The 57,671-nt window shown below is 34.2% G+C and carries 55 protein-coding genes, 1 tRNA gene and 2 pseudogenes (1 of these 58 running past the window's edge); 6 read left to right on the forward strand and 52 right to left on the reverse strand.

What is annotated here, in order from left to right; translation table 11 throughout:
* The 18 genes from T537_RS0104685 to guaA all read right to left on the reverse strand — a co-directional run.
* Nucleotides 1-740: alpha/beta hydrolase (locus T537_RS0104685; RefSeq protein ID WP_031556549.1), on the reverse strand; the 740-nt coding region annotated here is incomplete at its 3' end.
* A gap of 65 nt (nucleotides 741-805) precedes the next feature.
* Entirely contained in the window at nucleotides 806-1,222 is a 417-nt protein-coding gene (locus tag T537_RS0104690; protein ID WP_031556550.1) for a MarR family winged helix-turn-helix transcriptional regulator, read from the reverse strand.
* Nucleotides 1,219-1,494 (reverse strand): hypothetical protein, encoded by a 276-nt coding sequence (locus T537_RS0104695; protein WP_031556551.1) that lies wholly within the window; start codon nucleotides 1,492-1,494, stop codon nucleotides 1,219-1,221. The genes T537_RS0104690 and T537_RS0104695 overlap by 4 nt, the downstream gene beginning before the upstream one ends.
* Nucleotides 1,495-1,848: 354 nt before the next feature.
* Nucleotides 1,849-2,181, reverse strand: a complete 333-nt coding sequence (locus tag T537_RS0104700) for a helix-turn-helix domain-containing protein (protein WP_031556552.1) — start codon at nucleotides 2,179-2,181, stop codon at nucleotides 1,849-1,851.
* Complete coding sequence (locus T537_RS0104705) at nucleotides 2,171-2,614, reverse strand: hypothetical protein (RefSeq protein WP_031556553.1); 444 nt, start codon at nucleotides 2,612-2,614, stop codon at nucleotides 2,171-2,173. Before T537_RS0104705 ends, T537_RS0104700 begins: the two co-directional genes overlap by 11 nt.
* Before the next feature lie 197 nt (nucleotides 2,615-2,811).
* A complete protein-coding gene (locus T537_RS11965) occupies nucleotides 2,812-3,273 on the reverse strand; it encodes a DUF6933 domain-containing protein (protein ID WP_242839160.1) in 462 nt (153 codons plus the stop codon).
* Between the two features lie 56 nt (nucleotides 3,274-3,329).
* Nucleotides 3,330-3,482: an AlbA family DNA-binding domain-containing protein gene (locus T537_RS13040; protein WP_155895233.1), complete on the reverse strand. Its 153-nt coding sequence runs from the start codon at nucleotides 3,480-3,482 to the stop codon at nucleotides 3,330-3,332.
* Between the two features lie 196 nt (nucleotides 3,483-3,678).
* Nucleotides 3,679-4,041, reverse strand: a complete 363-nt coding sequence (locus tag T537_RS0104715) for a hypothetical protein (RefSeq protein WP_022750161.1) — start codon at nucleotides 4,039-4,041, stop codon at nucleotides 3,679-3,681.
* Nucleotides 4,042-4,045: 4 nt separating this feature from the next.
* The gene (locus tag T537_RS0104720; RefSeq protein ID WP_022750158.1) at nucleotides 4,046-4,405 is read right to left on the reverse strand and encodes a hypothetical protein; all 360 of its coding nucleotides are present in this window, start codon (nucleotides 4,403-4,405) and stop codon (nucleotides 4,046-4,048) included.
* Between the two features lie 9 nt (nucleotides 4,406-4,414).
* A complete protein-coding gene (locus T537_RS0104725; protein WP_031556555.1) occupies nucleotides 4,415-4,834 on the reverse strand; it encodes a hypothetical protein in 420 nt (139 codons plus the stop codon).
* Nucleotides 4,834-5,010 carry a hypothetical protein gene (locus T537_RS12840; RefSeq protein ID WP_155895234.1) on the reverse strand — a complete coding sequence of 59 codons (177 nt, stop codon included), beginning with the start codon at nucleotides 5,008-5,010 and terminating at the stop codon, nucleotides 4,834-4,836. Before T537_RS12840 ends, T537_RS0104725 begins: the two co-directional genes overlap by 1 nt.
* Complete coding sequence (locus T537_RS0104735) at nucleotides 4,997-5,341, reverse strand: hypothetical protein (protein ID WP_031556556.1); 345 nt, start codon at nucleotides 5,339-5,341, stop codon at nucleotides 4,997-4,999. The genes T537_RS12840 and T537_RS0104735 overlap by 14 nt, the downstream gene beginning before the upstream one ends.
* Before the next feature lie 112 nt (nucleotides 5,342-5,453).
* Nucleotides 5,454-5,726, reverse strand: coding sequence for a DUF2127 domain-containing protein (locus T537_RS13120; RefSeq protein WP_278244464.1), 273 nt, complete (start codon nucleotides 5,724-5,726; stop codon nucleotides 5,454-5,456).
* Between the two features lie 330 nt (nucleotides 5,727-6,056).
* Nucleotides 6,057-6,734 carry a DUF4417 domain-containing protein gene (locus T537_RS0104745; RefSeq protein WP_034210061.1) on the reverse strand — a complete coding sequence of 226 codons (678 nt, stop codon included), beginning with the start codon at nucleotides 6,732-6,734 and terminating at the stop codon, nucleotides 6,057-6,059.
* Nucleotides 6,718-7,065, reverse strand: coding sequence for a hypothetical protein (locus T537_RS0104750; protein ID WP_027437126.1), 348 nt, complete (start codon nucleotides 7,063-7,065; stop codon nucleotides 6,718-6,720). The genes T537_RS0104745 and T537_RS0104750 overlap by 17 nt, the downstream gene beginning before the upstream one ends.
* Entirely contained in the window at nucleotides 7,065-7,556 is a 492-nt protein-coding gene (locus T537_RS0104755; RefSeq protein WP_027437127.1) for an EndoU domain-containing protein, read from the reverse strand. Before T537_RS0104755 ends, T537_RS0104750 begins: the two co-directional genes overlap by 1 nt.
* 293 nt (nucleotides 7,557-7,849) lie before the next feature.
* Nucleotides 7,850-8,941, reverse strand: coding sequence for a Fic family protein (locus T537_RS0104760; protein ID WP_027437128.1), 1,092 nt, complete (start codon nucleotides 8,939-8,941; stop codon nucleotides 7,850-7,852).
* Nucleotides 8,942-9,581: 640 nt separating this feature from the next.
* On the reverse strand, nucleotides 9,582-11,123 hold the full coding sequence (gene guaA, locus T537_RS0104765) for a glutamine-hydrolyzing GMP synthase (RefSeq protein ID WP_027437139.1): 1,542 nt from the start codon (nucleotides 11,121-11,123) through the stop codon (nucleotides 9,582-9,584).
* A gap of 281 nt (nucleotides 11,124-11,404) precedes the next feature.
* On the opposite strand from guaA, the gene T537_RS0104770 reads away from it, so the two are divergent.
* Nucleotides 11,405-12,151, forward strand: coding sequence for a GTP pyrophosphokinase (locus T537_RS0104770; protein WP_242839162.1), 747 nt, complete (start codon nucleotides 11,405-11,407; stop codon nucleotides 12,149-12,151).
* A 141-nt stretch (nucleotides 12,152-12,292) separates the two neighbouring features.
* Here T537_RS0104770 and T537_RS0104775 read toward each other — a convergent pair whose 3' ends face one another.
* From T537_RS0104775 to T537_RS0104820, 9 genes are all read right to left on the reverse strand, one after another.
* On the reverse strand, nucleotides 12,293-12,955 hold the full coding sequence (locus tag T537_RS0104775; RefSeq protein WP_031556559.1) for an HAD family hydrolase: 663 nt from the start codon (nucleotides 12,953-12,955) through the stop codon (nucleotides 12,293-12,295).
* An 85-nt stretch (nucleotides 12,956-13,040) separates the two neighbouring features.
* Nucleotides 13,041-15,899, reverse strand: a complete 2,859-nt coding sequence (uvrA, locus tag T537_RS0104780) for an excinuclease ABC subunit UvrA (RefSeq protein WP_031556560.1) — start codon at nucleotides 15,897-15,899, stop codon at nucleotides 13,041-13,043.
* A gap of 72 nt (nucleotides 15,900-15,971) precedes the next feature.
* Nucleotides 15,972-17,963 (reverse strand): excinuclease ABC subunit UvrB, encoded by a 1,992-nt coding sequence (uvrB, locus tag T537_RS0104785; RefSeq protein WP_027437142.1) that lies wholly within the window; start codon nucleotides 17,961-17,963, stop codon nucleotides 15,972-15,974.
* A 243-nt stretch (nucleotides 17,964-18,206) separates the two neighbouring features.
* The gene (locus T537_RS0104790; RefSeq protein WP_051637161.1) at nucleotides 18,207-19,526 is read right to left on the reverse strand and encodes a S41 family peptidase; all 1,320 of its coding nucleotides are present in this window, start codon (nucleotides 19,524-19,526) and stop codon (nucleotides 18,207-18,209) included.
* Nucleotides 19,527-19,616: 90 nt separating this feature from the next.
* Nucleotides 19,617-20,855, reverse strand: a complete 1,239-nt coding sequence (locus T537_RS0104795; RefSeq protein WP_051637162.1) for a murein hydrolase activator EnvC family protein — start codon at nucleotides 20,853-20,855, stop codon at nucleotides 19,617-19,619.
* A gap of 230 nt (nucleotides 20,856-21,085) precedes the next feature.
* Nucleotides 21,086-21,991, reverse strand: coding sequence for a permease-like cell division protein FtsX (gene ftsX / locus T537_RS0104805; protein ID WP_031556563.1), 906 nt, complete (start codon nucleotides 21,989-21,991; stop codon nucleotides 21,086-21,088).
* Nucleotides 21,981-22,667 carry a cell division ATP-binding protein FtsE gene (ftsE, locus tag T537_RS0104810; RefSeq protein WP_027437145.1) on the reverse strand — a complete coding sequence of 229 codons (687 nt, stop codon included), beginning with the start codon at nucleotides 22,665-22,667 and terminating at the stop codon, nucleotides 21,981-21,983. The genes ftsX and ftsE overlap by 11 nt, the downstream gene beginning before the upstream one ends.
* A 30-nt stretch (nucleotides 22,668-22,697) precedes the next feature.
* Nucleotides 22,698-23,789 carry a PucR family transcriptional regulator gene (locus T537_RS0104815; protein WP_027437146.1) on the reverse strand — a complete coding sequence of 364 codons (1,092 nt, stop codon included), beginning with the start codon at nucleotides 23,787-23,789 and terminating at the stop codon, nucleotides 22,698-22,700.
* A 301-nt stretch (nucleotides 23,790-24,090) separates the two neighbouring features.
* A complete protein-coding gene (locus tag T537_RS0104820) occupies nucleotides 24,091-25,206 on the reverse strand; it encodes an ABC transporter ATP-binding protein (protein ID WP_027437147.1) in 1,116 nt (371 codons plus the stop codon).
* Nucleotides 25,207-25,598: 392 nt separating this feature from the next.
* Here T537_RS0104820 and T537_RS12670 point away from each other — a divergent pair, with 392 nt between their 5' ends.
* Nucleotides 25,599-25,775, forward strand: coding sequence for a YjfB family protein (locus T537_RS12670; RefSeq protein WP_081775422.1), 177 nt, complete (start codon nucleotides 25,599-25,601; stop codon nucleotides 25,773-25,775).
* 133 nt (nucleotides 25,776-25,908) lie between these two features.
* On the opposite strand, the gene T537_RS0104830 is transcribed toward T537_RS12670, so the two are convergent.
* The 8 genes from T537_RS0104830 to T537_RS0104865 all read right to left on the reverse strand — a co-directional run bounded on the left by T537_RS0104830 (nucleotide 25,909) and on the right by T537_RS0104865 (nucleotide 33,079).
* On the reverse strand, nucleotides 25,909-26,919 hold the full coding sequence (locus tag T537_RS0104830; protein ID WP_031556564.1) for a CPBP family intramembrane glutamic endopeptidase: 1,011 nt from the start codon (nucleotides 26,917-26,919) through the stop codon (nucleotides 25,909-25,911).
* The gene (locus T537_RS0104835) at nucleotides 26,910-27,287 is read right to left on the reverse strand and encodes a RidA family protein (protein ID WP_027437149.1); all 378 of its coding nucleotides are present in this window, start codon (nucleotides 27,285-27,287) and stop codon (nucleotides 26,910-26,912) included. Before T537_RS0104835 ends, T537_RS0104830 begins: the two co-directional genes overlap by 10 nt.
* Before the next feature lie 175 nt (nucleotides 27,288-27,462).
* Entirely contained in the window at nucleotides 27,463-28,290 is an 828-nt protein-coding gene (locus tag T537_RS0104840; protein WP_031556565.1) for a CvfB family protein, read from the reverse strand.
* Between the two features lie 78 nt (nucleotides 28,291-28,368).
* A tRNA-Gln gene (locus T537_RS0104845) sits at nucleotides 28,369-28,441 on the reverse strand.
* Between the two features lie 94 nt (nucleotides 28,442-28,535).
* A complete protein-coding gene (locus T537_RS0104850) occupies nucleotides 28,536-29,075 on the reverse strand; it encodes a hypothetical protein (protein WP_027437151.1) in 540 nt (179 codons plus the stop codon).
* A gap of 231 nt (nucleotides 29,076-29,306) precedes the next feature.
* A complete protein-coding gene (locus T537_RS0104855; RefSeq protein WP_027437152.1) occupies nucleotides 29,307-30,761 on the reverse strand; it encodes a DHHW family protein in 1,455 nt (484 codons plus the stop codon).
* A gap of 145 nt (nucleotides 30,762-30,906) precedes the next feature.
* Nucleotides 30,907-32,382 carry an MBOAT family O-acyltransferase gene (locus T537_RS0104860; RefSeq protein WP_027437153.1) on the reverse strand — a complete coding sequence of 492 codons (1,476 nt, stop codon included), beginning with the start codon at nucleotides 32,380-32,382 and terminating at the stop codon, nucleotides 30,907-30,909.
* A gap of 31 nt (nucleotides 32,383-32,413) precedes the next feature.
* Nucleotides 32,414-33,079, reverse strand: coding sequence for a YesL family protein (locus T537_RS0104865; RefSeq protein WP_027437154.1), 666 nt, complete (start codon nucleotides 33,077-33,079; stop codon nucleotides 32,414-32,416).
* A gap of 210 nt (nucleotides 33,080-33,289) precedes the next feature.
* Between T537_RS0104865 and T537_RS0104870 the strand changes: the two genes are divergently transcribed.
* Nucleotides 33,290-33,982: a hypothetical protein gene (locus tag T537_RS0104870; protein WP_031556566.1), complete on the forward strand. Its 693-nt coding sequence runs from the start codon at nucleotides 33,290-33,292 to the stop codon at nucleotides 33,980-33,982.
* A gap of 236 nt (nucleotides 33,983-34,218) precedes the next feature.
* Here the strand turns inward: T537_RS0104870 and T537_RS12355 are convergent, their stop codons facing one another.
* A complete protein-coding gene (locus tag T537_RS12355; RefSeq protein ID WP_051554873.1) occupies nucleotides 34,219-35,160 on the reverse strand; it encodes a GNAT family N-acetyltransferase in 942 nt (313 codons plus the stop codon).
* Between the two features lie 103 nt (nucleotides 35,161-35,263).
* Here T537_RS12355 and T537_RS0104880 point away from each other — a divergent pair, with 103 nt between their 5' ends.
* The gene (locus T537_RS0104880) at nucleotides 35,264-35,785 is read left to right on the forward strand and encodes a peptidylprolyl isomerase (RefSeq protein ID WP_027437156.1); all 522 of its coding nucleotides are present in this window, start codon (nucleotides 35,264-35,266) and stop codon (nucleotides 35,783-35,785) included.
* A gap of 204 nt (nucleotides 35,786-35,989) precedes the next feature.
* Here T537_RS0104880 and T537_RS0104885 read toward each other — a convergent pair whose 3' ends face one another.
* The 4 genes from T537_RS0104885 to T537_RS0104905 form a co-directional block, all read right to left on the reverse strand.
* Complete coding sequence (locus tag T537_RS0104885; RefSeq protein ID WP_031556568.1) at nucleotides 35,990-36,817, reverse strand: TPM domain-containing protein; 828 nt, start codon at nucleotides 36,815-36,817, stop codon at nucleotides 35,990-35,992.
* Nucleotides 36,817-37,893 carry a TFIIB-type zinc ribbon-containing protein gene (locus T537_RS0104890; protein ID WP_031556569.1) on the reverse strand — a complete coding sequence of 359 codons (1,077 nt, stop codon included), beginning with the start codon at nucleotides 37,891-37,893 and terminating at the stop codon, nucleotides 36,817-36,819. Before T537_RS0104890 ends, T537_RS0104885 begins: the two co-directional genes overlap by 1 nt.
* 221 nt (nucleotides 37,894-38,114) lie before the next feature.
* The gene (locus tag T537_RS0104895; protein WP_031556570.1) at nucleotides 38,115-38,468 is read right to left on the reverse strand and encodes a hypothetical protein; all 354 of its coding nucleotides are present in this window, start codon (nucleotides 38,466-38,468) and stop codon (nucleotides 38,115-38,117) included.
* A 674-nt stretch (nucleotides 38,469-39,142) separates the two neighbouring features.
* Nucleotides 39,143-39,439, reverse strand: coding sequence for a hypothetical protein (locus T537_RS0104905; protein WP_027437161.1), 297 nt, complete (start codon nucleotides 39,437-39,439; stop codon nucleotides 39,143-39,145).
* 495 nt (nucleotides 39,440-39,934) lie between these two features.
* Between T537_RS0104905 and fba the strand changes: the two genes are divergently transcribed.
* The gene (gene fba / locus T537_RS0104910; protein ID WP_027437162.1) at nucleotides 39,935-40,801 is read left to right on the forward strand and encodes a class II fructose-1,6-bisphosphate aldolase; all 867 of its coding nucleotides are present in this window, start codon (nucleotides 39,935-39,937) and stop codon (nucleotides 40,799-40,801) included.
* A gap of 154 nt (nucleotides 40,802-40,955) precedes the next feature.
* Nucleotides 40,956-41,882, forward strand: coding sequence for a class B sortase (locus tag T537_RS0104915; protein WP_031556572.1), 927 nt, complete (start codon nucleotides 40,956-40,958; stop codon nucleotides 41,880-41,882).
* 148 nt (nucleotides 41,883-42,030) lie between these two features.
* Here the strand turns inward: T537_RS0104915 and T537_RS0104920 are convergent, their stop codons facing one another.
* The 12 genes and pseudogenes from T537_RS0104920 to T537_RS0104970 form a co-directional block, all read right to left on the reverse strand.
* The gene (locus T537_RS0104920; protein ID WP_027437164.1) at nucleotides 42,031-44,142 is read right to left on the reverse strand and encodes a glutamine synthetase III family protein; all 2,112 of its coding nucleotides are present in this window, start codon (nucleotides 44,140-44,142) and stop codon (nucleotides 42,031-42,033) included.
* A gap of 484 nt (nucleotides 44,143-44,626) precedes the next feature.
* Nucleotides 44,627-45,106 carry an S-ribosylhomocysteine lyase gene (locus tag T537_RS0104925; RefSeq protein WP_027437165.1) on the reverse strand — a complete coding sequence of 160 codons (480 nt, stop codon included), beginning with the start codon at nucleotides 45,104-45,106 and terminating at the stop codon, nucleotides 44,627-44,629.
* Nucleotides 45,107-45,135: 29 nt separating this feature from the next.
* Nucleotides 45,136-46,092 (reverse strand): NYN domain-containing protein, encoded by a 957-nt coding sequence (locus T537_RS0104930; RefSeq protein ID WP_027437166.1) that lies wholly within the window; start codon nucleotides 46,090-46,092, stop codon nucleotides 45,136-45,138.
* A gap of 103 nt (nucleotides 46,093-46,195) precedes the next feature.
* Nucleotides 46,196-46,378: a DUF6472 family protein gene (locus T537_RS0104935; RefSeq protein WP_027437167.1), complete on the reverse strand. Its 183-nt coding sequence runs from the start codon at nucleotides 46,376-46,378 to the stop codon at nucleotides 46,196-46,198.
* Between the two features lie 34 nt (nucleotides 46,379-46,412).
* Nucleotides 46,413-48,122, reverse strand: coding sequence for an amino acid ABC transporter ATP-binding/permease protein (locus tag T537_RS13220; protein WP_081775430.1), 1,710 nt, complete (start codon nucleotides 48,120-48,122; stop codon nucleotides 46,413-46,415).
* A 309-nt stretch (nucleotides 48,123-48,431) separates the two neighbouring features.
* Nucleotides 48,432-50,291, reverse strand: a pseudogene (locus T537_RS13225) (ABC transporter ATP-binding protein/permease); the annotation flags it as partial.
* A 27-nt stretch (nucleotides 50,292-50,318) separates the two neighbouring features.
* Nucleotides 50,319-51,122 (reverse strand): annotated as a pseudogene (locus T537_RS0104945) (tRNA 2-thiocytidine biosynthesis TtcA family protein); the annotation flags it as partial.
* Between the two features lie 142 nt (nucleotides 51,123-51,264).
* Nucleotides 51,265-53,178, reverse strand: coding sequence for an EAL domain-containing protein (locus T537_RS12360; RefSeq protein WP_051554877.1), 1,914 nt, complete (start codon nucleotides 53,176-53,178; stop codon nucleotides 51,265-51,267).
* A 94-nt stretch (nucleotides 53,179-53,272) separates the two neighbouring features.
* Nucleotides 53,273-54,322, reverse strand: coding sequence for a cytidylate kinase-like family protein (locus T537_RS0104955; RefSeq protein ID WP_051554879.1), 1,050 nt, complete (start codon nucleotides 54,320-54,322; stop codon nucleotides 53,273-53,275).
* 11 nt (nucleotides 54,323-54,333) lie between these two features.
* Nucleotides 54,334-55,680, reverse strand: a complete 1,347-nt coding sequence (locus tag T537_RS0104960) for a sodium:proton antiporter (RefSeq protein WP_034210067.1) — start codon at nucleotides 55,678-55,680, stop codon at nucleotides 54,334-54,336.
* Nucleotides 55,681-55,883: 203 nt separating this feature from the next.
* The gene (locus T537_RS0104965; protein ID WP_031556576.1) at nucleotides 55,884-57,434 is read right to left on the reverse strand and encodes a hypothetical protein; all 1,551 of its coding nucleotides are present in this window, start codon (nucleotides 57,432-57,434) and stop codon (nucleotides 55,884-55,886) included.
* Nucleotides 57,435-57,445: 11 nt separating this feature from the next.
* Nucleotides 57,446-57,671: the 3' end of a glycosyltransferase family 2 protein gene (locus tag T537_RS0104970; RefSeq protein ID WP_031556577.1), read on the reverse strand. The gene runs 521 nt beyond the window's last position; the window shows 226 of its 747 coding nt (coding positions 522-747); its start codon lies beyond the right edge, outside the window — the gene reads right to left on this strand; it ends in the stop codon at nucleotides 57,446-57,448.

Below are 57,671 nucleotides of genomic sequence, written 5' to 3' on the forward strand. Positions count from 1 at the left end.
TCTTTTATCCATTCTATCGGAATTCCGGTATTCTTATGCCACGCCTTATTATATCGGATACAAGAGCCGGCATGATCTTTTTCTCCGCAAATTAAAATAGAAGGGCACTTAATCTCATATGGCAAATTGGCCTCCATTGCTTCCGCCAATATCCGATAGCCATGACCTGCTATTTTTGCATATCTCTCCTGATCACCATTATAGGTCATCATCATATTATGCATTATTTTTCTTCCATAGCTCGACCTAGCAACACCATTCGTTCCCAGCTTCAAAAGAGACTTCCAAGGATAGTGTCGATACACCGGCTCCATTCGCTTCAATAGCCAAATTTCTGCGGCCGTCACGTACCTACGCTGTAAAGGTGCCGAATCCACAGAAACAAAACCCTTTAACTTTTCAGGATAAAGCTGTGCATACGCCTGTCCAACGTAACCGCCCATAGACTGACCAATAATTATAGGATGGTCAAATCCCTCTTTTACCAGAATTTCGTCTAGCCATCTTGCTTTATCCATCAAATTAAAATCAAAGCGAAATGGCCAAGAAGCAGCATGCCCAGGTGCATCCCATACAAAAACCGGATACTTACTTTCAAAATATTCAATTTGCTTTTCAAACAATCTGTGATCTGCGGTAAGTCCAGGTAAAAAGACTAACTGCAACTCACTATTTATTGACTCTTTATTTATCCAATAATGTATATTGCCACATGGAGTAGCATATATTTGTTCTGTCATAATTCCCCTCCAGAATATTATATTAAAAATCCAAACTCCTCTACAAGATGGGTTATTAGGTGATATTATTTTTGAAATCTTTGCTGCAATATCTCTAGTGAATGGTATACCTGATTATATTGTTCATCTGTCCATTCACTTGTCAGCTTTTCATTAAATGAAGCCAAGGCTTTTGATAATTTCGGATATATTTCATGTCCTGCCTCAGTAAGATATAATTTCTTGTTTCGTTTATCCTTTTGATCTATATCGCGTCGAATAAGTCCCTTGTTTTCCAAAGCCTTAACAGCTCTTGCGGTCGCCGACTTATCTACGCTTACAAGCTCCGTAAGTCTATCTTGGGTAATCCCATCTTCATGTGCCAATGCCATAAAGTAAAGCTCTTCCCCTACGGTTATTCCAAATGGCTCAACAACGTCCTTTAATTCCATCGCAATTTCTCTTGAAAGAAGAGAAATGATTCGCCCTATACTTGGTTTCATTTTGAGATCTCCTTCTTTTGTAACAGCTTATCTAAAACAACGTTCCACAAAACACTAACTACATATCCATACACTATAGATTTAGAGAGTGAGCCAAAGTAAAACATCCAAAATCCTTCGCTATAGCCCTTTATCCTAAGAAGTCCGGTCAAGGACAGTATTGATGTAAAAAAAATTGCAGGTAATATTATTTTTCCAGTGTTTGCTAATAACATAATATTACTCATTGTAAATCCCATAAGAACAGGGAAAATGTATCTCTTATACTTCATTTTATGACTCCTTTCTTTGTAATTGAAATATATCATAACTTTAGTTGACGTGTCAACTAATATTTTCAGTAACGTTTACTGTGCCATTTCTTCCCTACAAAAAAAGGCCCAGAACCATTGATTTTACAATGATTCTGAGCTACAGTCGTCATAGGTAATCCTATAAATAGGTTTTGCTCCCGTAGGCTTTACTATCGCTTGATGATCGTACTGGTCGATCCGCATTTGCAATGTGTATTTTTTGCACATTGCTTTCTCGAATCAATTCTTTCTCCTCAAAAATATTATTTACATGCCTCGTAATTATTGTCTATCCTGCTTAATTCCTGATAATAATTTTTCAATTAATCCAGCCTATTGTTTTAAAGCCTCTATATACCCCAACAATCTTTCTTTTTGCGATTTATTAAGACTTTCCATTTCAATCAAAAGATCATATTCCTTTGTGCCTTTTGTAACCACTCGATAATCCAACTCCTCTACAGATTGAACTGTGTCCTGCAACAATTCATACGGTGTTACATTTAACGCCTTACAAATAATCATTATTTTATCTGCAGACGGATTCGTTTTCTTTCGTTTCCAATCACTAATAGTACTCTGTGCTATTCCTGTAGCTTTCGAAAAATCCATCTGTGTAATTTCACGTTCTTCCATTAATTTAAAAATGCGTTCACTAATTGTCATTTTCTGCTCCTTTATCCATCATGCTTTCTTCCACCCAGGCCTTAAACTCATCCGGGCATGCTACTATCCACTCAAAGAAATAAGAGGTTAGATTCTCAAGTGTAATTCCAAAATCTTTCAATGTATTTCGATTTAAGAAGTCGTAAACTTCGCTTTCCATAGAAAGTGAATATCCATCCTCCGAATCTGTTACACTAACTGGGTTTTCATAAAGCCTTTGCAATACTAACGCTCTGATAAAATCATCCATTTCTATTGTATTTTCTTTATCTAAATCGACCTTACCAAACAGTCGCTCATACAAATCAGAAGACATAAGGATTCTATCTGTATCAAATATTTTACATTTGACAGGATTTCCATAAACCTTATAAAAATCATCTGAATCAAATTTTTCTATCAATTCTCTAGAAGAAATCTCAGGATAAAACATAGCTTTCCCTCCTCGCTACCTTTTTGCATTTATACGTTCTTTCGTATATCATCCGTATATACGTTATATTACTTCCATATTCTAGCAATGTCAAGATGCTATGTCATCATTATTTTTATACCAGACAGTACTGCGACCGTACTTTTTACAGTCATTTATCTCCATCCAATATTTCTGTAAGAAAAAGTTTTGTGGTACTAACGATTAGTACCACGATTGTTTTCTATGTACTGAGCAAAATCAATTACCTTTGCTGGCTCTCTCTTAGCAGCAATCCCTAATCGTTCCATGTCTAATTTAAAAAGTTCACTCGGATGTCCATACGCATCAAATCCCTCTGGCTGGCAGATATCTCTGTTCAGATACTCACTAAGTTCCCATTGATACTTTGCTTCTTTATCCAACTTTTTATCAAAATACTGTGCATCCATTACCATTCTGTTAATGCCACCAACCGATTTCCTACCATGAGTTTTTGTTACAGTTGTATCGCCTGACATTTTAAAATACTGTTCTATCCGATCCTCGGAGTATCCCATTTCCTGCATCACGCTATGAATCACACGGCTGATATACATTGTATAGTTATTCCAGTTTCTTGGTTCAATATCTGTCCATTCCTCTAATCTCATGCTTTGTCGCATGATAATCGCCTTCATGATTTCTTTTATATGTTCCCTTATAAGGATTTTCTCCAACATATACCGGACGCATATTAAAATCGTTCATTCGGATCAGTCTTGGTTTTATCTTCTCTTACTCCAAGTATGATATATCCACCTTTTGTATTGGCAAATGCAGAATATGACTCATACACAGATTTTGGCACGCTTTTTCCTGTTCTTTTCGTACTTCTTATGCGTATCATTTGATACGCTTTTCAGTATATTCATACCGTTCGAATTCGATAGTTCCAAATCTATTTCTCATGGTAAATCATGTTAAATACGGCATTCTTATTTTCCACAATTACATGAAATGCCTTATATTTCTTGTGCTTTTCGAAGAAATCGTATCATAATATTATCACGAGGCGCATCATCGTGATACTATAACTATATCGTTTATGCAAGACATATTTTTATTTCATTTTTTTGAAATCGATACAAATAGGCTTTTAAAGTTGCTTCACGATAACTTTGAATAATCGGATTAGCTGAATTGACGTGGTAATCATAGAGAACAATAACCTCAAATTCTTTTAACCATTTTAATAATTGATTCCAATCCTCTTCTGTATCCACTTGTTCGTCGATATCTGCAATACTTATTTTTCGTATTAATGTTTTATTTATATCAAACAAGCAATAGTCGCAGCGATAATCCAGTATACATTTAACATCACCCTCAAAAACAGGGAAGTCATTTATATTTATGTCTTCATAATTACAGTTAAGAAGAAATTTTTGATAAATATATTTACTCATGGCATTACTCCAAATAAATATCTATTTCCCAAAAAGTTCCCGCCTGGATAGCACATTCCAAAGAGTCTATAACTTTTTTAATAGCTTTTTCTGCAATGTCATTTTTTTGCTTATTTAACATTTTATTAGCAGACTGTAATGCCTCCTTCAAATTTTCATTAACGATTCGCTCTTCTTCGCAGACATCAATTATTGTTCCGAATCTTTCATCAAACTCTTGAAATAGGCCTTTAGGTTGTCTCAAAATATCATACTCCTCTTGAGTAAGTTCAAATGTCTTAACATTTGACATTTCTTCATCATAACCTTCAAATTCTTCTATCCCTATTTTATTTAATGGAACATTCATATAATATACAAACATTTACTCACCTCACATTCTCTTTTTAATCATATAATGAGTCGCCTTCTGAAACTCCGACTTACTTCTACCTCGTTTTTTCCCGTTGCTCTCAACTACATTATATGCGTCGTCACCAAATTGGTCTAAGTACTGTCGTTTTCTGGTTTTTTTAGTTAAATCTTGTACTCGCAAATATCCACTAACATCAGCGACAACTGCCTTAGTTCCGTCAGCACTATAGTAAATTATCTTACTCCCAACCACAACTGGTTTTGCACCAGGAGCAACAACAGATACAACATCATTAATATCCACTGTGTCCCATCCAACTCCATATTCAGCTTTTCTTGCATATCCTTGCTGAATCAGATCAGCTATCATTGAATCTCTTGTTGCCGCATCCTTCTGTGAGCTAACTGCTTCTGAGTAATCTGTTTTAGCATCAGACATTATACTACCTCCTTCCTACGACTAAGACGTTGAAAGTCGGTAAAGACTTTATATTGTACTCCGTATTCATCTAAAATATGAGCATATTCCGGTTTTAATTTACCATCAAAGAATGCTGTTTCAACGAGTGACACTCTAAAACCTTCATCAACAAGATTCTCTTTACTTTTTGCCATTCTCTTCCTCCCACTTGAGGATATTCTCACAACTTTCAATCACCCCTGCAATATTATACTTGGAACATTCTTTAGGAAATTTTGTCATGAGAGTTTTATATCCTTCTACAAGTTCTTTACTTGAATATTTATCGACAATATCATCAATTACTTCACTTATCCAAGAGAACTCTTCAGCGGTACATTCAGTCTTTAAGAACTCAATTGTAGATGGAATGTCTTCAGAGAGAATTTCAATTTTCTTTTTTCGGCATTGTTCAATACCATAATCCCATTCATCATCTGTTTCTTCATGTTTTTTTATTACTTCTCTAAAACTATTTATATCCATTATTTTCTACCGCCTTTCTTCCCAGGTTGCTTTGAATCTGGAAAAATCGTGCCAATTTGACCATTTGTTTTAAATTCCTCATGATTAAATGTAATCTACACTAATCCAGTATTTATTTCACTATTGCTTTATCTCCATAAAATTGCATTAACATTAGAATCATGGTACTTCCTGAAAGGATTCCATCCATAATACCTGCTGGTAATAAAAACATCATTAAGGTAAGAGTAATGGAAGAAATAATTAGAGACAAGGCCAACCCCCACATTCGATTTTTAAGTAGACCTATTGCTCCTATTAATCGAATGACTCCATATATTGCCCCCATAACCATCATCATATAAAGATTATCTTGAAAATATGGAGTTTTTGACCAATATTTAATTCCCCAATTTCCAAAATTTCACTCTTCCATGTAGTCATTACATCCAATATCTATCATAAAAAGTTGTACTATAACTCGTCAAGCTGCAATTGAGAAAAAGGTATCAGCAAGCATAAAAAAAGCCCAGAACCATTGATTTTACAATGATTCTGAGCTCTCGTGGATTACTCAAATTTCCTAACTAAACCTGTGTCTCAAACATTTTTGTTAGGGTTTTCTGTTACGATTTGATTCCATTTGGTTTCAGCTGTCCATATCACACGGACTATATCAGCTAATGTTATCAAATTATTATCATGGAAGTGTTATCAAACCGGTTAAGGTGCACAACTATTTTGTGGTTTTCATTCTTGTTATCCAATCAGGAAACTGCACAAACTTGGTCCTATCAGACAGGCCTCCAAATATTTGATTTGGCATACTACCATAGACTAAAACCACTTGTGGTTCTAATTCGTCCAACATTGCTATAAGACCTTCCCTGAAATACCTCTTAGATTCAGCTGTCTTTATCTGCCCATAAGTACCAACAGATACAATGCTATGCTTATCAACACCCTGAAAGGCAACCTTTTCTCCAAACAATGCATCTGTATATGTACGTTCGTCACCCCATCTTATATTAGGAATCACATATATCCCATGCTGTGAAAGATAGTATCCTACAGCTCTATTAAGATAAATATCTGCTATTTGTACACATAATGGAGCATCGATATACAATGAACAGTCTGGCGATATGACTCCGGGATACCTTTTCAAATCATCTACAAAATCCTCAGTATCAGTAAGAATTTCCCTGAAGTTTTTATCATGTTCATAAAAACATATGAAATCACTTTTATCTGTACTGCGTTCTCTAATAGAAAATGGAATCATTCCTTTTGGAATAATTATCTCTTTTGGTGCATCTATATGAGGGATTTCAAATTTACCATCAAAAAAGGCTGTTTCGACAAGGTCGATTCTGAATCCCTCATCTACTAAATTTTCAACCTTTTTTCCCATTTTCATTCTCCCATGTAAGTATCGCCTCTGCACTTTCAATGCTTCCTGCAATATTATACTTGGCGCATTCCTCTGGGAACTTTATCATGAGATCTTTATAACACTGAATAAGTTCTCTGCTGGGAACCTTCTCTACTACATCATCAATTACTTCGCTAATCCACGAATACTCTTCCGCTGTACAGTCATTTTTTAGAAAACTAATTGTAGAAGGAATATCCTCAGTGAGAATTTCAATCTCTTTTTTCCAGCACTGCTCAACTCCATATGTCCACTCATCATTGGTTTCTTCGCGCTGTTTTATAACTTCTCTAAACTTTATAATATCCATTACTTTTTACCTCGTTTCTTTGTAGGTTGGTTTGAGTCGGGAAAGATAGTAGCAATGATGCCTTTAGTTCGTATCACACCAACACGAACACCTTTCCACATTCCAAAAACCTGTTTCCCATCTTTAACGGATGCACTTTTATTGTGTTTTAAATTGGCCACGTGCTCACCGGCACGTTTAATATCTTTACTTGTCCAATCTTTAGGAAACCACGATTGTCCTGTACCTGACTGCTTAAACTTTTCTTTATGGTTAGGGACATATCCTACTCTGACTCCGTTTGGATATGTTTTCACAACATGATATTCTATGCCATATTTATCAAGTTCATTCATTCCCGCCTGACCATGACCACCTGCTTTCAACCTTATATGTTGATTATTTACAGGTTTTGTATAATCGCCTTCATTTGAATGAACTACGGCATACTGGCTTGCAGATCCCCTTGCTCCATGTGTATTTAAAGTTCTTCCTGTTTTAGTTGTGCCCATAATAGTCCCCTCCTGTCATAATCGACAGACAAGGAACTAAAACAATTTCTTTAATCATATGTACCTCATCTTTCTGCCAGCATATCCACTGGCTAAACAATAAAAATATTCTATTTTTTTATTGCTCTCATAGAAAGATTGTGGTAGAATAAGTCTTACCTAGTTAGAGAGATTCTACAGAATCTTTCGCTGAGAGAACGTATAGCTGCTCCAACAGTTATACGTTTTTCTTTTTTATCGCAATCAAATCACATCACCCCGCCTTTCAAGAAGTTTTTATCAGCAAATTATTCTTAGCGAATAATATCTAATAATCCATAATATATATATTTTTTATTTCTCTGTTTACCGTCGGTTATAAGAATTTTTTCGTCAACCATAATATTCAAAAGCCTATTAACACTCGTCAGTGGAAGCTTTGTTTTTTCAACAATCTGCTTAGCTGTTGTGATTGGATATTGATATAACATGTTAATAACTGGCACCACATTAGACGATTTTGTAAAATTACATGCAATACTCATATGTGAATCATATAGTTTGTTTATTGCTGTAACAATGCTGATATACTTATCACATTGTTTCGCAACTGTAGCGAGAAAGAATTTAATCCACTCGTTCCAATCATCTTTCTGCCTTATATTGTTTAGGAGGTTATAATATCTCAATTTATCATGTTCAAGTGCTTCACTAACAAAAAAACAAGGAAGTTCTATTTGTTTTGTATAATACAAATACAGCGGAATAAGCATTCTTCCAACACGCCCATTTCCATCCATAAATGGATGTATAGTCTCAAACTGAGCATGTATGACTGCTATTCTTACTAAAGGCTTTAGAATATCAGACGGCTCATTGATATAAGAGATTAAATTATCCATTAGCTCTGGTACCTTCTCTGGGGCCGGAGGCGTATATGTAATTGCATGTGTTCCGTCATTTTTCCCTATATAGTTTTGTTCTGTTCTGTATTTTCCAATAACTTCAGGTTTTCTCACATTCCCATTCATCAGGATGGAATGCAGTTCACAAAAGAATTCATTTGAAAAATTTTCTCTTCCCAATATATGAATGCCTTTTTTTGATGCGTTAAGATAATTGAGAACTTCATTAATATTCTGATCAGAATCATTTGGCTCTGCCTGATTTGTAAGTACACCATCAAGTGTTGCCTGCGTTCCTTCTAGCAAAGACGAAGCCAGCGCTTCTTTTTGCTGTAATGTCGGCATGAACCAGTTGCTTTCCAACTTGCTATCAACAATCTTCTCTTTATACACCTCAAGTTTGGCAGTTGCATCTATCAATTCATCCAAAAAATACGAATAATCAATTCTCCCATTACTTAAAGGTAAAAAACTTGCGTTATAAGCCTGCACATTACCCATATGTTCACCTCCAAAATAAATATAACGCCATTAAAACCAAATGTCAACATTTTTGGTTTTAATAATTTTCTATAATCCAAAATATAGCGCATTTAGAAGTCTATTTTTATACTGAATTCTTATCGTTCACTATATCTAGATCTATTTCTTCATCAGACAACAACATACAGTATTTTGTTGTCTAAGATAGTAAAAACCAATAAAACCATATTTGGTTTTTAAGACTTCTCCCCATCTTTAGAACATGCAGAGAGTAATTATAATATCTGGATGGATAAGTCCGAAGCACTCAGATTCGGTCAGATTACCCTGGATGAATACGATGCCTGGAGATATCACTATCCAACACCTGGTCAGACAACTCATTCGCACTTCGCAACTGTTCCACCCCAGAAATAATTTGAGCAAATCTTATCCGAATGGTTTCAACCGGCTAACATAAAGGCAAAAAGAAAAGGCCTTGCTAAGCTATTCATTAGCTTAACAAGACCTTTTTAAGTCTTTGCTGAAACCTCACCTGCTAACCTTTTGTATTACTCATAAATAATGCTCGGTTATCAAGTGTTATCATTTTGTTATCAAATCGCTTTTCAAAATCCTTAGAATCCGCATAAATACAGTATTCTTCAGACTTCGTTAATTATTCAAATTCTATTGTAGCTGGTGGTTTACTTGTGCAATCATACATTACACGGTTTACACCCTTAACTTCGTTAACAATTCTGTTAGCTACCTTAGTTAATACATCCCAAGGAATCTGAGCACAATCAGCTGTCATGAAATCTGATGTCATAACGGCACGAAGTGCGATAGCATAATCATAAGTTCTGCCATCACCCATAACACCTACTGAACGCATGTTAGTAAGTGCTGCGAAGTACTGACCAAGATTCTTGTCAACGCCAGCCTTAGCAAGTTCTTCTCTGTAAATGTAATCAGCATCCTGAACGATATGTACCTTCTCAGCTGTTACCTCACCGATAATTCTAATTCCAAGACCTGGTCCTGGGAATGGCTGACGGAATACGAGATTATCCGGAAGACCAAGTTCAAGACCAGCCTTACGAACCTCATCCTTAAATAACATACGAAGTGGCTCAATGATTTCCTTGAAATCAACAAAATCTGGAAGACCACCTACGTTGTGGTGAGACTTAATTACTGCTGACTTACCAAGACCTGATTCAATAACATCTGGGTAAATAGTTCCCTGTGCAAGGAAATCAACAGCACCAATCTTCTTAGCTTCTTCTTCGAAAACTCTGATGAATTCTTCACCAATAATCTTACGCTTAGCCTCTGGTTCTGTAACACCAGCAAGCTTGCTATAATAACGCTCCTGAGCGTTAACACGAATAAAGTTAAGGTCGAAATTACCATTATGACCAAATACAGCCTCAACCTCATCGCCTTCATTTTTTCTTAAAAGACCATGATCTACGAATACACATGTAAGCTGCTTACCAATAGCACGAGCAAGTAAAGCTGCTGCAACAGATGAATCAACACCACCTGATAGGGCAAGTAAAACCTTACCGTCGCCTACTTTTTCACGAATCTGAGCAATTGTAGTTTCAACGAAAGAATCCATCTTCCAATCACCACTACATTCACAAACATTATATAAGAAGTTTCTAATCATCTTCTGTCCCTCTACAGAGTGCATAACCTCTGGATGGAACTGAACTGCATATAACTTCTTAGCTTCATCTTCCATAGCTGCAATTGGGCAGTTTGGAGTATGACCGATTACCTTAAAGCCCTCTGGAGCCTTAGCAATATAATCTGTATGACTCATCCAAGTTATTGTCTTAGGGCTAACGCCTTCAAATAACTTAGAATTAACATCTACTTCTACCTCTGTCTTACCATATTCACTAACTGGTGCAGTTAAAACCTGACCACCAAGCTTATGAGCCATAAGCTGTGAACCATAACAAATACCAAGAATAGGTATACCTGCTTCCATGATAGCCTTATCATAACTAGGTGATTCTTCCTCATAAACACTATTAGGACCACCTGTAAAAATGATACCCTTTGGCTTTCTTGCGATAATATCCTCTAACTTAGTAGTATAAGGGATAACTTCTGCGTATACATTACATTCACGTACACGTCTTGCTATAAGCTGATTATACTGTCCACCGAAATCAAGTACTAATACTAACTCGCTGTTCAATTAATTGTCCTCCTATTCTTAATCTATATTAACCAAAAACTGCGCTTACAAAATTTAGCTTTTGCAATATTACTGCAGATTTTTGGTTATCATCATAACAATCATCAAAATGACGTCTTTTTATTATACATTTCACTAAGAGATTAATCAACCAATATTATATCGCAAAACGAAGATATTTTACAAGAATACATAAAGTTTAAACTTTGTTTATTAACCTTTAAAGTAATTAATGTTATAATTTAGAGAAGAGTTTTAATTGGAGGTTTTACTTTAGAAATATGGATATTAATGCAAATAATTTATATAGCAATTCCCCTTACAGTAAAGTAAGCGATGAATATAATGCTAAACAAATCGCAAAAATGGTAAGTGATGGAGATATACCATTATCTGAACTTGAATTAGTATTTAAAGAGACACAAAAAATGCTTGCAAATTACAAATGTGCCATGCTAGAAGTTGAGACAAAGTTCAAAGTTTTAAATGAGCAATTTTCACTTGATCATGAAAGAAACCCTATATCATCAATTTCTACAAGACTTAAATCACCTCAAAGTATCGCTGAAAAACTACGTCGCAAAAACATACCTTTAGGACTAAAGTCTATTGAAAAAAATATGTATGATGTAGCCGGCGTAAGAGTTGTTTGCTCTTTTGTTGATGATGTTTATTTTCTTGCAGACTGTCTATTACAACAGGATGATGTCCGTTTAATTCAAAGAAAAGATTATATCAAAGAACCAAAGAGTAACGGATATAGAAGTCTTCACTTAATTATAGAGACACCTATTTTCCTAGAAAACGAAAAGCGCTACATGAAAGTTGAAGTCCAGCTTCGTACAATCGCTATGGAATTCTGGGCTAACCTAGACCACAAGATGCGCTATAAAAAAGATATGGATCCTGTAATGTTAACTCTTACATCTAATGAACTTTATGAATGCGCTTCTCTAAGTGCTGACTTAGATAGAAGAATGCAAGCTGTAAGAGATATGATTGAAGGCAGTAAGGAAAAAAATAATTAAAAGCAATATAATAACAAAAAGCTATGGAGATTTAGATATTCCCCTATCCAATTGATAGGGGCGTATCCAATTTCCATAGCTTTTATTTTCTATTTAATTTTTATCTTAAATTTATCACATTTAAATTTATCACATAAATTTTTAGGCTGTCTGATTTAATTCCTTAACCACATCAATAACCTGGCTTAAGTCATCCTTTACGCAATAACAAAGTTCTCTTATATCATCTTTAATCTTAATAGTATCTGGCACATGCACCACCTTCATATTAGCAGCATGACCTGCCTTAATTCCATTAATACTATCTTCAATTACTATGCATTCCTCAGGCTTAACATTAACAATACCTGCTGCCTTTAAGAAAATATCTGGTGCCGGTTTACTATGCTCAATCTCATCGCCATAAGCAATACCATCAAGATAATCATAAGCTCCAATGTTTGTTAAATTCTTAAAAGCCGACTCTCTTCTTGTTGAAGTAGCCACCGCACACTTAAGTCTGGCTTCCTTAATGAAATCTAGAAGTTCAAAAAGTCCTTTTTTTACAGGAACTCCTTCTGTCTCTCTTAGCTTATAAACAAACTGAGTTCTTAATTCTCTTACTTCCCAGAAATCTGCCTTATCGCCAAAATATTCCTTAAATTTAACAGCGCTATCACTAGGAGAAGCCCCCTTAAATTCATCCATAAGCCAGTTAGGAAGCTCGATGCCTTTTTGCTTAGCACCCCACTGCCAGCCAAGATTTGATTGACGTTCAGTATCAATCATTACTCCATCCATGTCAAAAATTACTGCTTTTATCATTAAACTAACTCCAATTCATGTCTCTTTTTTACAAAATCTTATGAGCTTAACTATTCCCGCCAAGTCCAGAAACTATGTCAAGTTTTTACAAATACTTCTTAAGATACTGTCCTGTGTAAGACTTCTTAACCTTGCAAACTTCCTCAGGTGTACCCTTTGCAATAACAGTACCACCTCTAGCACCGCCTTCAGGTCCCATATCAATAATATAATCTGCAGTCTTAATAACATCAAGATTATGTTCAATTACAACTACTGTATTACCGCCTTCCGCAAGCTTTTGCAAAATTTCCACAAGCTTATGAACGTCAGCAAAATGTAGACCTGTTGTTGGTTCATCCAAGATGTAAATTGTCTTACCTGTACTTCTCTTTGAAAGCTCTGTTGCAAGCTTAATTCTTTGAGCCTCACCACCTGAAAGTTCAGTTGATGGCTGACCAAGTCTAATATATGAAAGACCTACGTCATTTAAAGTTTCGATTTTACGCTTAACTGATGGCACATTTTCAAAGAAATCAACTGCTTCCTCTACTGTCATATTAAGAACGTCATAAATTGACTTGCCCTTATATTTAACCTCAAGAGTTTCTCTATTGTAACGCTTACCATCACAAACCTCACAAGGCACGTAAACATCAGGAAGGAAATGCATTTCAATCTTAATGATACCGTCTCCTGAACAAGCCTCACAACGACCGCCCTTAACATTAAAACTAAAGCGGCCCTTATTATAACCTCTTTCCTTAGCATCAACAGTTCCTGCAAAAAGGTCACGAATCTGGTCAAACACACCTGTATAAGTAGCAGGATTTGAACGAGGAGTTCTACCAATTGGACTCTGGTCAATATCAATAACCTTATCAAGCTGTTCTATTCCATCAATTCCATCATGATCACCTGCAATTATTCTTGCTCTATTTAGGGATTTTGCCAAATGTTTATGTAGAATTTCATTAACCAATGAACTCTTACCTGAACCTGAAACACCAGTAACACAAGTAATTACGCCAAGTGGGAAATCTACATCAATATTCTTTAGATTGTTCTCTCTAGCACCTCTAACCTTAATCCAGCCAGTTGGCTTACGGCGTGTAGTTGGTACAGGAATCTTTATCTTGCCGCTAAGATAAGCACCTGTAATAGATTCTTTACAAGCCATAATCTCGTCGGCATTACCTGTTGCAACAACTTCTCCACCATTTTTACCAGCACCCGGACCAATATCTACAATATAATCTGCAGCTCTCATTGTATCTTCATCATGTTCAACTACAATAACTGAATTTCCAAGATCACGTAGATGTAAAAGTGTTCCAAGAAGCTTATCGTTATCCCTTTGATGAAGGCCAATACTTGGTTCATCTAGTATATAAGCAACACCAACTAAACCTGAACCAATCTGAGTAGCCAAACGAATACGCTGAGCCTCACCACCAGATAATGTTCCCGTTGCTCTTGAAAGAGAAAGATAATCAAGACCAACATCCATAAGAAATTTAACTCTCGCCTTAATTTCCTTTAAGAGCTCTTTACCAATAAATAGCTGTCTTTGTGTAAGCTCCATTTCCTCAAGATATTTTGATAGGTCACATACAGCCATGTTAGTTATTTCATAAATATTTTTATCTGCTATAGTTACAGCAAGAGATGATGCCTTAAGTCTCTTACCCTTACAGGTCTTACAAGGTCTTATTCTCATAAATTCTTCATACTGCTGCTTAGCGTTATCAGAACCTGCCTCTCTGTATCTTCTCTCCATATTACTTATAAGACCATCAAAAGTAATATCATACACGCCTTCACCACGCTGTCCCTTATACTTAACCTTTATAGATTTACCTCTTGTTCCATTAATAATGATATCCTTAATGTCATCAGAATAATCTTTAAATGGTGTATCAAGAGAAAAACCATACTCCTTAGCCACTGCATTCATAATTGCACCAGTCCAGCTCTTAGCATCTGATACTGACTGCCATCCTGGGCTTGCAATAGCACCTTCATTAATTGATAAAGACTCATCTGGAATAAGAAGCTCTATATCAAAATTCATAGTATATCCAATACCTAAACAGTCAGGACACGCACCAAATGGATTATTGAAAGAGAAACTTCTTGGCTGAATCTCATCAATTGAAATACCACAATCAGGGCAGGCAAAGCTCTGAGAAAAATTAATAGGCTCGCCACCAATAACATCAACCATCATAATACCATCTGCAAGTTTAAGAGCTGTTTCCACAGAATCTGTAAGTCTTTTATTAATGCCTTCCTTAACCACAAGTCTATCAACTACAATTTCAATATTATGCTTCTGATTTTTGTTTAACTTAATTTCTTCTGATAAATCATACACTTCACCATCTACGTTTACACGAACATAGCCCTGCTTTTTTGCCTGTTCAAAAAGCTTAGTATGTTCACCCTTACGACCTCTAACTACTGGAGCAAGAATCTGAATCTTAGTTCTTTCAGGTAAATCTAGAATCTGGTCTACCATCTGATCTACTGTCTGCTTGTTAATTTCCTTACCACATTTTGGACAATGAGGAATACCAATTCTTGCATATAATAGTCTGAAATAATCATAAATTTCTGTAACTGTTCCCACTGTAGATCTTGGGTTTCTATTAGTACTCTTCTGATCAATTGAAATTGCAGGTGATAATCCTTCAATTAATTCTACCTGTGGTTTTTCCATCTGTCCTAAGAACTGTCTAGCATATGAAGATAGCGACTCCATATATCTTCTCTGACCTTCTGCATAAATTGTATCAAATGCTAAACTTGACTTACCAGAACCTGAAAGTCCTGTAAGTACAACAAGCTTATTTCTTGGAATATCTACATCAATTCCCTTTAAGTTGTGCTCACTTGCACCACGAATCTTAATAAAATCTGTAAATCCGCCTCGTTTCATGTCTTTTTTGTTCAATTCACTCATTTACTATTCCTATCTTTCTTTAATCTCATTTATCTTATATATAACAAGCTATTTCTTACTTATTCTCATATATTATTTATTTTCATAAATATATTTATTAACTTCAATCATCTTATCACGCAATTCTGCTGCCAATTCAAAGTTAAGCTCTGCTGCTGCCTTACGCATATTTTTCTCAATTTCTTTCTTAACCTTCTCAAGTTCCTTAATAGACATAGATTCAAAATCAACCTTAAGCTTATCAGAACCTGCATCTGGATCTGCTGCCCTGGTAATTGTAATAAGGTCACGTACTGCCTTCTTAATGGTCTGAGGTGTAATTCCATGTTCCTTATTATAAGCTGCCTGTATCTCTCGACGACGTTCCGTCTCTTTAATAGCCTTATCCATGGATTCAGTAATTGTATCTGCATACATAATTACATGACCTTCTGCATTTCTAGCTGCACGACCAATAGTCTGAATAAGTGAAGTTTCTGTACGAAGGAAACCTTCCTTATCTGCATCAAGAATAGCAACTAAGCTAATCTCTGGAATATCAAGACCTTCTCTTAATAAGTTAATACCTACCAATACATCAAAGCCGTCAAGACGCATATCACGAATAATTCTTTGACGTTCCATTGTATCAATATCCGCATGTAAGTATTCAACTCTAATTCCTACTTCCTTAAGATACTCTGTTAAATCCTCAGCCATTTTCTTAGTAAGAGTTGTAACAAGAACCTTATTTTTCTTAGCTGTCTCCTTATTAATCTCTGAAATCAAGTCATCAATCTGACCCTCAATTGGTCGTACACTAATCTCCGGATCAAGTAGACCTGTTGGTCTTATAACCTGTTCTGCTCTTAAAAGCTCATGTTCTTCCTCATACTTACTTGGTGTTGCTGACACGAACAACATCTGACTAATCTTTGACTCAAATTCCGAAAAATTAAGAGGTCTATTATCCTTAGCCGATGGAAGTCTAAAACCATAATCCACAAGGGTTGATTTTCTTGACTGATCCCCGGCATACATACCACGAATCTGAGGAATTGTAATATGACTTTCATCTACAATAATGAGAAAATCCTCTGGGAAGTAATCCATAAGGGTATATGGTGGGCAACCTGCTGGCAATCCTGCTAAATGTCTTGAGTAGTTCTCAATGCCTGAGCAAAATCCAGTTTCTTGCATCATCTCAATATCAAAGTTAGTTCTTTCTTCTATTCTCTGAGCCTCAAGAAGTCTATCCTCGGACTTAAAGTATTTAATTCTTTCTGCAAGTTCTATCTTAATATTCTCAATGGCTGCCATCATCTTCTCTTTTTCAACAACATAGTGAGAATTTGGGAAAATGGCTACATGATCTCTAATCGCCTTAACTTCACCGGTTAATGAATCAATCTCTGAAATTCTATCAACCTCATCTCCAAAAAATTCTACACGAATTGCATCACCTGAAGATGCCGATGGATAAATCTCAACCACATCACCACGAACTCTAAAAGTACCACGTTTAAAATCCTGATCACTTCGCATATACTGCATATCAATAAGTCTACGTAGCATGTCATCTCTATCCTTTTCCATACCTGGACGAAGAGAAACTACCATGTTCTGATAGTCTACTGGAGCACCCAGTCCATATATACAAGATACAGACGCTACAATAATAACATCCTTTCTTTCTGAAAGGGCTGCTGTTGCTGAGTGTCGCAATTTGTCTATCTCATCATTAATAGCCGAGTCCTTAGCAATATATGTATCACTTTGTGGCACATAAGCTTCCGGCTGATAATAATCGTAGTAAGAAACGAAATATTCCACCGCATTCTCTGGAAAAAACTCTTTCATTTCACTATATAACTGAGCTGCCAAAGTCTTATTATGAGAAATAATAAGAGTTGGCTTTTGAACTTTCTCTATAATATTGGCCATTGTAAATGTCTTACCAGAACCTGTAACACCTACTAAAGTCTCAAACTGATTACCCATTTCAAAACCCTTTGCCAATTCTTCTATGGCTCGGGGCTGATCCCCTGTAGGTTCGTATTCTGAATGTAAAACGAATTTATCCATAAAGACCTCCTGTTATTATCTACTAAAATCTTATATTCTCTGCTTTATCAACAAAAAAGAAAATATCACGTTAAATTGTACACAATGCATTTATCTATTATACACATTCCTTGCATTTATTACTATAGCACAAATCAATTAAAAAAGGCCCATTTATTAGAACGAATTTTCGATTTTTTTAGAATTACCTATAAAATCTAGCTTTCGCTCAATAAATAAGCCTTATAAATTTTCTATTAATTTTTAGTTAGCAAGCTGTCCCTTAACATAATTAATAGCTGCCTCTAGCTGATTATCAGTATCACTTTCGCTATCTGGCTCTACTACCATATCAGGTGTAACGCCCTTACCATGAATATCCTGGCCATTTGGTGTAAAATACTTGGCAATTGTGTACTTAATTGCGCTACCATCAGTTAATGGCTGTATTGTCTGAACAATGCCCTTTCCAAAGGTCTGTGTTCCAATAATAGCTCCTTTTTTATAGTCCTGTACTGCACCTGCAAAAATCTCTGATGCACTAGCACTATCACCATTAACTAAGACTGCCAATGGAACATTTAACTCATTATTATCATCGCCAATATAATTCTGGCGATCACCATTAACATCCTCTGTATAAACGATTAATCCATCTGGTAAAATATATTCAAGCATATCTTTAACTGTTGTTAATACGCCACCTGGATTGTTTCTAATATCAATTACAAGTCCAACCATACCCTGGTTAGTTAAATCTTCAATTGCTGATTTAAACTGCTTTGTTGTTACTTCATCAAACTGAGAAATAGATATATATCCTATATTTCCTTCCATCATACTATATGATACAGTCTGAACCTTAATTTCATCTCTTGTTACAATCACATCTGATGATGTATCATCTCTTATTATTGTTAATGTAACTGTAGTTCCCTTATCACCCTTAATTAAGGCAATAGCTTCGCTTAAATCCATTGATGTTATATCAGTTCCATCTACATACTTTATTCTATCGCCCTCTTTAAGACCTGCCTTCTTAGCTGGTGAATCATCATAAACCTGGGCAAGAGCAATTGTTCCGTCTTCCATCTTAGTACATGCTGCGCCAATTCCATAGAACTTACCTGATGTGGATTCTAGAATTGATTTATATTCATCTGGATTATAATAAACTGTATATCTATCTCCATATGCGCTTAAATAAGCCTTATAAATCATATCTTCTGCAGTTTCTTTATCGGCATCTTCAAAATAAAAACCCTTTTGAAGAACTGATTCAAGTAAGTTTAATTTACCTGATACTTCACTACCGATTCCCTCACCATCTGTGGCAGAGCTAGGCTGTACATATATAGAACCATCTGTAGCTATATGTAAATGACCTGTATTAATAAGAGCCATTCCACCTACAATCACAATAAATACTATGCAAATCAATGTCGATAGTACTCCGATTAAAACTCCTCTAGCAAGTATACCTTCATTCACTTTTTTTTGTGTGTAAAGATTACCATATTGTTTAGAAAAGTCTCCCTCGCCAAATGGGTTTACACTGAAATCATTCTCATTCTTATTATTCATTTTTCTAACTTCCTATCTTTCATTCTAAGCTATAATTTTGAAGCCACTTTAATTATACTGTATTTTTTAGTTATTTCTAGCAAAATATGTCTATCTATTAAAGTAACTCCAAGGATTGACATAAGCTCCATCTTTTCTTACATCAAAATGCAAATGCGCACCTGTCGAATTGCCGGTTGTTCCCATTAAACCAATTTTTTGTCCAGTTTTTACATAATCACCTACTGAAACAAGAAGAGATGAGCAATGTAGGTATCTTGTATATAGTCCATTGCCATGATAAATCATTATGTAATTACCAGCAGATGAGCTATATGTTGCAATTACTACCTTTCCTTCGTAAGCTGCATAAATTGGATCTCCTGAAACACCTCTAGTTACAGCTCCTACATCAATACCCTTATGTGGTGCACTTCTTCCATCAGTATCTCCATAATCAGATGTAATTCTTGTAGATGTTGTAGGCCATTTAAACTTACCACCATCGTAATTAGTTACTGATGATTTTGCTGCCTCTTCCTTTCTAATAGATTCCTCTATAGATGCAATTTCATTTTCAATTTTCTGCTGTTCTGCCTCTAACTTACTATAATATGTCTGCTCTGCTGCAACTGTTTGATTTAAACTATTAAGCTGATTATTTTTTTCTGTTTGTAATAAAGAAAGAGCTGCAACTTGATCTTGTAATGACCCCTGCATTGTTACAAGTTGTTCTTTTTCTGATTCTAAATCAGACTTTGTTTTAGCAATAAAATCAACTGTTTCTTTATATTTTTCAAGCATCTGTCTATCGTATTTAGTTAACTGATTAATATACTCAGCCTTACTTAACAGATCTGCCATATCTTCTGCATTAAGCAACATCCCTAAATATGTCTCTTCATTATGTTCATACATAAACTTAATTCTAAGTTTCATATGATCATATTGTACATCAGCATCTTTTTGAGCCTCTTCTAGCTGTGTCTGGGTATTAGCTATAGTGGTTTCTAAGTCACTAATCTGGGTATTTAATGCATCAAGAGACGCGTTCATTGTTGCCATTTGCGAATCTAAACTCTTAATAACATCTTCAATACTACCCTTTTGCCTGTTTAAGTCTTCAATGTACTTCTTAGTCTCATCAAGCTGATTTTGGACATTTTGCTGCCTATTCTTAGCATCATTTAAATCGGACTTATTATCCCCGAAAATAACAAGCGTTTTTCCGCCTAAAGAAATGGTTAACGCTACAACCATGATTCCCACAATACATTTTTTAACTACACATTTTATGCTCTTTTTCTTAAAAATGTGCATCCCCTTAATAAATGATTTCTCAGTCCTCATGTTACCTCCTCTCCTAAAGGTCACATGCCCTCGCACGTAATACTATTTAGTTATAATCACAATTTTTATCCCCCCTCACGAGGATAATTCGACTTTTTTATTATATCATATATTTTCATATAAACATAGAAATATTAGCAAAAGTAATAAAATTTCCTAAAAAAAATGGATTTAGAAAATCCAATAAAGGAAATTCTAAATCCATATATAAACATGCCCCGAATTGTGTATTAAACATCTGCGTGCTTTCTAACCGCAAAGAATGTACCAACAATACCAATTACAATTCCAAGGAAAACTGAAATTGGAACAAGAACGCTAAATACACTACTTGCAGGTAAGAAATTTAGGATATTCTGAAGTACTGAGAATTTACTTAGTACATAATTTACTAAACCTGAGTAAATATATCTAAGAATAATTGTAGGAATAAGAGCACCTACTAAACCAATTATGATACCTTCTACGAAGAATGGCGCATTTACGAAAGCATCCGTAGCACCAATATACTTCATAATCGAAATTTCATCCTTACGAACAGTAATACCAATAACAATTGTATTAGTAATAAGGAATATAGAAACAGCAAGAAGAATCGCAATAATAGCAATTGCAACGTAACTAACAAGTCTTGCAGCTGATGCAAGCCCTGAAGCTGTAGCTTCTGATCTGTTAACCTGTCTTACACCATCAAGATTCTCTAGATATTCTACTAATTCCTTCTGATCATCTGCATTATTAAGATATACTTCATAAGAAGCAGATGATGCTAATGGGTTATCTGTAAAACCTTCTGCAAGTTCTGGATATTCAGCAAAATATTCAGACTTGAAATTATCCCAAGCTTCTTCAGCTGTTGTATAGTGAATTCTATTAACTTCTGATCTCTGACTAATTGTATCACCAAGCTTCAAAATTCCTGTTTCATCTAAATCATCATTAAAGAATACTGTTACTGCAATTTCACTTTCGGCACTTTGAATCATATACTGAAAATTAGCAATTAATGAATAAAAAACGCCAAAAAGAAAAATACATGCTGCAATTGTAGCCATTGAGGCTAACGAGAATAATCTATTACGATGGATATTCTTAAATCCATCAGCTATATGATACCATAACGATCTAATCTTCATAGAAATAACCACCCTTTTCCATATCACTTATAATCTTGCCTTCACTCATAGTAATTGTTCTCTTACGCATCTGCTGAACAATTTCCATATTGTGTGTAACTACTAAAACAGTTGTACCCTGCTTATTTACCTGGTCAAGAATTCTCATGATTTCATTAGAATTAGCAGGATCAAGGTTACCTGTTGGTTCATCACATAACAAAATCTCAGGATTATTTACAAGGGCTCTAGCAATAGCAACTCTTTGTTGTTCACCACCTGATAATTCATTAGGATATGACTTATACTTATCAAGTAAGCCTACCATTGAAAGCATTGCAAGTACTCTTCCCTTAATCTTACGACTTGGAGCTTCGACTACTTTTTGCGCAAATGCAATATTATCAGCTATGTTTCTATCTGGTAATAGACGGAAATCCTGGAACACTACGCCTATATCTCTTCTAAGATATGGTAACTTCTTTCTAGTAATCTTATTTAGTAACTTCTTGTTAACATAAATCTTACCCGATGTTGGATCTAATTCCTTAAGCAATAGTTTAATAAGAGTAGATTTACCTGAACCACTCTTACCAACTATAAAGACAAATTCTCCCTTCTGTATATGAAGGTCAATACCATTAAGCGCAGGAACGCCTGTGGTATATGTCTTAGTGACATTTTCCATTATTATCATTTTTTACATCCTCCGTTTGTTCCATACATTCTAGTACGGATCTCTACTCTCCATATATTTCATATATTTTACAACCATTAATGCAATCTTAAATGTAATTGCATCGTCAAAAACTCTTAAATCAAGGCCTGTTGTCTTCTGAAGTTTATCAAGTCTATATACTAATGTATTTCTATGAATATATAACTGTCTTGATGTTTCAGATACATTCAAGCTATTATCAAAGAATTTATTGATTGTAGATAAAGTCTCTTCATCAAAATCGTCTGGTGACTTAGCTTCAAAAATTTCCTTTATAAACATTTGACAAAGTGGAATTGGTAACTGATAAATAAGTCGTCCAATTCCTAATCTGTTATATGCTACAACATTCTTATCTTCGTAGAAAATCTTACCTACGTCTAGGGCCATCTTAGCTTCCTTATAAGAACGTGATACTTCTCTAATATCATTAACTATTGTACCGTATGCCACGTGTGCCATACTCATAGCTTCTGTGTTAAGCATATCAATAATAACTTCAGCTATCTTATCAAGTTCTTCATAGCTTTCATTACCCTTGACTTCCTTAACTAAAATAATGCTTTTTTCATCTACTGCTGTAATAAAGTCTTTAGCCTTAGAAGCATATAAACCTCTAACTATTTCTAAAGCATTAGTGTCTTTCTCATGCTTAGTTTCAATAATATATACAACTCTCTTAACATCAGTCTCAATATGAAGCTTCTCTGCTCTTGTATACATATCTACTCTAAGAAGGTTATCTAATAAAAGATTCTTGATAAAATTGTCCTTATCAAATCTTTCCTTATATGCTACTGTTAGATTCTGCACCTGAAATGCAGCCATCTTTCCTATCATGTAAATATCATCACTTGTTCCCTTAGCTAGAACAATATATTCCAATGTCATATCATCCATAACTTTGAAAAATTGATAGCCATTAACTACCTGGCTTTCAGCTGGTGAATCAATAAAACTTATAGCATCAGCTATGCAATCTGATACATCATCAAAGGTTTTAGCTGCAACTTTACCATCTGCGTCAATAACGCATAGATCAACTCTTGATATTGCTTTAAGTCCATCTACTGTTGTCTGTAAAATTTGATTTGATACCATTCTTCACCTCTTAATCACTTGTTTATTAATCTATCTATCCTCTAAACATTATAACAACATATTAATTCTACTGTTTAATAACAGTTATAAAGTCACCTTAAGCTAAGCATTATACCCCTAGCCTAAATACACACCTAATATTGTATAGCAATTCCCCTAAAAATAAAAGCAAAAACTAATTTTTTTTACAATTTTTCAAATCTTTTCACACCATTTTCACAATTTACAATATAAAAAAGGTGTGCAACAAGTTGCACACCTTAAAAATCTTTCCAACAATATTAATCTCTTTTAAAAATAATTAGTGAGTAATGATCTGCTGTGTTTCCTTATCAAATACATGGATTCTTTCAACAGCCATAGCTAATGTGATTGTATCCTTAACTCTTGCAGTTGTTCTAGGATTTACCTTAGCTGTGCATGTCTGACCATTGATATCATAGTGAAGGTTAACTTCAGCACCAAGTAATTCGTAAACCTTAACTACTGTCTGGAACTTACCATCAGCATGAGCTTCGATAAATTCTGCATCATCCTTAATATCTTCTGGACGGATACCAGCTACTACTGTCTTACCAGCGTAACCACCATCGATTAACTTCTTAGCCTTGTCAGCTGGAAGCTTAATTACAACGTCATCAGCTAACTTAAGAGATACTTCTGAACCGTTAGCAACAACTTCAGCATCAATTAAGTTCATCTGAGGTGAACCAATGAAACCAGCAACGAATAAGTTATCTGGTAAGTTGTAAAGGTTCTGTGGAGTATCAACCTGCTGAATTACACCATCCTTTAAAACTACGATTCTTGTACCAAGTGTCATAGCTTCTGTCTGATCATGTGTAACGTAGATGATTGTTGTTTCAAGCTGCTGATGAAGCTTAGAAATTTCTACTCTCATCTGAACTCTTAACTTAGCATCAAGGTTTGATAAAGGCTCATCCATAAGGAATACCTTAGGTGAACGAACAATAGCACGACCCATAGCAACTCTCTGTCTCTGACCACCTGATAAAGCCTTTGGCTTTCTGTCAAGTAAGTGCTCAAGATCAAGGATCTTAGCAGCCTCACGTACCTTATGGTCGATTTCATCCTTTGGAGTCTTTCTTAACTTAAGAGCAAAAGCCATGTTATCATATACTGTCATATGTGGGTAAAGAGCATAGTTCTGGAATACCATTGCGATATCTCTATCCTTAGGCTCTACATCATTTACTAACTTATCATCAATCCATAACTCACCTGAGCTGATTTCTTCAAGACCAGCGATCATACGAAGAGTTGTAGACTTACCACAACCTGAAGGTCCTACGAAGATGATGAATTCCTTGTCTGCGATTTCAAGGTTAAAATCCTTAACAGCTACGAAGCCGTTAGAATATACTTTACATACGTTCTTTAAAGATAAACTTGCCATTATTGTTTCCTCCCAAAAATGTTAACTGTGGGCATCACTCGCCCTCATGTTCAATAATATACAACAAAGCCCTTAACAAATTCTATATCCGATTTTGCCAAAGATTGATATTCTTATTTGACAAATTCGTCATTTAGTCATTTTTCATGTTACTTTTCACCAAAACAATCATAGATATATATGTTAACATTCACAAAAAATTAACATTTTCTTTGCCATTTAGACATAATTTAGAATTATAAATTTTTTGTTTATAATTAGGAAAATCCCCATCTTTTATTGATTTTTACCTATTCCAATGTTATTATTTATTTACAAAAGACAGTAACTAAATATATTAGTCGTCTTAAATAGAACAATGATTGTTCTAATATGAAATGGAGGCGTTGCCAATGGTAATAGGAGGTATTTCTACCAACATCAGTACCAATGACGTCCAAAGTGATGTATCAGTTCTTATGCTAAGAAAGCAACTTGATACAATTGAGCAAGGAGGCGTTGATTTAACCAAGATGATGGAGCAATCCGTCAATCCAACTGTAGGCGGAAACATTGATCTTACCGTTTAATCCAAGGTATTAAATTTATTGTTATACCGCAATCACCAAACAGGTGATAACTAGACTTGAAATTAAGACATAAAATAAAAGCCCTGAATATTAGTTCAAAGCTAATATTCAGGGTATTTTTACATTACTATTTTTACATTACTATTAAAGAAAAGATCATATAACAAAGAGCCATTATAATACCACATACTAGAGGTATTGTAATAAGTCTGTTTTTTTCACTTTTCTCTTCTTCTGTTGATACTGTATCTTCTTTTTCCTTATCGTCTTGTTTATTATATTCTTGTTCATTGTAATCCGTTGTATTTACTAAGCTTAAATCATCTATTTCTTTCTTATTCTTCTTATCCAAAATCTGAATAACAAAAATCGCAATTGCAAGGAATAATAATCCAGAAACAAATAATCCGCCTAATTGTGTAGCCTTTTCCGCTACTGTCATAGATGCAGCCTCTGCTTTTGAATTAGTTACAATATCCTCATCTACAAACTTAAGTAAGTAAGACATTGTAACTGAATATGTATTAAAAGCAAAATGAGCTAACATGGATGATAAAATTGAGCCTGTAGCTTCTGTTAATTTTGCAAGTACAATTCCCATGAATGTAGCATATACAAACTGGTCAAAATTCAAATGGAATAATCCAAATAAAACGCCTGATAAAACTATAGCTCCTAGGTATTTACCACTTTTTCTATATGTGCCATAGAATAATCCTCTAAATGTTACCTCTTCTACAAAAGCTGGCATAACAGCTATAAGAATAAGCTGCACAATAAAAGGATATGGATTTACAAGTGCTACTGTTGTGGATGCTGCATTCTCCACGAAAAGACCTGTAACACTAGTTAAAAACATTGCCATTGGAATGATTAAATATCCCACTAAAAGCGATAAAATAACTTCTTTAAGGCTTAAAAGCTTTATTCTAAACTCACTTATCTTTACCTTAGTTACTAAGCAGTAGATAAGAACCATACTTAGTATTATTATCTCATTTTGTAAATACATTACCCATGTTGGCACTGCATTAACTATTCCTGATTGAATCATTATTTTTTCTATGATTGCAACCGCCAAATTTAAAAAGATGAAGCCAAAAATAAAAAATGGAAAAAAAAGATTAACCTTTTTTATTTCCATGCAATAGCCTCCACTTCTAGTAATACATCCTTAGGAAGTCTTGCAACTTCTACGCAAGAACGAGCTGGGAATGGTTCCTTAAAATAGTTCTTATAGACTTCATTAATCTTGCCAAAGTCGTTCATATCCTTGATAAACACTGTAGTCTTAACAATATTCTCTGCCTTAGAGCCTGAAGCTTCAACTAAATTAATTAAGCTCTGGAAAGCTCTATTAGCCTGAGCCTCAACACCACCTTCTACAATGGCGCCTGTTTCAGGATCTACTGGTATTACACCTGATGTATAAACCATATTATTAACTTCAATTGCCTGTGAATAAGGTCCAATTGCGCCTGGAGCCTTATTAGTACTTATAACTTTCTGCATAGTTTCCTCCCGTTAATATTATTTGCCTATAGGTTTTAGGCTTTTTTGCAAACGCATTATATAAATTTTATAACAATAAAGCGGATTGCACAAGTGTACAATCCGCTATAAATTGTTGCAAATGCGAAGCAATTGCAATGTAGCCTCATGCCAGTAAATGCATGAGGTTCAAATATCACTTAATAATATCAATTGTTGATTCGTTAATCTTAACCTTGCCTTCTTTAAGAAGTCTTCCTATAGCTCTCTTAAAGGCATTCTTACTCATATTAAAATGCTTCTTTATTAACTCTGGATCAGCCTTATCTGTAAATGGAATGCTTCCACCTAGCTTAGTCATCTTATTATAAATAAATGTAGAATCTTCATCCATCTGAATGTAAGCCTTCTGCTTTAAACTAATAACAAGCTTACCGTCTTCTCTTACTCTTGTAACTCTACCAAAAACCTCATCTCCAACATTAATCTCTTCAAAGACTTCATTCATTGGAATAAATCCCTGGTATTTATTATCAACAGCAACATAAATTCTATAATTAGGAGCAATTCCCACAACAGTTCCTTGAATTGCTGAATCCTTAACGTAGTTAGAATCTGTAGTTAAGTATTTATTAACCTTCATTGAAGCTGCTAATCTATTACTCTTATCAATATAAAGTGTAACAAGATATTCCTTGCCAACTTCAGCCTTAACTGGCTGCTCTTTAAATGGCATAAGCAAATCTTTTTCTAAGCCCCAATCAAGGAATGCACCAATCTTACTTACCTCAGACACCTTAAGTCTTGCAAGTTCTCCTAACTTAATCTTAGGTGTTCTTGTAGTAGCAATTAATCTGTCTGAAGAATCAAGATATACAAACACAGTTAATGCATCGCCCTCTTCTATATCTTCAGGAACCTCCTTCTTTGGTAATAAAACCTTCTCGTCTTTAGTTCCTAAATAAACACCGAAATCCGTCCTATTCACAACATTAAGACATTGTACTTTACCTAATTCGATCATCTTAACCTCCTCTGGTTCTGCCTAATGAACCGCATAATTTGACATAAAAAAACCTCCGCAAAGCTGCGGAGGTTCTAGCTGGGCTTGAGGGATTCGAACCCCCGAAATGCTGGAATCAGAATCCAGTGCCTTACCACTTGGCGAAAGCCCAATATCGTTAGCGACGAGACAAATTATACTACACCCACAAATTAATTGCAAGTACTTTTTTTATTTTTTTGTAATTTTTTTCTCGTCGCCTTTAATTACATTAATTGTTTAGCGGAATTCTTAATATTTAAGCATGTGTACATAGCTATAATTACAACTATTACCTCTACTACTGTTGACTGTACTGAAACAGCTGACATAAAGATAAAGTAATGAGCAAAGATTACTGCTGCAAGTACAAACCACATAATCTGATAATTTCTTGTAACAGCTTGCTTATCCTGAACCTTAGCCTCAAGCATAAGAGCCTCAATAAAATAGTATGTAAAATAAATACTAAAAATTACTGATATACCAATTGATATTGAATACATAGTCGAAGCTACATCGCTAGGCCATGATAAGCTATTAATAACCTGTGAAACAATCGCTCCAATAAGTCCTAACCACGAAACAACAAATGCTTTCTTAGAAAGGGAATTAATAGTTCTAAATCCTTGCATTCCACAGATAATAAGAATATATCCTATTATGTCACTTGATACATCTAGTCTAACTATTCCCATAGTAATCAAAAATCTAACTGATATTAAAAAAACACCAATTAATATTAAATTTAAACTTTTCCTGTTCATTATTGCACTTCCTTGAAATAAAAATAAATCACAATGAGTATTTTATAAGAAGATACATCTATGGTCAATCACTACAATTAAGTATTTATGATTTTTATACATTTTTTACTCATTATGTATGATTTTTCTTACAAAATAATCAAATATCCTGTCACGGTCGCGTCTGCCGTGACAGGATTGGTAGGAGTTTTCTTTAGCATAATAGCTAAAGTTAAATATGAAAAATTTTACTTACTGGCATACTCTAGATAGCTCATCTATACGAGCCGATGTGGATGTAGCAGTTGCATTATTAATAAATAATACATTTTGAATATTATATTGGCTCACAAGGTCTGATACTGTGCCGTCATAATATCTATAGTCAATAACATAGATATTCTGGAAATTCTCTGTAAGAAATGGAACCAAGGCATTGCCAAAGGATTCCTTAATTACAAGAATTGATGAACCATCATTAATATTCGGATTGGTTATTGTGGAATAAGAATTATCACCGCCAATTAAGGCGCTGTACTTACTTGTTATGTTCCAACCTGTTACATCTGTTACTATATTGTAATCTGTAAGCACGTTATCACTGTTTACAAACTGCATTTTATTAGTTGAGCTTGGCACATAAGTTACAAAAGAATCTGGCGAACTATATAGCGAAGATGCTCTTGTCTGTGTGTAAAAGCTTCCAACAAAATTACCGCAATCTAACATCGTAAATGAATCAAGACTTGCAGGTGCCTTATTTATCTGTGTCATAAATGCACTATATGCGTAATATGCACCAAGACTTGTCCAATGATGATCTGTTCTAAAGTAAATATATTCGTTTCTGTGTTCCTTTAACAAGTCGTAAATATAGCATTTACCAACATTTGAATTCATTTTACTAAACATATATAAAATAGCTTTTTTCTGATTACTGCTTGAAATACTGTTACGAGTTGCATCATCAAGTACAATATCTATACTTGTTGGAACAATCATATCATAAACTCTTGCCCTTCCTTCTAAGTTACTTGCAAGGTTATTAACCACGCTTGCGTACCTATCAGACTCAGACTGAAGGAATGTAAAATAATTATATCCGCTATTTTCAACAACAAATATTGACCCTAAGGACTCACCTGCCTTGGCTGCTGTACTGCCATCAGTATCCTCAACTTCCATGCCAATATCACTTGCCGATATATTAGTGTTCTTGTATGAATAATTTGCAATAAGACTTTGGTCTGCCATAACTTCTCCATATGCTACCTCAGTTTCATCTAAACCATCCACAAGATTTTTATTAACAAAATCCATTTCATCTATATCTACATCTGGAATATCATCACCCTTTACAATTTCACCATGGATGGAATTGGTGTGAAATCCGTATGTATTATTAAGTACCTCACTACACACAATCAAACCATCTCTTCCAGGAAATGTGTCTGAAAACCATGTATCAATACTTGCAAAATATTCTCCACTTAAAAATGATTCCATTGTAAATTTGGGAAATTTACTAAGAGTTCTTCTCTCTGTTATAGACTCAGTAGGTCTAAGCGGTATCATAAGCGAAATGGTTGCCCCAATGACAATCATGCATAAAAAGACGATTATCTTGACAATTGCGGCTTTTTTAATAATAAACTCCCTGTATTTTGCAGATGTTTTATCAATTCTGCTTTCACTATTACTTTTCATGAACAACTTTCTTCTTTCCTAATCTCTACTCTAAAAATAATGTCTGTTTTGTTCAAACGTCTCCCTACAATATTTCTCCAGATATTGTAACGTTTCTAGTTTAATAATGTCCGTTTAATTCAATGGTACAAATCCCCATTAGCACCTAGAATCTAAAATAAATAAACGGATTATAACTATTACCAATCAGACAAACTGTTGATAAGAAAAGCAGAACAACCGGGATAATAACATTTAGAATATTGTAAATGTAGACAAATGCTACCTCCCTATTTACCCCTAAATCTCTTATCTTAGCAGCCACCTTTTTAACAAGTGGTGTTACAGCAATTATTAAAATTACAAAGAATATCACATTATTGATAAATATTGTGTTGGTTTCAAGGTTAGTAAATTCATTGCCATTTAGTCCAAAAAGGCTACGAATTACTTGCTTTATAACCGAGAAATCTTCGAATCTAAATAAAACCCATCCGAAGAAAACCACAATTAATGTATATATTCTTCCAATTACTGCTCTTGCTATATTTCCAATTTTATCAAAAAACTTTAAAAGAAACAACTTCTCGATAGATAAAAATGCAAAAAAATACAATCCCCAAAGTACAAAATTAAATGAAGCTCCATGCCATAGACCTGTAAGTCCCCATACTATAAACATATTAAGGATTTGTCTTTTTATTCCCTTTCTATTACCTCCTAAGGGAATGTATAAATAATCCCTAAAGAAGGTACTTAGGGAAATATGCCATCTTCTCCAAAACTCAGTAATAGATTTTGATATATATGGATAATTAAAGTTTTCCTTATACTCAAATCCAGTCATTTTTCCAAGGCCAATAGCCATATCTGAGTATGCAGAAAAATCAAGATAAATATAAATCATATAAAGAATACTTGCTATCCAAGCCCCAAGCACTGTAACCTGACTAGCAGCAATTGCACTAGCATCATCAGGAAGTATATCTTTTATGATACTTGCGCAGGTATTAGCTAAAATTGTCTTTTTTGCAAGACCAACACAAAATCTTGATATACCATCATTCATATTGTTAATGCTTGTTTTTCTTTCCTTAAGATCATCAGCAATGTCCTTATAACGAACAATTGGACCAGCAATACACTGATGGAATAATGATGCATAAAGCAAAACCCTTGCATAATTAGTCTCAGCCTCAATCTCACCTCTATAAACATCAACAACATATGAAATAAGCTGGAATGTATAAAAAGAAATACCAACCGGCAAAATTATATCTGGTATAACACGTGGCACACCAATTACAGCTTTTAAAATCTCGCATGTAAAGCCGGTATATTTAAAAATTCCTAGAATAAGCAAATTGGCAGCAACTGTTAAGCCAAGTGCTAAATGTCTGTTTTTTTCCATGTTTGGATTATTAACATCACTTGATGCCTTGGCTATTCTAACAGCGCCAAAATAGCTTACAAAAGCAGAGGCCATCATAATCAACAAATATGTTGGTGATGACCACGCATAAAATACTAATGAAAAAAATAGAACACAAAGATTTTTCTTCTTTATGTCAGATATTACCGCATAACACAACAAATTTACCGGTAAAAAAATGTACACAAATAACAGGCTTGAAAAAACCATATCCCCTTTTACTCCCTCTCTCTATTCAATTTTAAAAATTGTCAGCCCCATCCTCTACTTCGCTGTCACTATCATCTTTCTCGTTACTAGATGGTTCCTCTAAAGCCTTGAAAATTCTAGCAAAGATATAGGAATCCGCATATAGAATAATTGGAATTGTCAAAACCATTACGATAAAATATAGATATGTAAAATACAACAAAGCAACAGTAATAACTAACATTACTATTGTCTGTGGCAAGTGATGAACACATATAACTAGCGCGTTCTTTATAGTTCCCATTATAGTATTATTATATCTTGAAAGCAATGCAAAAGAATATAAAACTATTGCGACATATATTAAACCTATACCAATAGTTAAGTACACAAAGCCAACAGCAATTGTTCCTCCTCCATTATGGCCCCATAAAAGCGCAGCTTTGTAGTTGCCATAAAGAACAATGCCAATAACAGCTAATACAAGTTCAAGACCTATACCCTGTACAATATTTAGCTTAAATGACTTAAAAAAGTCCTTATAGACATAACTTTCCTCGTCTAATACAAGCTTTCTACCTGCATAAAAAGCAGCTGTAAGAGATGCACCAATTGTAACCATTGGAATGCAACATATAGCTGTAATAATTGCTAAAATAATAAAATCTCCAGTTTTTACTAATGCTCTAAAAATTCTACCATCTATAAACGAATTCATAACATCCTCCAATTTTACCATAACAAAAATTTAGCTAGCCAAAGAAACCAACAAACAGTTGTAATTATACTTAAATAGGCATCAAAAGGCAAAGAAATTTTCTGGTAGTTTCTAAAATGTTTATAAAAGCTGTTTTTAATTGTTTTCAATTATGCTAAACTTCAAAATGCCCTGTTGGGTAATATTAGATTATGGATAGGAAGATTAATAATGGCTAAAGGAAATGGAGTGCGCGATGAAATTAAGGAACAACGCGCTAAATTTAAGGATTTTTCATTCAAGCAAAAAATTGCTTATATATGGACATACTACAGATTACCTATTTTTGCAGTTATTTGTGCAATTCTTGTAGTTGCATCATTTATAAATGCATACATACGAAATAACTACGACACTGTCTGCACAATTATTTCCTGTGACGGATATATAACAGGTCATAGAACTGATGATGACGCACTATCTAAGGGCTTTACAAAATACCTTGGAATAGATGGAAAAAAGACAAGAATCGACATCGACTATTCATACAATATGCAAGGTGATGATCTCGATGGTGCTGTAACAGTAAGTATTAACAAGATTTATATTCTTGCAAACACAGGGGATATGGATGGATTTATGGCAAACTATGATGACATAACATATTTTTGCACTAATAAAGACACATTTTTCCTTGATTTAAGAGAAGTTCTTACAGAAGAGGAGTTAGCAAAAATCTCCGACAATCTCATTTATTATACAGATGGTGATGGAAATGATGTGCCTGTAGCTGTTGATATTAGTAACTCACCTGTTATTACAAGCACTGATTTATCAACAAATCATCCATGTTATGGAGTTGTTAATTCATCACCAAATTATGAAAATGCTGTAGACTTTATAAGATATGTATTCAACCTATAATTAAAGCATATATAGATTTATGACTACAAAGCTAGGCAAAAAATAAATACAAAAATATATAAAACAAGAAAAACTCTATGCACAACGCGTGACATAGAGTTTTCTTAATAGTTATATAGTATTAGTATGGTGTCCTTTTGTTGTAAAGCTTTGGAAAGCTTTATATATTATATATAACACTTTTTCTCAAAAAATACAAACTTTTTTCAATTTTTCTATTATTTTTCTATTATTTTTTAGATTTCTATTCTGTAAATATTCATTTCTCCCACATCTCTAGCATAAATTCTAAAGCCTAGTTTTTCAGCCAAAGCAATGGATGGGAAATTCTCTTTATGCACGCAAGCAAAAAGTTCATCCAAATTAAGCACAGTTCTGGCATAATCTAAGATTCCCTGACATGCCTCATAGGCATAGCCCTTACCCTGATAAGCTTTTCCAATTAAATAACCTATTTCTTGTTTAGTCTCACCGTCAATTTCCCTGTTCTCAATTCCTGCTCTACCAATTAATTCATTGCTATCCTTTTTAAAGACAAGCCAAAGTCCATATCCAAAGAAAGTATACATGTTTTGAATATAGTTTTTTACAAATTCAACTTCCTCATCGTAAGGATAGAGTTTTTCTACAAAATCACAGGACTTTAAAGAATCATATAACTTAATATAAGCTGGCATATCATCAAGACACATTTCTCTAATTATTAGTCTTTCAGTCTGAAAAATTTCTAAGGGCTTTCCTACTTTTCTAAAGAAAACGCTTCTTAAATAATCTTCATTTAAGTCCTCGGCCTCAAAAAGCACATATTTAGCATGTCCATAATACTCAATTCCAAGCCCAATATCTATGCTTCTTCCTAGCTCATCGTCAGTAAACTCATAACTGTTGTCAAACTTCTTTTTTTCATATAAATCCACTAAATCACAGTCGCTAATCACAAGTGAATTCATATTATTGCCTTTAATCATTCTTACGATGATATCTTCTAATTTAGTTAAATTCACGGTCTCACAACTAATCTTATCTCCAGAAATTTTATAATAAGAAATGCCATCATCACTGTTTATCGCAATATTTATATTCTTGGCCCAAGCTGACATTACCTTAAAATCCGGATTCAGTTCTATATTTAGGTTATCATCAATATAAATATAGATATTTTCCAAATTCTCAATCATAATTGACTTTTCCTATCCACTTATTTAGAATTGACATTGTTTACATTTATATGTTTATTTTAACATTATTTAAGCAAATAATAAATACATGGAGGAAATTTAAATGGCACAGAATCCAATAGTTACAATCACAATGGAAAACGGCGATGTTATGAAGGCTGAGCTTTATCCAGAAATCGCACCAAACACAGTAAATAACTTTATTAGTCTTATAAAAAAAGGTTTCTATGATGGAGTAATCTTCCACAGAGTAATCGCTGGTTTTATGATTCAGGGTGGCGATCCAGACGGTACAGGTATGGGCGGCCCAGGATACAGCATCAAAGGTGAATTTAGCAACAACGGATTTAAGAATGATTTAAAGCATACAAAGGGTGTTCTTTCAATGGCAAGAACAATGATACCTGATTCAGCAGGTTCTCAGTTCTTCATTATGCATGAAACATCACCACATCTTGATAGAGAATACGCAGCATTCGGTAAATTAATCGAAGGCGAAGATGTATTAAACAAAATTGCTACAACAGACGTTGACTGGAATGACAGACCAATTGTTCCACAGGTAATGAAGACAGTTACTGTTGATACATTTGGAGTTGAATATCCAGAACCAGAAACAGTATAATTTGCTAAACAATATTACATTTTTCTAATAATAAAAAAGACATAGGTCAGGGCAAGCATCTAACTAGTCCTAATCTATGTCTTTTTTTCTTTGTCTTTTATTTTCTATGTCTTTTATTTTCTTTAATTTTTTATTTATTTAAAGCCTATTGGTTGACACTGCTTTGGTGTGCTCTGCAGTATCATTTGTTACCAATTTTCTTAGTTAGAAATGGCCTCCTGAACTTCCAGAATTTCCACCACCAAAACTACCTCCTCCAGAGGAACTTGATGACCTTTCAATTTTACGCTTAGTTACTGTTGTATTAATAAACACATCTTCCCTAGCATTCACATTATATTTGTGATTCTTTACATAAGTCATATCGGTTGTTGTTGTCTTTGCCTTAGCATTGCATACAGCAATAAAAGTTATAATAGTAGCAGCAAACAATGCAATAAGAAGCTTAATTGCAAAATGCTCAGTTAATTTTTCTTTCGTAGTTGGAACATGAGTGCCATCAATAATAGCAGTCTTTATATCACTAACAAATTTTGAACAGCCACCATAATAATTGCCATTAGCAAGCTTTGATTCAGCTTTTTCCCTAATACTGTCAAGCTTACTTTGCGAAATGCTTGACTTAGCCACACCAGAAGTTACGATTCTATCAGCTCTACTTGTCATATCAATCGCATATGCACAGGCATCACAATTACTTCCACTGCCATTAAATCCGTACTCTGTTTCAAGAATATTTCTTACATATTTATCCATCACGCTGCCATCATATCCATAGCTAAATGTAATGATAACAATATCACAGTTCGCGCTGTCTGAGGCAGTTTTGCACATTTTTTCCAGCTGATCTTCTTCAATATCCGATAGAACATTAGCGTCATCAATAACATAATCCTTAGTTTCAGTTGCAGTAACCACCATTGGTTTAAGACTCTCTTGAATAAAATCTACCAAAATAAAGCTTGAAAAAATAAGACATAATATAGCAACAAAACCAATTTTTTTCTTAAAATTACAATTTATAGTTTTCATTATATGTATAACCCTCCAATCATAAGAATAACGAGGATTATAATAAATACTGTTATAAAGAATACAATTCCTCTTTTTATGCTAACCGGTCTATCTGCAACAATTTTTCCAGTCTGACCGTTAATATAAAAGCTATAATTCTTGTCATTGTATTTAAAATTAAGCATCCATACCGGCAAAAGAGCATAGGTGTTTTTTAAGTCACTGACACTAACATCATTTCCATTAACAACAACACTAGTATAGCCTTTAATTGTGCCCCTTGTGATATTTGTAATGGACTCCTTAGCTCTAGACTTGGTTCTATCCTCAATTTCCTCTGCATTATAATTGTATTTTTCAGACAAATAACCCTGAAGATAACCCTTCTTAAATTCCACAAGTTCCTGATAATTAAAGGGCTCAAGCTTGTCCATTCGCTCATCTGGCATTTTCTCAGATGCATCAGCTGGAATCTTGTCAAAATTAGCACTAACATCTCTGTAAATTCTGTAATGATCAGTGTAAGTATATTCGTAATCCCCACGTCTAACCACTCTTACTCTATTAGCAAGGGCATTCATCTTAGAATTAGCGCTATAATCGTAGAGCCAAAAAGGCACATAAATACCGCTAATCTTCTCAACCACGCTATTTCTAGCTAAGGATCTAGGCGTAAGAATTCCTTTTTTTAACCAATCCTTGTAGGCTGTAACAGCCGCATCTTTATTAATCTTAAAAGGAATAACATAGTCAGGGCTAAATTCCCCATCTAAACGCTCCTCAACAAGATTAGGATTTCCACAATAAGAACAAAAAGTAGCAGATGTAAACTTATCAGTTACAAGCTTAGCACCACAACTTTGGCAGTGAAAAACCTTCATATTCTCAGAAGAATCTCCATCATATTCACCAGCATCTGATGAAAATTCTTCATTATTGTTATCGTTATATTCGCTTTCTAATTCTTTGATGTATTTATCATAATCAACAACATCAATATTAGTACCACAACTAGCACAAGCAAGTTTCTGTGTAGCAGAATCAAAAGACATCGCAGCCCCACAATTTGGGCATTTATAAATAGTAGCCGACATAAATCCTCCCAATATTTTTGGAAAAAATATGACATTTTCTCCATTTGAAAAAATTCTACTTTCTTTTTAAGGAAACGTCAACCGCATAAAATTGCACTATTCACCAAGAAAACACTAGAAAAAGAAACGTTCATAAAAAATTCATATACCTTTAAATAAAACTTTACAGTATGTGCACAAACTCTTCACTTTTATTTCCTATACTACAAGAGTAGTAAGATTTATAAATGCAATGAAAACACTTTTTGTTTTTTCATAAATCGAGTTGCATTAAATGCAGCTCTCCTCCCTCTTTTCATCGTCTGTCCCACGACAGACGATGTTTTTTTTGCGTTTAATTGGGATTCAGGCTGCCAGCTTTGTCTGGGCTGCGCGGCTGCGGCTGGACTGGCGGGCAGGCTGTGGCTGCGCTGGCAGGCTTTGTCCGGGCGGGCAGGCTGTGGCTGCGCTGGCAGGCTGCGGCTGCGCTGGCAGAATGCAGCATATTTTATGGCTTGCAAGACAAATCTTATCCATATCAACAATTTTTCCTTCAAAAAGGCAACAAATCTAAAAAAATCGAGAGTGGTTTTCATCTTTTTCCCATATTTTATTCAGATTTAGATTATTTACATTTCAAATCAGGAGAAAAAAGAGTGAAAAAATTGCCTTTTTGGATCATTTTTCTTCCTTACGGATTAGCCTTAAATTTATTGAACAAATCAAAACGAGAAAAAATAATCTGTATTGGACTTTTTCTCTCATTTTGGGCAATACAGCCTGCCCATACACCGAAGAATTCTTCCGCGCCCTCCATTAGTTCACAACATTCCCCACAGGCACTTCTCCCCACTAGCTCACTTCTCCCCACTAGCTCACTTCTCCCCACTAGCTCACTTCTCCCCACTAGTTCACAATATCCCCCCAGGCACTTCTCCCCACTAGTTCACAATATCCCCCCAGGCACATCTCCCACCAGTTCACAATACCCCCACAGGCACTTCTCCCCACCAGTTCACAATATCCCCCCAGGCACTTCTCCCCACTAGTTCACAATATCCCCCAGACTCTTCTCCCCCTGCTCACAAATCAAAAAAGGGTCCAAAGCCACATTCCACATGGCTCTGAACCCTTACTCTTTATTACTTTTTCTTTATTGATTTGTCTCTATTTCGTTACTCTATCCCTTTATTTCTTACCGCTTCGTACTTATTTTGCTAAATCTATTCCTTTGTCCGTTATTGCTTTAAATTCTAGCTTTTCTTAAACCTTACAATATGAAAAAAGAAATTATTGTACAAATTGCACCTAGCACAACAAGCACAATTCCTGTCTTTATATTCTTCTGGCTCTTTAGTTTGCTCATCTCAATTTCATTTCTCTTGTCGAAAAATATATGAAAATCCCTTTTTGCCGCGATAATCTTAACTGCACCTATAAACAAGGCAACAATTCCAATCAAAAATAACATAAAACCAATAAATGGCAGGAAGGAATCTCCAGCATATGCTTCACTATTATAAAAATCAACGTCTAATAACACATTAGACATACTAAATAAATCCATAATAACTCCTATTAACATTTAATAAGCTGTTAGAAAACACGTATTCATTCCAACTAGCCTAACTTACGTAATTACTCTAACGCGTTAGAAAGAGTCCTTATCTTTAAAGAGTCCTTATCTTTAAAAAGTTCTCCCTCAACTCGCTATTATTGTAGCATTTAGCACCTTGCAATTCAATAAACTAATCATAAACTATATGAGAAAAGATACTTAATTTTTCATAGAATTTTTTAAATTTTATGACGGAATTTGTATTTCTTTTGTTAATTTTGCACGAATAATATTTACAAAAGCATAGTTAATATGATAATATTAATTCGTTAAAAAATTGACAATTAAAAAACTTAGGCAAAATACCACATTTTTACTTTTCATTTCTATTTATTTAGTTTATAATTAGTTTAGTTTATGGCGGTGGCCAATAATTTAATATATAATCAAATTTTCTTGGGGTGATTGCCTAACAGTTAACTAAATTTACGGAGGTATTATAATATGTTAGTTTCAGCAAAAGAAATGCTAGACAAGGCTGTTGCTGGTCACTATGCAGTTGGTCAGTTCAACATTAACAATCTTGAATGGACAAAGTCAATTCTTCTTACAGCAGAAGAATTAAAGGCTCCAGTTATCTTAGGTGTATCTGAAGGTGCTGGTAAGTATATGACAGGTTTTAAGACTGTTGCAGCTATGGTTAAGGCTATGGATGAATCACTTGGAATTACAGTTCCTGTAGCTCTTCACCTTGATCATGGTACATACGAAGGTTCTTATAAGTGTATCGAAGCTGGTTTCTCATCAATCATGTTTGATGGTTCACACTATGCTATCGAAGAGAACGTAGAGAAGACAAAGGAATTAGTTAAGATTTGTCACGAAAAGGGTATCTCAATCGAAGCTGAAGTTGGTGGTATCGGCGGTGAAGAAGATGGCGTTGTTTCACAGGGTGAATGCGCTGATCCTAAGGAATGCAAGTCAATTGCTGACCTTGGCGTTGATATGTTAGCAGCTGGTATTGGTAATATCCATGGTAAGTACCCAGCTGATTGGGCTGGACTTAGATTTGACGTATTAGAGTCAATCAAGGCTGAAATCGGTGATATGCCATTAGTTCTTCACGGTGGTACAGGTATCCCTGAAGACCAGATTAAGAAGGCTATCTCACTTGGCGTTGCTAAGATTAACGTTAATACAGAATGCCAGTTAGTATTTGCAGATGCAACAAGAAAATATGTTGAAGCTGGTAAGGACTTAGAAGGTAAGGGTTATGACCCAAGAAAGCTTCTTGCTCCTGGTGCTCAGGCAATTAGAGACATCGTTGCTGAGAAGATTAGACTCTTTGGTTCAGATGGTAAGGCTAACTAAGATAATGTTATTTCTTTGATGCAATTATTTAAAGGAATATGATATAATTAACTCGGGTATGCTCAGTGTTTACCCGAGTTTTTTATCAACAAGTATTTTACCAATACAAACACTTATCTTTTTACACGAAATATGAACTAGGAGGATAGAAATAATGGGAGATAACACTTTCTACGATGATGACGACATCTATATGGATGAAGAAACTAAAAAGAATGAAGATGAAGAAGACGAGGCTGATGAGCAATTTGATAAGCAAGAAGCTAGAAAAAAGCGAAGAAAAATCATTAATCGCGTTATTCTAATCGTTGCCGCTTGTGTTTTTATTTTTTCTGCATACAAATTAATAGATATTCTTCTCGAATATAAAAAAGGTACAGATACCTACAATGCAGTAGAAAATGATGTAATTATTGACGATCAGCAATCTGTTATTCTCCAAGATGAGAATGGACAACAGTCATCTGTTGATATTCCTTTCGTATATGATGACGCAGCACTAAAAGCAATTAATCAATATGCCATAGGATATATGTATATTCCATCTATTAACTTAAGACTTCCAATGGTACAGTATTCAGATAATGATTACTACCTACACCATCTAATTGATGGCACATACAATGCAAATGGTTGTTTATTCGAGGATTACAGAATAACAGATGGAATTAATTCAAGCCACGTAATAATTTACGGACACAACATGAATAATGGTAGTATGTTTGGTTTATTAAAATACTACAGAAATGCTAGTTACTATCAGACAGACAATAACAATAAAATTTATATCTACACTGGAGATGAATTAAGAGAATATACTATTTTTTCTTGTTATCAGAGCGAACCAATTAGCGATACATACACTTATAACTTCTCAGATGTTCCAACAATGAGAGCTTGGGCAGAAAGAATGAAGGGACAATCCCTTTATGACACAGGTGTTAATATTTCTAATTCAAATCAGGTACTTACATTATCTACATGTACTAGTGATGGTAAAGATAGATTTATTGTTCATGCAACACATACAGGTACTGCTAAGATTTCAAAAACAGAGGAATCTAGTGCAGCAACTAACTAATAAAAAAGGTAAGCGTACATTTTTAAATTCACTTTACTTATTCCACATAAAGGCAGTTTAAACAATAAAGTGTAAATATAAAAAATCGCACATCGATTATGATGTGCGATTTTTTTATATGGTTAAATCTAACTAGCAACGTTTATAATTAAACTTCAAAGATTAATTCCTCATACTGAGGGAATGGCCAATATTCTTCATCTACAAGAGTTTCAAGCTTGTCAGCTGGAGCTCTTAATTCATCCATATCAACCTTAATAACATCTCTAAAGTATTTAGCATTTTCCATAGCACCTGTAACACTGCTTGCCTTTGCTAAATCATCAGCTAACTTTGTCTGTGCAGCCTTAACAGCCTTAAGTTCTCTAGTAATATCTGAAAGAATTTCCTTCTGAACACTATTATCACAGCCAAGTTCAGCTACTGCAAGTGCTGAGTTAGCAACTTCTGTTGAATAAGAAATAACTGATGGAATAATCTCTTTAGCAGCCATATCAAGCATTGTTCTAGCTTCGATATTGATTGCCTTAGAATATGCTTCATACTTAATCTCAGATCTTGATTCAAGCTCTGTCTTAGTAAATACGCCAAATTCCTCGAATAGCTTAACAGCCTTATCAGTTGTAAGTGCAGAAATTGCATCTACCATATTTCTAATGTTTGGAAGACCTCTCTTCTCTGCCTCTTCAACCCATTCATCAGAATATCCGTTACCATTAAATACAATCTTATGATATTTTGTAAAGAGTTCCTTAATCTTATCATGAACAGCAAGATCAAGATTCTCTGCTTTTTCTAATTCGTCACAAACTTCCTTCATTGCTTCTGCTGTAATTGTATTAAGAACTACATTAGCTGGAGCAATTGAGTCTGCTGAACCAACCATTCTAAATTCGAACTTATTACCTGTGAAGGCAAATGGTGATGTTCTGTTTCTATCTGTTGCATCCTTAGCAAGATCTGGTAATGTTGATGCACCAGTCTTTAATTTACCCTTCTGGATTGAGCTTGTAGCATCACCCTTATCAATAAGCTGCATAACAACATCTTCTAACTGCTCACCAAGGAACATAGAGATAATTGCTGGAGGTGCTTCGTTAGCGCCTAATCTATGATCGTTACCAACGTTAGAAGCAGACTCTCTTAAAAGATCTGAATGCTCACTAACAGCCTTCATGATACATCCAAGAACTAATAAGAACTGGACATTTTGATGAGGTGTCTTACCTGGATCTAATAAGTTTACGCCATTATCTGTTGTAAGAGACCAGTTATTGTGCTTACCTGAACCATTAACACCTGCAAATGGCTTCTCATGTAAAAGGCATACAAGATTATGTCTATAAGCAACCTTTTTCATAACTTCCATTGTTAACTGGTTATTATCTGTAGCAATATTGCACTGTGCATAGATTGGAGCAAGCTCGTGCTGTGCTGGTGCAACTTCGTTATGCTGAGTCTTAGCTGAAACGCCAAGCTTCCATAACTCTTCATTGACATCCTTCATATAAGCTGCAATTCTTTCACGAATAGCACCAAAGTAATGGTCATCTAATTCCTGACCCTTTGGAGGCATGCTACCAAATAATGTTCTGCCTGCAAATACTAAGTCTTTTCTCTGTAAATATTTATCTCTATCAACAATGAAGTACTCCTGTTCAGCACCAACTGATGCTGTAACCTTTGTAGCTTCTGTATTGCCAAATAACCTAACTAAACGGAGTGCCTGCTTACTAACAGCATCCATTGAACGAAGAAGTGGAGTTTTTTGATCAAGTGCCTCACCTGTATAAGAACAAAAAGCTGTTGGAATGATTAAAGTAGCACCTGCTGCATCTTCTCTTACGAATGCTGGAGAAGTACAATCCCATGCTGTATAACCTCTTGCTTCAAATGTTGCTCTTAAACCACCTGATGGGAATGATGAAGCATCTGGCTCACCTTTAATTAACTCCTTACCTGAGAATTCCATTAGAACCTTTCCATTTTCCTTTGGTGCAGAGATAAATGAATCATGCTTTTCAGCAGTTGCACCTGTAAGTGGTTGGAACCAGTGTGTATAGTGTGTTGCACCTTTCTCAATAGCCCAATCCTTCATTGCATTAGCAATGACATCAGCATCTGCTAAACTTAATTCCTGCTTACCATCCATTGTTAATCGTAAATTCTTATAAACGTTTTTTGGTAAACGCTCCTTCATTACAGTATCGTTAAATACGTTCTCGCCAAAGATATCGGCTACATTGAATTTCTCACTCATAACTTCTTTACCTTTCTCGCTAATATTCTTAATCAAAATTAAGAACTAATACCAATACATAGTCTACAAAACTTTATAAAATTAATCAACTGTTGAAAATAACAATTTTTCCATAAAATTTCTCAAGTTTTGTCGCATTTTTACTATGTAGCTTTGTACTTTATTTTCTTAAGGTTATGGGAAAATAAAAAAGGCGTTCACCAAAGGTACAAATACACCCTTTACGTGAACGCCATTGTTCCTAGTTTAAATTAAGTCCGAACCGCCGTGTTCTTGCGTTTCGTTCTTAAATAAAATACATTAAATTCATAACTAATGCAAGTAAATTTCAGCAAAAGTTAATAATGTTAAAGATATCAATGAATTTTCTTGTTATAATTAGTCATTTCTTTATTATATGCCTAATAATATTTAGTTCATATCTTTACAAACATTATATATATGCCATTGGACTTAAAAATCTTAACCAATACTAGGAAGCTTATTAATTTGGATAACTAAGTCTATCTAAAGTTGGTCTATCAAGAACTTCTGACTTAAACTTTCTAACATAAATCTTAGCTAAATTAAGATTGTTATCTAGGTAATTTCCGCAATCTCTTGGAGTTGCCCCTGGGATTTCTCCTGTAAATGAAAGTGCAAAATCTGCTGCCTCTCTAAGAACTGGAATTATATCTTCTGATTTTAAATCACCAGCAAAAATCAAATAAAAACCTGTTCTGCATCCCATTGGTCCAAAATAAATTGTCTTAGAACCCCATTCTTCATGATTTCTAAAAAATGTTGCCCATAAATGCTCTATTGTATGAATTCCAGGGTTATCCATAGGTGCCTCAACATTAGGTCTTGTAAATCGTAGATCAAATGTTGTGATTACTTCATCTCCTACATGATCTTTTCTTGAAACATATACACCAGTAAGAAGGTCTATATGATTTACTGTAAAACTTGCTATTTTTTCCATAAATAATCCTTTCTATGTGCATCAAAGGCTTATTTAAAATCTTCTTCATCCACAGACAAGACAATCTTTCGACCATCAACATCTCGAATTGTTAAGCTCTTGATGCTATTTATAAATTTAGAAAGTGTAGAATAACCATATTCCTTAACTTTAAAATTAGGATATTTGCCGTGAATACGCTGTCCTAGAGCACCAAGCTCCATTCCAGTTCCATTGGTATCTTCTATACTTTTTATTGCAAAATCTGTTACGTGTTTTCTAACTGACAAATCTTCTCTAAGTCTAACAATAACTGTATTATTAATATTAATTACATCAAAGCCTTCTATTTCCTCAAGGAACTTAGATAATGAGCTATATCCGTAATTTCTTACATCGAAATCTGAATATTTTTTCTGAAGTCTGCTGCCAATTTCACCTAGTCCACTTTGTCTTCCCTTATTGTCATTCTCAGTAATTATCTCAATTATAGCATTCTCTACAACACTTTGTTTCAAGATATTCTTAGGCTTTTTAATCTGCTTAGTATCAGTTTCCACCTCATCTTCATTCTGATCAACAATAAGCTCAAGATCTGTAAATACAGAGCAGGCCGCTCTAAAGGATTTAGGAGTCTTATTCTCTCCCATACCAATAACTTCCATACCTGACTCTCTTAGTCTACTTGCTAACTTGGTAAAATCTCCATCACTACTTACTATGCAAAAACCATTGACGCTATGAGTATAAAGGATATCCATAGCATCAATAATCAAAGTAGAATCTGTAGCGTTCTTACCTACTGTATTTCTAAACTGCTGGATAGGAGTTATGGAATTTTCCATAAGCTCCTTCTTCCATTTTCCTGATTGTGGACTTGTCCAGTCACCATAAATTCTTTTATATGTAACAACTCCGTATTTAGTCATTTCATCCAAAATACTTCGAATATATTTTGAAGAAATATTATCTGAATCAATTAAAACTGCATATCTCTTATCATCCATACCCTCACCTCTTATTTTTCCCAAAAATTACACATGAACATCAGCCATTAGAATTGCCTTCGGCAATGGGGCTGACGCCTAGTAGCAAGTGCTAAAGCACTTGCTACATTTGGTGTCTTACTACTTTATATTCGTCGTTGCTTTGGTAATATGGGCAATTCTTATATTTTGAATTTAATAGACGTGCATAGTCGTCTTCATCCATATTAACATCGCATACATATTCTTCTAGTTCTTCATCGAATACTAGATTATTGCAATAATCGCAACTATATTGTGACGCCATTATTACATTACCTCCATCTTCACAAGGCTTTTAGTTAGACTAAAATCTTGTTGTCTACAATATTCATAGTTGAATCCCTATGAGAGACAATTATTATTGTCTTATTTTTACAACTATCTGCTAAAGACTTAAGGATTATACCTTCATTTAAAGAATCAAGATTAGATGTTGGCTCATCCATTAATATAACATTACCATCATGTAAAAATGCTCTAGCCACACCTATTCTTTGCTTCTCGCCACCAGATAAGGCATCCCCTAATTCTCCAATAACTGTATCGTAAGCCTTTGGTAGGCTCATTACAAAGTCATGTAGGGAAGCTTTCTTAGCTGCCTCAATGATCTCTTCTCTCGTGGCATCTGCCTTAGCAATAGCAATATTTGCTGCAATTGTATCATTAAACAATTCTGTTTCTTGACTAACAAAAGCAAGATTATCTCTTAAAGATACTGTGTTAATATCCTTAACATCACTATCTTCAATCTTGATACTACCATTTGAAACATCGTAATATCTCATAATTAGCTTAAGCAATGTAGACTTACCACATCCACTCTTACCATAAATTCCTGTAATCTTACCCTTTTCAAAAAAAGCATTGTAGTCACGCAATATTTCTTTTTCATTATACGCAAATGAAACTTTATCGGCAACTATTTTTAATCCAGTATTAGTCTTTATAATATCCTTAGAGTCTGTTATCTCCTCAGTTTCTGGCTTCTCATCTATTATGGCAATTACTCTTTTTGCACTAGCAAGTGTATTAGTAAATGTGTTAGAAAGCGATGATAATGCTGTTACAGGTCCAAAGGAAGATAGCATAGCCACTGTGCTTATAATGCACTGTGTGTATGTAATAGCGTTATTATCTGCAAGGAATAACATTGTTACAAACATAATATATGATGCAAGGTAAATGCAAAGGTTAGTCCACATCTTTGAACTTCCCTCAATTCTGCTAAGTCTTAACTGGATTTTTGATAGTCTATTAGACATCTTAGCCATGTTAAGTCTTCTTGTTAAACCAGCATTATACTGAATTGTTTCATCAAGTCCTCGATATGAATCAAGGCAATAGCTGTTTAAATCACCAAAATTCTTTCTATAATCCTGACCTAATTTCTTATTTAACTTACTTGTAACTAAAGGAATAATAATTCCAACTGTAATGTAAGCAAGCGCTGCAATTACAGCAGCAATACTTGAAATATGTCCAAAAAATACAAGCATAATTACACTTACTAAAACAGCAATAGCAATCGGGCTAATTGTATGTGCATAAAAAACCTCAAGTAATTCAATATCAGATGTTATAACTGATATTAGATTTCCTCTATCCTTACTATCAAGCTTAGCAGGTGCTAACTTTGAAAGGGCTGCAAACACTTTATGTCTTATTATTGCAAGAAGCTTAAATGCAATAAAATGGTTACAATACTGTTCAGCATAATGTAAAAATCCTCTAAGAATAGCTATCACAAAAAGAATAATACATGCTGTATTTCTCTGGCTGTCTGATAAACCACAAACCAAATCTCCCACCACACCATTAGCTTCAAAGTGGGATCCAAAGTATTGAGTAATAATACCTGTGGCAAAAATCGAAATTGATATTGCGCACATATAACCAATTGTTCCAAGAATAATAGCTCCAAGCATTATAGGTGCTAAAGGCTTTACTAAGCCAAGAAGTCTAAATAAAGTAACTAAGCCGTTAATTTCTTTACTTTCATTAACAGGCATCTTAACAGTATCATTCTTAATTTCCTCTGATTCTTGTGATTCTTTATTATCAAAGAATCCAAATCCGGAGTTGTTATTTTGCTCAACTGTTTCATAGTGGTTAAGCTTTTTATATCCCTTAATTTCATATAAAGAGTTACGAACCTTTAGGAAGGCTTCCTGTCTTTGTTCCTTATCTCTTACCTCTTCAAGGATTTTTTGTTGTCTTAATTCTTCTAATTCCTGTTGTCTCTTTTGTTCAATATCCTCTTCACTGTTATAGAGACAAACGCCACTTCTTGTATCAATTACATTAATATCAGAAGCGTTTTTTGTATGGAAATTCTCTAGGGCATCTTGAGCGTTATAAAGCTTAGCATATTCGCCATATCCCTTAGTTTTTCCAGCCTTATTATCAATATTAAGGATAAGTTCATTATGAGTTCCAGCCTCTACAATTTGACCATCCTTTAACATATAAATGCAGTCAGAATTTACAACATTCTTTAATCTGTGTGATATTAAAAGAACTGTTTTTACTTTAGCTAATTTATGAATTAAATTCATAATTATTTCTTCACTGCCCGCATCAATATTAGATGTAGCCTCATCAAAAATATACATTGGTGTATCGCAAAGAAGCGCTCTAGCAACACATAATCTCTGAGCCTGTCCACCTGATAAATTAGTTGCTCTCTCGTTAATAAGAGTATCTAGTCCTTCTCTGTCCTTAAAGACTTCATCTAAGTCTACACTTTTAAGAACTTCCCACATATCCTCATCGCTTGCATCTGCATTAGCCTGTAAGAGGTTTTGGCGAACTGTTCCCTTAAATAGGTAACTGTTATTTTTAACTAATGTAATATTGCTTAATAAGCTTTCATGTCTTATTTCTTCAATATTAATTCCGTTTACTTTAATTGTACCCTTAAAATCTCTTAGCTTACCTGTAAGAATTGCGGCAATTGTACTCTTACCGCTTCCTGATTCACCAACTAAAGAGATAAAACTGTTAGCTGGAAGTGTAAGATCAATTCCCTTTAGAATCTGTCTTTCACTATCATATCCAAAGCTTACATTCTCCATAAGAATACTTATAGAATCAGCCTTTTCACCCTTCATAAAATTAATTGTTGCTTCTTTAGAATCAACTAAGTCCTTGCTTCCCTTTGCAGGTTCTTCTAAATCAAGCAATCTAAAAATCTTATCTGAAGCTGCCATTCCATTCATAGCAATATGGAAATATGAGCCAAGTAATCTAAGTGGTATAAAAAATTCAGAAGAAAGTAGAATAATTGAAAGAGCTCCTGCTAATCCAACATTTCCCTTAAAATATTCTGATATAACAACAATCATACCAACTGCTGCCCCACCATATGCCACAATATCCATAACAGATGTGGAATTTAGCTGCATTGTTAGTACTTTCATTGTGATTTTTCTAAATCTATTAGACTCTTCATCCATTAATTCTGCCTTAGCTTTATCAGCCTGATATATCTTTAGAGTTGTAAGGCCATTTAAATTATCAAGGAATGAATCCCCTAATTCTGTGTAGATACCCCAATATTTGCTAAGTAGTTTTTTTGCGATTTTTTGCACAACTACAATAGAAATAGGAATAAGTGGTACACATATTAATAACACAACACTTGCCTTAACATTAATATTAACTAATACAATAAATAATGTTATTGGAGCAAGTAGGCTATAAAATAACTGAGGTAAATATTTTCCAAAATATGTCTCAAGCTGTTCCACGCCTTCAGTGCTAAGCTGTACAACTTCTGCTGTGCTAACACTTTCCTTATATGAAGGACCAAGTCTAAGCAATTTATCATAGATCTTATCTCTTAATACTTTCTTTACGTTAGCGCTAGATAGATAATTGATTCTAGCAAGAAGTTTGTCCGAAATCATTCTAATAATAACCAATAAAAGTAATGTAACAAGTACTAATAAAAGCATTGTGTAATTAACATGGATTCCAGCAACATCCACAATAACCCATTCAATCGCCACATTATGCAGCGCTGATGGAACGCTTTCACTAAACACATCTGCTACAAAACTAGTTAATGTAAAAATAGCTAACATCTGTGCTACAAGTGAAACCCACTGAATTATAATATTTAGATATATATATTTCTTAGAGTTTGACAATAGCTTTACTAATCTAGTCTTAATCATTTTAAATTCCTGTCTTTCTTATTCATTTTAATACTCATCTAAGAAGTGATGCTTTACTCCCTTTTTCTTATATGCCACAACTGTGTCTACATTGACATTCTCCACACTTCTAAAAATATTTTTCTCAATAATAGGGTCTTTAGCTGCAAGCTCCTTAATTAGAGCCTTAGTCTCTGCCCTCTTAGAAGTGAGATTCGCATCGTTATTAGCCACAGCCTCAGTCATTCTGCAGGCACATTGAATAAAGGTCAATTTATTGTATGCGCACCAATGTTTAATGTCCTCTTCCCTAATTAAATACATAGGCCTTATTAGTTCCATTCCTTCAAAATTAGTGCTATGGAGCTTCGGCATCATTGTCTGTACCTGCCCTCCATATAACATACCCATAAGAATTGTCTCAATAACATCATCAAAATGATGCCCAAGAGCAATCTTATTACATCCCAATTCCTTAGCCTTAGAATATAAATATCCACGTCTCATTCTTGCACAAAGATAACAAGGGCTTTCCACTATCTCTGCAACAGTATCAAAAATCTCAGTCTTAAAAACCTGAATTGGAATGTTTAATAACTTAGCATTTTCTTCGATTTTCTTCGAGTTAACTTCGTTATAACCCGGATTCATTACAAGAAAAACTAATTCAAAATTGTTTCGTCCATGCTTTTTAAGCTCCTGGAAAAGCTTAGCAAGAAGCATAGAATCCTTACCACCTGAAATACAAACAGCTATCTTGTCTCCATCCTTAATTAAATCATATTCATTAAGGGCTTTAGTAAACTGTCTCCAAATGGGTTTTCTAAATTTTTTTACGATGCTTCGTTCAATATACGCCGCATCAATTATAGGTTCATTACTATCTTCCAAATTCATAAACAACTATTAACCTTTCCCTTTTTAAACCTTTTGCTGGTATATAATACCATCTTTAAATCCTTTATACAAATTAAAAAAATGTAATAAGTTTCTACTAGTTGTCTATCCCATTAAACCTCTTTACATACTCAATAAATTCATCCTCCGGAATTGGTCTAGAAAAATAAAAGCCCTGACAATAGTCACAACCTAATTCCTCCATAAGTTCCTTTTGTTCGCGGGTTTCTACACCTTCCTGGACGATTTTTCTTCCCATTCTTTTGCCCATTTCAATTGTGTTCTTGAGCATTATCATTGCTTCTTCATCCTCTAGAGCTCTCCATAATATTTCTCTATCAATCTTAAGTAGCTTAAAATCAATATTAAATACGCTACTCATACTAGCAAAACCTGCTCCAAAATCATCAATTGATGTGGCAAAACCTAAATCACGCAACTTTCTTATGGTACGTTTCATAACCTCAGTATTTTCAACTGCTGCCGTCTCTGTGATTTCAAGATTTAGCATTGTTATATCCACATTGTATTTTTTAATAATGTCTGTAAAACGATCCGTTAAGTCTCTTTGCATGCACTGAACTGGAGATAAATTAACTTCCACATAATCAATTCCAAGACTCTTAACATCGTTAGTACCAAGGAATCTACAAACATCTTCAAATACAAATTCTCCAATACCTATAATAGAACCATTTTTCTCAGCAGTTCTAATAAACTCCTCAGGATTAATGGCACCAATGTCTGGATCGTATAATCTAAGAAGCGCCTCTGCCGATTTAATCTTGTTATTCTTTCTGTCCCAGATAGGTTGGTAATAAACCTTAAACTGGTTAGTAATTAGGGCCTTTCTTACGGCACGTTCGATTTTTAAACGTCTCTTTATCTCCTCAAGCCCGTTGCCAGAAATAAATGTTAACCTCTGTCCATTACCGGCTTCCACATTACCAAGCAATAATAATTCCTCAACCCTATTAAGATTATCCGGAACACTCACCTCATAAATCACCACATTGTATTCAATATCAATGTCGTTTATTTTCCACGGCTCTCTAAATCTAGTATTAAGAGTATATGAAAAATATTCTGATTTGTTACGGTTTTCGCCTGCTAATACAACTGCAAAAACACCCATATTAAGCGAATATACAACAGCTGATTTATCAATGCTCTTTAACCATGTTGCCACCCTTTTTAAACTGGCATTTATCTGGTCTATACCAAGAACTGACATATATCCATCAATATTAGTAAATTTTATAATAAGTACTCCAAACTTATTATTACTTTCAATTAGGATATTTACATCTCGCTTAAAAGTGTCTCTACTATAGACATTGTATTCAAGCACCTTATGACTTGCCTCATCATCAAGAGTAAGCATTACCGATACATAAACTATTGACTGAACAAATAGCTCAATCAAAATCCTAGGATAGAAATACTGGACCACTATAGCTATAATTCCACCAAGAATGAATGTAAATAGAATAACCACTTTTCTTACACCAATTACCTTAATGTAATAGAACATATGCCCAATAAACATAAAAGCATAAAAGCATGATACTCCATAAATAAAAATCATCCATGGTCCTCTCACGTAATTCATATTATTATCTATTGAAAAGATCATATTATTGAATACGTTAAGAATTACAAGTGCCACATTAAATAAATATGGTATTCCAAGAAGCACATACCTTGTCTTTGGTGTCTTATAAAAAGCACCTGAAACCATATTTACGTATATGTAGTGCAAGTAAATTACACCATTATGAATTATAAAATATAGCGTCGTCGCTAGGTAAACTATAGGAAAATTAACGCTTCCTGGCTTATTCATTCCCCAAACAAAAACTATATCTAGAATTGAACAAATAAGACCATTATAGACTATTAACTCAAAAACCCTATTCTCGTGCCTTTTTCTGTCTTTAATAACCTGCATGCAGACTATAACAACAATACTCACTATTATAGCGCATACATCAAAATCAAAATTATACATTATATATCTCCATACTAGCTAGTTCATAAATTAAAATGGTGATGCTAATTAAAGCATCACCATACTACCTAACAATTATATCAGATTTTTAAAATTATTTACATCCGTTATTTACAATCTCTGCTATAAAATCGATAGTTCCTTCGATACCATATCTAGAACTATTGATACAGAAATCATATTGATTAGCCTCATACCAATCCTTGCTAGTATAATACTTATAATACTTAGCTCTGAATTTATCGACTTTTCTTAAGTGCTTCTTAGCTGTCTTATAATCTGTTCCATTAATTTCCATCATTCTCTTAATACGCTCATCTTCTGGAGCTGTAATAAAGATACTAATATGTGGAATATGGTTATTAGTAAGAATTGCATCAGCACATCTACCCATAACAACAAAATCTCTATCTTTAGCATTATCACAAAGGATTTCACTAATCTTAAAGAATATTGCATCCTTTAAAGGTAAACCATGATATCTATTCAAATTAGTTAGAAGATATTTTAACTGATCAGAATTTTTCTCATAGTAAATGCTTGAACGCTTTCTATCATATTTATAGCCAATGTCTGTTGATTTCTTAATATCATTAACATTGCGACCGTGTCCTAGATTGTTAATAACTTCCTGGAAAATTTCAGCATCATAAAAATTGCATTTTAATTTATCTGCAAGGCCAAAACCAATTTCTGTTCCGGCACTACCATATGTTCTATTAATGCAGATAATTCTATGATGTTTTTCTTCTGTTTCTACTGTCTTACTAACATCTGATAATTTAGCTGCTTCGTAATCAAGAATTTCAACGCCACCAAAACCAACTGACATATCCTGTAGTTGCTTAATGATACTATCATATTCAATCATAATAGACTTCCATGTTGCGTAATCCTTTTTCTTAATTGATCGAGCCATATTACCAATTAAGGCAACAATACTTCTTGAAGCGTGAGACTTATGGCTTTCTGCTATAGTCTCCATAATTTCTTCAATAGATGACTGCTTGTCATCGCTAAATAATCTACCTAGGTTTGAGCCCGTAGCTGTATAAACCTTTTTATCTAATTCATATATACGTTCAGCTAATTTAGCAAAATCAGCCTCTGTATATTTACTTTTTATCTTTTCATTTTCGCCCATACTCTAACCTCCTATAAGAAGAAAACCAAAGTATCAAGTATGAATACAGGAACAAGAATACCTATTGACCATTTCATATAGCCAAAGAAGCTTGGCATTCTAATACCGTTTTCATCAGATATTGATTTAATCATAAAGTTTGGTGCATTACCAATATATGTATTAGCACCCATAAATACTGCACCACATGAGATTGCAAGTAACATATGAGTTGGAATTGTACCAACTGTTGTTGCTATACCTGCCTGATATCCTAGTGTTCCTGCAGCTGTAAGGAATACTAAATATGTTGGTGTATTGTCTAAGAAACTTGAAAGCGCACCAGTTGTCCAGAACATCTGAAGTGGCTTAGTTAAACCTAAATCAGGACCTACAGCCTTTAGAAGTGTAAGGGCTGGAGCCATTGTAATAAAAATACCAATGAAAAGGATTGCAACCTCTTCAATAGCACCCCATGTAAAGTGGTTTCTTTCTCTGATTTCTTTCTTAGTTGTCTTAAATGAAAGAAGAGCAGCAAGAAGAATAATTACACACTCAATAATTGCTGGATATGTAAATGTTACTTCACCAAGAATATGAAGTCCTAAAACTTCGCCTTCTGCATTCTGGAATGCTGACATTGTAGGAAGCACACCACTTAAGATAACAGCAACTACAATCATAACAAGGAAAATTAAGTTATGAAGTCCTGAGAACTTAATCTCTGTACCTGGCTTGCTAAGATCTGGTCTGCGTCCTCTAGCTAAATCTCTTCTGTATCTCTTTCTATCTATTAAATAGAAAATAATAGATAATACAATTACGTTAAATATGAATACAGGGAATAGATTTAAGCTCCAGAAGAATGGAACACCTCTCATAAAGCCCATTAAAAGTGGTGGATCACCCATAGGTGTAAGTGCACCACCTAAGTTACTAATCATAAATATAAAGAAAATCATAATATGACTCTTATGTCTTCTCCATGAATTCATCTTAATAATAGGTCTTACCATAAGCATTGATGAACCTGTAGTACCAATTATACTTGAAAGGAAAGTACCTATAATTAAGAGTGCTGTATTAACACCTGGTGAACCAGCTAAGTCACCATCAAAAGAAATGTTACCAGCAACACAATATAAACCGAATAATAGAACAATGAAGGTTACATAGTCTCCAAAGAAACTTTCTAACATAGATTCAGCTGTTCCAAATAAACTATTATGAATTGTGAATAGAATTGCAAAAACAATAATCCAAAATGCTACTGCAATTCCCTTATACTTTTCCCACCATTCAGCTTTAAAAATAGGAAATAGAGCTATACATAACAATAATCCCACAAATGGTAGGCATAAAATTATAGAATTAACCATAAATTTACTCCTTCTGTTAATTAATAGTAATTAACTTGTTCTTACAATTTGAGTATTCTACTCTTGATTGTATACAAAATCAATACTCTAATCACTTTTTGAATGTTTTTTATCAACTACCAATTTTTGTGACTGCGGATTATTATAACTCTAATTTTTAATAAATGTAAGATGAAATTTTTATAAAATGTAATGTTTTTTCATTAGTTAAAATTGTGACCAAAAAATAGCACCTTACAAATTTCCCCTAGAGTTTTAGTTGAATATCCTGTGAAATTACTATCATAAGGTGTAACAAAAAGCAGAAATACTGTCATTATTGTAATAAGGCACAAATACGCAATATTTCTTCTAAAGTTATTTTTAAATCTAGCATCTATTGTTTCTGATAGAGCACCTATGCAAATAAATGCATTCACTCCCATCAAAAATAAGAAGTCCATCTTATATCTTTCAAGCAAATATGGAGTCCAAAGTATTGATGTTATAGTAATAATTACAGGGATAAAATTAAGTATCATAGTAAATAAATAGATACCATCCTTTGATAGCTTTTCACGCACGCGTCTAAAAAATACTGCAAATACCACTAATAACATTGGAAATTCCACAAATATTCCAGAGAAACCTATAAATGGAAATTCTTTCTTAACATTCTTATATTTAATAAAATTGTCCGCCAATCCATTAATTACCCTAACCAGATCAAATTCCTCAAAGAAAGAACCGTAAGCTGTCTGATCTGCTACTGTCATCTGGTAGCTTTGTCCAAATTCAAATGGATTCTCAAATCTAATCTGATTATACACCATTAAAGCTAGAGCTACAACCAAGTAAGGAATCATGGCTATAAACAAGGTAATCACTGCATTTTTAATCTTAGCCTTACTTTTAGTAATATATTCTCCTGCAAGGCATTTTTTTATGAATCTAATAACAATAGGAATTGTGGCAAGACATATTAAACCAACTGTTGGTCTACATCCCCAACTAAGGGCGCCAAATAATGCTCCTATTAAGGCATAAATTCTTACTTTCTTAAGACTAGTCTCAACATATACTCCACGTATAAGAAAGTAAAGACTCCAAATCTGACAACATATAGCTGCTGCAATAGCAGTGCAATAAAGCTCTGGTGCATCCATAATATACCAAAGACTAAGCAGAGAAATCGTTAGATATAAAAGCATATTAAGCATTAAGGGAGTGTTTTTAAAGAATCTCTTTTTAAGTAAATCAAAGAGTAGGAATAATCCCAGCAAAAATAAAGCCACCATTATTCTTGTAGCCATAATTGTTGGAAGGTCCATTCCCGTAATCATTCTAAAGGGAAGAAAAAATACCAATACAGGCACAACACCAAAATACATGTAATACTTTCCATTATAAAAAGCACTATCCCAATGAACCTTAACACCTTCATCTAATCGTGCCTCGTAATCATAAGGATTATCCATTGTAAGAAGTTTCTCATCAATATCATCAAATTCTAGATAAAGATGTCCATGTAGAAAGCTTCTTGCAAGTAACTCATATTGATTATGATGATTTTCATTCCTACCATTCCATGTAGGGCTAAAGCCCATTGGAACTAACACAAGAATCATAGTTAGAACAATAGTTGATATTTTAATCACTCTATTTCTTTGTCCATTTTTTTCAAAATCATCTTTCCAAAAGCATGACTTTTTATTAAAGGCATAAAAGCATGCAATTATCAAAGCCCATATAATTATACTGCATAATATGTACATTAATACTCCCCCTATTTTTCATCATAATAATGTAAAAAATAGACTCTATAAAAAATCTTCCAGGTGTCTACAAAGGCTCTAAATATATCCTTTAGTCCAATTCTATTAACACCCTTATCACGCACAAATACAACTTCAACTGGCATCTGTGCAATCTTAGCCCCTCTTCTGTGAACTGCAACTAACAATTCTATATCATAAGCAAATCCTGCTGTTCTAATTAAATGGCCCACCGGT

It is taken from the genome of Lachnospira multipara LB2003, assembly GCF_000702205.1.
GTDB classification, from domain to species: Bacteria; Bacillota; Clostridia; order Lachnospirales; family Lachnospiraceae; genus Lachnospira; species Lachnospira multipara_A.

Bases quoted from the DNA above. Each gene is read 5' to 3' on its own strand.
- T537_RS0104690 (WP_031556550.1), bottom strand. From the start codon at position 1,222: ATGAAACCAAGTATAGGGCGAATCATTTCTCTTCTTTCAAGAGAAATT.
- T537_RS0104695 (WP_031556551.1), bottom strand. From the start codon at position 1,494: ATGAAGTATAAGAGATACATTTTCCCTGTTCTTATGGGATTTACAATG.
- T537_RS0104700 (WP_031556552.1), bottom strand. From the start codon at position 2,181: ATGACAATTAGTGAACGCATTTTTAAATTAATGGAAGAACGTGAAATT.
- T537_RS0104705 (WP_031556553.1), bottom strand. From the start codon at position 2,614: ATGTTTTATCCTGAGATTTCTTCTAGAGAATTGATAGAAAAATTTGAT.
- T537_RS11965 (WP_242839160.1), bottom strand. From the start codon at position 3,273: ATGAAGGCGATTATCATGCGACAAAGCATGAGATTAGAGGAATGGACA.
- T537_RS13040 (WP_155895233.1), bottom strand. From the start codon at position 3,482: ATGATACGCATAAGAAGTACGAAAAGAACAGGAAAAAGCGTGCCAAAA.
- T537_RS0104715 (WP_022750161.1), bottom strand. From the start codon at position 4,041: ATGAGTAAATATATTTATCAAAAATTTCTTCTTAACTGTAATTATGAA.
- T537_RS0104720 (WP_022750158.1), bottom strand. From the start codon at position 4,405: ATGTTTGTATATTATATGAATGTTCCATTAAATAAAATAGGGATAGAA.
- T537_RS0104725 (WP_031556555.1), bottom strand. From the start codon at position 4,834: ATGTCTGATGCTAAAACAGATTACTCAGAAGCAGTTAGCTCACAGAAG.
- T537_RS12840 (WP_155895234.1), bottom strand. From the start codon at position 5,010: ATGGCAAAAAGTAAAGAGAATCTTGTTGATGAAGGTTTTAGAGTGTCA.
- T537_RS0104735 (WP_031556556.1), bottom strand. From the start codon at position 5,341: ATGGATATAAATAGTTTTAGAGAAGTAATAAAAAAACATGAAGAAACA.
- T537_RS0104745 (WP_034210061.1), bottom strand. From the start codon at position 6,734: ATGGGAAAAAAGGTTGAAAATTTAGTAGATGAGGGATTCAGAATCGAC.
- T537_RS0104750 (WP_027437126.1), bottom strand. From the start codon at position 7,065: ATGGATATTATAAAGTTTAGAGAAGTTATAAAACAGCGCGAAGAAACC.
- T537_RS0104755 (WP_027437127.1), bottom strand. From the start codon at position 7,556: ATGGGCACAACTAAAACAGGAAGAACTTTAAATACACATGGAGCAAGG.
- T537_RS0104760 (WP_027437128.1), bottom strand. From the start codon at position 8,941: ATGGGTAATGTGCAGGCTTATAACGCAAGTTTTTTACCTTTAAGTAAT.
- T537_RS0104770 (WP_242839162.1), top strand. From the start codon at position 11,405: ATGGATATTAATGCAAATAATTTATATAGCAATTCCCCTTACAGTAAA.
- T537_RS0104775 (WP_031556559.1), bottom strand. From the start codon at position 12,955: ATGATAAAAGCAGTAATTTTTGACATGGATGGAGTAATGATTGATACT.
- uvrA (WP_031556560.1), bottom strand. From the start codon at position 15,899: ATGAGTGAATTGAACAAAAAAGACATGAAACGAGGCGGATTTACAGAT.
- uvrB (WP_027437142.1), bottom strand. From the start codon at position 17,963: ATGGATAAATTCGTTTTACATTCAGAATACGAACCTACAGGGGATCAG.
- T537_RS0104790 (WP_051637161.1), bottom strand. From the start codon at position 19,526: ATGAATAATAAGAATGAGAATGATTTCAGTGTAAACCCATTTGGCGAG.
- T537_RS0104795 (WP_051637162.1), bottom strand. From the start codon at position 20,855: ATGAGGACTGAGAAATCATTTATTAAGGGGATGCACATTTTTAAGAAA.
- ftsX (WP_031556563.1), bottom strand. From the start codon at position 21,991: ATGAAGATTAGATCGTTATGGTATCATATAGCTGATGGATTTAAGAAT.
- ftsE (WP_027437145.1), bottom strand. From the start codon at position 22,667: ATGATAATAATGGAAAATGTCACTAAGACATATACCACAGGCGTTCCT.
- T537_RS0104815 (WP_027437146.1), bottom strand. From the start codon at position 23,789: ATGGTATCAAATCAAATTTTACAGACAACAGTAGATGGACTTAAAGCA.
- T537_RS0104820 (WP_027437147.1), bottom strand. From the start codon at position 25,206: ATGGCAAGTTTATCTTTAAAGAACGTATGTAAAGTATATTCTAACGGC.
- T537_RS12670 (WP_081775422.1), top strand. From the start codon at position 25,599: ATGGTAATAGGAGGTATTTCTACCAACATCAGTACCAATGACGTCCAA.
- T537_RS0104830 (WP_031556564.1), bottom strand. From the start codon at position 26,919: ATGGAAATAAAAAAGGTTAATCTTTTTTTTCCATTTTTTATTTTTGGC.
- T537_RS0104835 (WP_027437149.1), bottom strand. From the start codon at position 27,287: ATGCAGAAAGTTATAAGTACTAATAAGGCTCCAGGCGCAATTGGACCT.
- T537_RS0104840 (WP_031556565.1), bottom strand. From the start codon at position 28,290: ATGATCGAATTAGGTAAAGTACAATGTCTTAATGTTGTGAATAGGACG.
- T537_RS0104850 (WP_027437151.1), bottom strand. From the start codon at position 29,075: ATGAACAGGAAAAGTTTAAATTTAATATTAATTGGTGTTTTTTTAATA.
- T537_RS0104855 (WP_027437152.1), bottom strand. From the start codon at position 30,761: ATGAAAAGTAATAGTGAAAGCAGAATTGATAAAACATCTGCAAAATAC.
- T537_RS0104860 (WP_027437153.1), bottom strand. From the start codon at position 32,382: ATGGTTTTTTCAAGCCTGTTATTTGTGTACATTTTTTTACCGGTAAAT.
- T537_RS0104865 (WP_027437154.1), bottom strand. From the start codon at position 33,079: ATGAATTCGTTTATAGATGGTAGAATTTTTAGAGCATTAGTAAAAACT.
- T537_RS0104870 (WP_031556566.1), top strand. From the start codon at position 33,290: ATGGCTAAAGGAAATGGAGTGCGCGATGAAATTAAGGAACAACGCGCT.
- T537_RS12355 (WP_051554873.1), bottom strand. From the start codon at position 35,160: ATGATTGAGAATTTGGAAAATATCTATATTTATATTGATGATAACCTA.
- T537_RS0104880 (WP_027437156.1), top strand. From the start codon at position 35,264: ATGGCACAGAATCCAATAGTTACAATCACAATGGAAAACGGCGATGTT.
- T537_RS0104885 (WP_031556568.1), bottom strand. From the start codon at position 36,817: ATGAAAACTATAAATTGTAATTTTAAGAAAAAAATTGGTTTTGTTGCT.
- T537_RS0104890 (WP_031556569.1), bottom strand. From the start codon at position 37,893: ATGTCGGCTACTATTTATAAATGCCCAAATTGTGGGGCTGCGATGTCT.
- T537_RS0104895 (WP_031556570.1), bottom strand. From the start codon at position 38,468: ATGAAAACCACTCTCGATTTTTTTAGATTTGTTGCCTTTTTGAAGGAA.
- T537_RS0104905 (WP_027437161.1), bottom strand. From the start codon at position 39,439: ATGGATTTATTTAGTATGTCTAATGTGTTATTAGACGTTGATTTTTAT.
- fba (WP_027437162.1), top strand. From the start codon at position 39,935: ATGTTAGTTTCAGCAAAAGAAATGCTAGACAAGGCTGTTGCTGGTCAC.
- T537_RS0104915 (WP_031556572.1), top strand. From the start codon at position 40,956: ATGGGAGATAACACTTTCTACGATGATGACGACATCTATATGGATGAA.
- T537_RS0104920 (WP_027437164.1), bottom strand. From the start codon at position 44,142: ATGAGTGAGAAATTCAATGTAGCCGATATCTTTGGCGAGAACGTATTT.
- T537_RS0104925 (WP_027437165.1), bottom strand. From the start codon at position 45,106: ATGGAAAAAATAGCAAGTTTTACAGTAAATCATATAGACCTTCTTACT.
- T537_RS0104930 (WP_027437166.1), bottom strand. From the start codon at position 46,092: ATGGATGATAAGAGATATGCAGTTTTAATTGATTCAGATAATATTTCT.
- T537_RS0104935 (WP_027437167.1), bottom strand. From the start codon at position 46,378: ATGGCGTCACAATATAGTTGCGATTATTGCAATAATCTAGTATTCGAT.
- T537_RS13220 (WP_081775430.1), bottom strand. From the start codon at position 48,122: ATGCCTGTTAATGAAAGTAAAGAAATTAACGGCTTAGTTACTTTATTT.
- T537_RS12360 (WP_051554877.1), bottom strand. From the start codon at position 53,178: ATGTATAATTTTGATTTTGATGTATGCGCTATAATAGTGAGTATTGTT.
- T537_RS0104955 (WP_051554879.1), bottom strand. From the start codon at position 54,322: ATGGGCGAAAATGAAAAGATAAAAAGTAAATATACAGAGGCTGATTTT.
- T537_RS0104960 (WP_034210067.1), bottom strand. From the start codon at position 55,680: ATGGTTAATTCTATAATTTTATGCCTACCATTTGTGGGATTATTGTTA.
- T537_RS0104965 (WP_031556576.1), bottom strand. From the start codon at position 57,434: ATGTACATATTATGCAGTATAATTATATGGGCTTTGATAATTGCATGC.